Genomic DNA, 57329 nt, shown 5'->3' with positions numbered 1-57329 from the left:
GACTCCGCCGCCGTCTCCGTCGGCGCGGACGAGGTCGCCGCCGCCGTCGAACGCGAAGCGCTGGCGAGCGGCCTCGACGTCCGCGTCGTGCGCAACGGTTCGCGGGGAATGCTCTGGCTGGAGCCACTCGTCGAGGTGGCCACCCCCCAGGGCCGGATCGGGTACGGCCCAGTCACCCCCGAGCAGGTGCCGGACCTGCTCGGGGGTGACCTGCTCGGCGGCGGCGAACACCCGCTGCGGCTCGGTCCCGTCGAGGACCTGCCCTGGATGCGTGACCAGCAGCGCCTCTGCTTCGCCAGGGTCGGCGTCACCGACCCGACGTCGGCCGAGGACTACCTCGCCAACGGCGGCATGGCCGGCTTGCGCAAGGCGCTGGAGCTGAAGCCCGCCGAGGTGGTGGCCCAGGTGACCGAGTCGGGCCTGCGTGGCCGCGGCGGCGCCGGGTTCCCCGCCGGGATCAAGTGGAAGACGGTGCTGGAGACCGAGGGCGAGCTGAAGTTCGTTTGCTGCAACGCCGACGAGGGCGACAGCGGCACGTTCGCCGACCGCATGCTGATCGAGGGTGACCCGTTCTGCCTCATCGAGGGCATGACCATCGCCGCCTACGCCACCGGGGCCACCGAGGGCTACGTCTATCTGCGCTCGGAGTACCCGGACGCGGTGCGGACACTGCGCCAGGCCGTCGAGATCGCCTACGCGCACGGCTGGCTCGGCGAAAACATCCTGGGCTCGGGCACGAAGTTCGACCTGTTCGTGCGGGTCGGCGCGGGTGCCTACATCTGCGGCGAGGAGACCTCCATGCTGGACAGCCTGGAGGGCAAACGCGGGATGGTGCGGTCGAAACCGCCGATCCCGGCCATCACCGGCCTGTTCGGTAAGCCGACGGTGGTCAACAACGTGCTCACGCTGGCGTCGGTGCCGACGATCCTGGCCGACGGTGCCGCGGCCTACGCCGCGCTGGGTACCGGCCGTTCGCTGGGCACCCAGGTGTTCCAGCTGGCAGGCAACATCGCCCGCGGCGGGGTGTTCGAGACGGCGTTCGGCATGTCACTGGCCGAACTGATCAACGACTACGGCGGCGGCACGCGATCGGGCCGTCCGGTGCGCGCGGTACAGGTCGGTGGCCCGCTCGGGGCCTACCTGCCGGCGTCCGGGCTGGACCTTCCCCTGGACTACGAGGCGTTCGCCGAAGCCGGTGCGATGCTCGGCCACGGCGGCATCGTGGTGTTCGACGACACCGTGGACATGGCCGCGATGGCCAGGTTCGCCATGGAGTTCTGCGCCGAGGAGTCCTGCGGCAAGTGCACGCCCTGCCGGGTCGGCTCGGTACGTGGCGTGGAGACCATCGACCGGATCGTCGCCGGTCAGGACACCGACGACAACCTCGCCCTGCTCGGCGACCTGTGCGACCTGATGACCGACGGATCACTGTGCGCGATGGGTGGGCTCACCCCGAACCCGGTGCTCAGCGCGCTCAAGCACTTCCCGGACGACTTCACCGCCCGGCACGAGGAGACGAAGTCATGACGCTGTACAAGGAACACGACCTCGGTACGCCGGCCCGGCCCGGCGAGGCGACCGTCGAGGTCGAGGTCGACGGTCATCCGGTGATGGTGCCCGAGGGCACCTCGGTGATGCGTGCCGCGGCCATGACCGGTATCGACATCCCGAAGCTGTGTGCGACCGACAGTCTGGAGGCGTTCGGCTCGTGCCGGCTGTGCCTGGTGGAGATCGACGGCAGGCGGGGCACGCCCGCGTCGTGCACCACGCCGGTCAGCCCGGGCATGAAGGTACGCACGCAGACGCCGAAGCTGGAGAAGCTGCGCCAGGGCGTCATGGAGCTCTACATCTCCGATCATCCGCTGGACTGCCTGACCTGTTCGGCCAACGGGGACTGCGAGCTGCAGGACATGTCCGGCGTGGTCGGGCTGCGTCAGGTGCGTTACGGCTACGAGGGCGAGAACCACCTCGACCTGGCCAAGGACACCAGCAACCCGTACTTCGACTTCGACGCGTCCAAGTGCATCGCCTGCTCGCGGTGCGTGCGGGCGTGTGGCGAGGTGCAGGGCACGTTCGCGCTGACGATCGAGGGCCGCGGCTTCGAGTCGAAGGTCTCCGCCGGTGCGGGCGAGCTGTTCATGGACTCGGAGTGCGTGTCCTGCGGTGCCTGCGTGCAGGCGTGCCCGACGGCGACGCTGCAGGAGAAGTCGGTCGTCGAACTGGGCATGCCGACCCGCAGCGTGCTGACCACGTGTGCGTACTGCGGTGTGGGTTGCTCGTTCAAGGCCGAGCTGCGGGGCGACGAGCTGGTGCGGATGGTGCCCGCCAAGGAGGGCGGCGCGAACGAGGGCCACTCGTGCGTCAAGGGGCGGTTCGCGTTCGGCTACGCCACGCACCCCGACCGGGTGATGAGCCCGATGATCAGGGAGAGCATCGACGACGAGTGGCGCGAGGTCGACTGGGACACCGCCATCGGCTACGTCGCCGACAGGATGCGGGAGATCCAGGCCGAGCACGGCGTCGGCTCGATCGGCGGAATCACGTCGTCGCGGACCACCAACGAGGAGGTCTACGCCGTCCAGAAGCTGGTGCGAGGGGCGTTCGGCAACAACAACGTCGACACCTGCGCACGGGTGTGCCACTCGCCCACCGGCTACGGGCTGAAGCAGACGTTCGGCACGTCGGCGGGCACGCAGGACTTCCGCTCGGTCGCCAAGTCCGACGTCATCGTGGTGATCGGCGCCAACCCGACCGACGGGCACCCGGTGTTCGCCTCGCGGATGAAGCGCAGGCTGCGTGAGGGTGCCAAGCTGGTCGTGATCGACCCGCGGCGGATCGACCTGGTGCGTTCGCCGCACATCGAGGCCCAGCACCACCTCCAGCTGCAGCCGGGCACGAACGTGGCGATCGTGAACGCGCTCGCCCACGTGATCGTCACCGAGGGCCTGGTCGATCAATCCTTTGTGGACGAGCGGTGCGAGGACTTCGAGAAGTGGGCCGAGTTCATCGCCCGCCCGGAGAACAGCCCGGAGATCACCGAGGCAATCACCGGCGTCCCCGCCGACCAGGTGCGGGCGGCGGCGCGGTTGTACGCCACCGGTGGCAACGCGGCCATCTACTACGGCCTCGGCGTCACCGAGCACAGCCAGGGCTCGACGATGGTCATGGGCATGGCCAACCTGGCCATGGCCACCGGCAACATCGGCCGCGACGGCGTCGGCGTGAACCCGCTGCGCGGGCAGAACAACGTGCAGGGATCGTGTGACATGGGCTCGTTCCCGCACGAGCTGTCCGGCTACCGGCACGTGTCCGACGACGCGGTACGGGAGATCTTCGAGACGCTGTGGGACCGGCCCATCCAGCCGGAGCCGGGCCTGCGGATCCCGAACATGTTCGACGCCGCCGTCGACGGCACGTTCCGCGCGTTGTTCGTGCAGGGCGAGGACATCGCGCAGTCCGACCCGAACACCAAGCACGTCATGGCGGCGCTCAAGTCACTGGACCTGCTGGTCGTGCAGGACCTGTTCATCAACGAGACCGCCAAGCTCGCGCACGTGTTCCTGCCGGGAACGTCGTTCCTGGAGAAGGACGGCACGTTCACCAACGCCGAGCGCCGCATCAACCGGGTGCGCCCGGTGATGCCGCCGAAGACCGGCAAGCACGAGTGGCAGGTCGCCTGCGAGATCGCCCAGGCCATGGGCTTCCCGATGCACTACGACCACTCCCGCGAGATCATGGACGAGATCGCCGCGGTGACGCCGACGTTCGCCGGGGTGTCGTTCGAGAAACTGGACAAGCTGGGCAGCGTCCAGTGGCCGTGCAACGACGCCGCACCCGAGGGCACGCCGATCATGCACGTCGACGGGTTCGTGCGCGGCAAGGGAAAGTTCGTCCCGACGACGTTCGTGCCGACCGAGGAACGCAGCACCCGCAAGTTCCCGCTCATCCTCACCACGGGCCGGATCCTGTCCCAGTACAACGTCGGTGCGCAGACCCGGCGTACGGCCAACGTGGCCTGGCACCCGGAGGACCTGCTGGAGATCCACCCGCACGACGCCGAGGTGCGCGGGATCTCCGACGGCGACGAGGTGTCGCTGGCCAGCCGGGTCGGCGAGACGACGCTGCGGGCGGTGCTGTCCGACCGCATGCCGGTCGGCGTTGTCTACACGACGTTCCATCACCCCGTCACCGGGGCCAACGTCGTGACCACGGAGAACTCCGACTGGGCGACGAACTGCCCTGAGTACAAGGTGACCGCCGTCCAGGTCGGCCTGCGCACCCCGGTGATGGCCAAGTGAGCGCGGGTTCGCCGCAGGTGCGGCTGGCCAACGAGATCGCGGCGCAGTTCCGGAACGAGCCGGAGGACGAGGCCGCGAAGGCCATCGCCACCCACATCCGCGCGTTCTGGGACCCGCGGATGAAGGCCGACCTGTTCCGTCACGTCGAGACCGGCCAGGACAAGCTCGACCCGCTCGTCCTGGCCGCGGCGCGCCTGATCCCCCGCTGAAGCCGCCGCGCAAAGCACGTGAAGGCCACCTTCACCACGTGAGACGTAATGAAGGTGGCCTTCACGTGCTTGGGTCGTCACCGGCGCCGTCGTCGTCGGGCGGCTCGTCCTTGCGCGGGCGGCCGGGGCGGCGCATCTTGCCGGCGTTGCCGGGCAGCCGGCCTGCCTCCGACAGGGCCCTGCGCAACAGGAACTCGATCTGCGCATTGGTGCTGCGCAGCTCGTCGCCCGCCCAACGGGTCAGCGCGTCGTGCACGGCCGGGTCGAGCCGCAGCAGCACCTTCTTGCGTTCGACCACCGGTCAGGTGTACAGCGATCCGGTGTTGACCACGGGCGCGGCGTCACGGTGGCCACACAGGACGACGAGCAGGTTGCTGACCATCGCCGCGCGGCGCTCCTCGTCCAGCTCGACGACCTCCTGCTCGGCCAGCCGGTCCAGCGCCATCTGCACCATGCCGACCGCTCCCTCGACGATCCGCTGCCGCGCGGCCACGACGGCACCCGCCTGCTGCCGCTGCAGCATCGCCTGGGCGATCTCCTGCGCGTAGGCGAGGTGGGTGATCCGTGACTCGATGATCCGCACGCCCGCCGGCCGCACCCGTTCGGCGACCTCGGCCGACAGCTTCTCGGTGATCTCGTCGGCGTTGTCGCGCAGCGAGAGCTGGCCGTCGGCGTGCGCGTCGTACGGGTAGCCGTTCGCGATGTGCCGGACGGCGGTCTCGGTCTGGATGGCGACGAACTGCACGAAGTTGTCCACTTCGAACAGTGCCTGCGCGGTGTCCTCCACCTGCCACACCACCACGGCGGCGATCTCGATCGGATTGCCGTCGGCCTCGTTGACCTTCATGACCGCGGTCTCGTGGTTGCGGATCCGGGTGGAGATCGGCTTGCGGTCGGTGATCGGGTTGACCCAGCGCAGACCGGTGGTGCGGATCGTGCCGGTGTAGCGGCCGAGCAACTGCACGACCCGCGCCTCACCGGGCGCGACCTGCGTCAGACCCGCCATCAGGATCAGCCCGCAGAGCAGCGCCAGCGCGCACCCGACCAGCAGCACCACCCGGCCGAACCCGCCGTGCTGCGCCAGCCACACGATGCTGAGCACCACCATCGGAATTCCGCCGAGCACCAGCACGAGGCTGACGGCCAGCAGCGGGATTCCGGTCACCCCGGAGATCAGGCGTTCCCGCACCTTCGGCGACGGCATGTCCACGGACTTCATCTTGCCTCCTTGCGTCCCGAGCCATCATAACCATAGCATAGTGATATCACTTTTTCGGATTCCTGGAGGGGACATGCCCTTGATGACGGTCTCGCCGGTCACCGGCGTCAAACCCGCACTGGCGACCAGGCCGGTGCTGCTGCTGGCGGCAGCGGTCGGGGGCCTGCTCCTGGCGGTCAGCGGCCGGTACGGCTACTTCGGCGACGAGCTGTACTTCGTCGCCGCCGGCAGGCACCTGGACTGGGGCTACGCGGACCAGCCACCGCTACTCCCGCTGCTCGCGCTGCTGATGGACACCCTGTGGCCGGGCTCGGTCGTCGCGCTGCGGCTGCCCGCGACGATCCTGACCGCGGTCGGCGTCGTCGTCGCCGCCCAGCTGGCCCGTGAACTGGGCGGGCGCCGCCGGGCCCAGCTGCTCACCGCGGGCGCGTACGCCCTGTGGGCGCCGCTGTACGGCCACCTGCTCGCGACGTCCACAGTGGACCCGTTCCTGTGGATGCTCATCCTCTGGCTGGTCGTGCGCTGGCAACGCACCCGGGCCGACCGGCTGCTGCTGCTCGCCGGGGTCGTCACGGCGGTCGCGCTGCAGGCGAAGCACCTGGTGATCGCGTTGCTGGCAGCGCTGGTGATCAGCGCGTTCCTCGCCGGCCGCAGGGACCTGCTGACCCGGCCCGCGCTCTGGGCCGGTGCCGGGATCGCCGCGGTGACCTCGGTGCCGAACCTGCTGTGGCAGATCGACAACGACTGGCCGCTGCTGCAGATGAGCGCGACCGTGAGCACGGAAATGGAGATCACCGGAGGGCGCCTGACGTTCCTGCCGCTGGCGCTGACCGGCCTCGGCGGTCTCGCCGGGCTGGCCCTCGCCCTCTACGGACTGTGGAACCTGTTGCGGGCCAAGGAGTTGCGGCCGTACCGCTACCTCGGCTGGGCGTTCCTCATCGTCGTCACGGTGTTCCTGGTGAGCAACGGCAGGCCGTACTACATCGCCGGATTCGCCCCCGTCCTGTGGGCCTTCGGCGCGGTCCGGATGCAGGACGGCGAGCCGTCCCGCTGGTGGCGCTGGATCCCGACCTGGCCGGTGTACGCCGTCACGTCGCTGACCCTGGTGGTCGGGCTGCCGATCCTGCCGATGTCGGTCCACGCCGGGCTGCCCCGCCAGGTCATCGCGTTCCAGCGGGACGAGATCGGCTGGCCGCAGCTGGCCGACGACGTCGCCGCCGTCTACCACGCCCTGCCGCCGGAGACCAGGGAGCACACCGCGTTGATGTCGCAGGGCTACTGGGCGGCGTCCGCCCTCGACTTCTACGGGCCCGAGCGTGGACTGCCGAGGGCGTACAGCCCGCACCGCGGGTACTGGTACTTCGGCAGGCCGGGTGACGGCGTCGACTCGGTGGTCTACGTCGGCGAAGACGTCGAGCGCCTGCGGGAGCACTTCACCTCGGTCCGGCGCGTCGGAACCGTCGACAATGGACTGAACATCAACAACGCCCTGCAGGGCAAGCCGATCCTGTTCGCCGAGGGACTGCGGGAGCCGTGGTCGCAGACCTGGCCGGAGCTGCGCCGCATGGCCAACTGATCCGGGGGAACGTGCGGTCCCTGCCCAGGTCAGGGGGTGGGCAGGGGCCGCACACTAGGCGGCCTGACGGAACGTACGCCGGTAGCCGGACGGTGACGTGCGCATGGCCTGGGTGAAGTGGTGCCGGTAGGTGACGGCGGTGTCGAAGCCGACCCGGGTGGCGATCTCCTCGATCGGCAGATCGGTGGTCTCCAGCAACGACAGGCTCGCGTGGACCCGCCGGGCGATCAGCCACTTGATCGGGCTGGTGCCGACGGTGCGCGCGAAGTGCCGGAGGTAGGTCCGGCTCGACATCGCGGCCCGCTCGGCCAGCGTGGCCACCGAGATGTCCTCGGTCAGGTGCCGCAGGGCCCATTCGATACTGCGGGCGATGCGGTCGTCGTCGGGATCCGCGGCCACCGGCGTCTCGATGTACTGCGCCTGCCCGCCGTCGCGGTGCGGTGGCACGACCATGCGGCGGGCGACCGCGTTGGCGATCGTGGCACCGAAGTCGGAGCGGACGATGTGCAGGCACAGGTCGATTCCCGCCGCACAGCCCGCGCTGGTGAGGATCCGGCCGTTGTCGACGTACAGCGGGTGCGGGTCGACCTCGACCGCCGGGAAGCGGCGGCGCAGCAGGTCGGCGTAGGTCCAGTGGGTGGTGGCCCGCAGCCCGTCGAGCAGGCCGGTCGCCGCCAGCGCGAACGCACCCGAGCAGATCGACACCAGCCGCGCACCCCGGCTGTGGGCCAGCCGCAGCGCGGCGATGACCTCCGGCGACGTCTCGGCGGCAGGGTCGGCGACGCTGGGCACCACCACGGTGTCCGCGGCCGCCAGCACGTCCAGACCGTGCGGGGTGTGCAGCTCGACGCCGCCCTTCATCCGCACCGCGCCCGGCCGTTCGGCGCAGATCGTCACGTCGTACCAGTCGTCACCGATGTCGAGGTCCCAGCGCAGGCTGAAAACGTCGACGACGATGCCGCTCTCGAACGGCGTCATGTCCTCGTAGGCGAGTACCGCGACGGACCGGTTGGGCATGGCGATATCTTAGCGAAAGGTGTCGCGGTCGCCACTGTTCTGGGCGAACCGGACATCCCACCATGGTCTTCATGCGAAAGTTCATCCGATCCCTCGCCCGACTGATCTCCGATCTGGCCTACGGCGTGCACGCGGGGAACGCGATTCGCCTCGGCCTGCCGGCACCCTGCCGGCGTGCCTCCCGGGGGTGAGGCACCTCCCTCCGGAGCGGGAACCCGCGGGTGCGCGAGCGCGGCAGGCTGACCGGCATGTCGACGAACCTGGCTCCACGGTGGGCCGTCCGGGTCGCGCACCTCATCCCGCTGCTGACATTGCCGGTCGCGCTGTGGCGGCTGGCCTGGGTGTTCGAGCTGCCGATCGGCTGGGAAGCCGCGTTCTACACCGCCGCCACCGACGACTGGCACGACAAGCTCTACCTGCTCGGCCTGTCCGTACTGACCGAGGCGCTGGCCCTGCTGTCGCTCGGTCTGGTCCGGCGGTGGGGCGAGGTCGTCCCGCGGTGGGTGCCGCTGCTCGGCGGACGGCCGATCCCGCCGCTGGCGGCCACGGTCCCCGCCGGGCTCGGCGCCGCCGGGCTGATCGTGCTGTGGACGCCGCTGCCGTGGATGTTCCTCGGCCCGGCGCAGGGCGGCGCCCCCGACGGCAACGGCTGGGAGTTGCTGATGGCCGTCTGCTACCTGCCGCAGATGCTGTGGGGGCCGTTGCTCGCGTTGCTCACCGTCGCCTATCACCGCAGGCGAAAAGGGTTGAGCCTGACGTCACGTGAGGCCGTAGCGTCGGTTCCATGACCAGTACGACCGTGTTCGACGCACGGATCTTCGACGGGAACCACGTCGTCCCGGCGACCGCACTGCGCTTCACCGGGGACCGCATCACGGCGCTCGGCGGCCGCTCGATCGCCGAGCCGGGCGACGACCTGGTGGACGCGGGCGGCGCGACCCTGCTGCCCGGGCTCATCGACGCCCACGTCCACCTGCTGCCCGGCGCCGCGCACCAGGCGCTGACGTTCGGCGTCACCACCGAGCTCGACATGTTCAGCCTGCCGGAGACGGTCACGCGGCTGAAGGATCAGGCGGCGGCCGAACCGGGGCTGGCCGACGTGCGTTCGGCCGGCGTCGGCGCGACCGCGCCGGGCGGGCACCCGTCGCTGATGTATCCGGGGATTCCCTACGCCACCGGTCCGGACCAGGCCGAGCAGTTCGTCCGGGACCGGGTCGCCGAGGGCACGGACTACCTGAAGATCATCTACGACCGCGGTGCCAAGCTGCCGTTTCCCATGCCGCGGCTGGACCGCGACACGATGGCCGCGCTGGTCGGCGCAGGCCGCGCCCACGGACTGCGGGTCGACGTGCACGTGAGCGCGGTGTCCGGCCTGGCCGACGCCGTCGCTGCCGGCGCACACGGCATCCAGCACCTGCCGTCGGACGAGGAACTGCCGCCCGAGCTGGCAGCCCGCATGGCCGGCCTGGGCGTCACCGTGACCCCGACGCTGGGTGTGTTCGAGAACCTGATGGGCCGCCGCGGTGGCGCGACCCTGGCCGGCGACCCGCACCTGCGGCCGTACCTGAGCGAACACTGGCGGCAGACCCTCGCGTTCGATCCGTCGGTCTGGGGCGACCCGGACGGCCCGGGGTACGACGCGGTGCTCGGCAACCTGCGCAGGCTGGTCGACGCGGGCGTCGAGTTGCTGGCCGGAACCGACGTGCCCAACCCCGGCACCGCACACGGCGTGAGCCTGCACCGCGAGCTGGAGCTGCTGGTCGAGGGTGGCCTGACTCCGGAACGAGCGCTGACCGCCGCCACCGCCGGGCCGTCCGTCCACTACGGACTCGACGACCGCGGTGTGCTCGCCGAGGGCAGGCGGGCCGACCTGCTGCTGGTCGACGGCGATCCCACCGCCGACGTCACGCACACCCGCCGCATCCGCACCGTCTGGCGTGGCGGGGTCGCACACGACCGGGCGGCGTTCGGCGGCAGCGCCGAGGAGCGGGAGCTGATCGACGGGCTGGCCGCGCAGCTGGCGAAGGTGACGGCGGCGTTCAGCGAGAATCCGCCGGGGTGGCAGCAGCCAGCCGAGCGGTGAGTTCCCGGACGTGTGCCACCACCTCCGGCGGGCCCGTCACGGTGAACCGGTGGCCGAGCAGGGCGACGTAAAGCACCAGTTCGTCGAGCGAGTTGGCGCCGGTGTCCAGGGCGCAGCGATGGTCGTCGAGTGGTTCGACGACACCGACGGTGGCGGAAATGCGGTCGGCCACGACCGGCGCGGGTGCCTCGATGACGAAGCGGGCGCGGTGACGGTAGGCCGACACGGACACCGACCGCGCGGTGTACCGGCCCGCTTCGGCCGGCGGTTCCCTGGGGGTGAACCGCGGGCCGGTCGGGACGCGCGGGCTCAGCCGGTCGACGCGGAACGTCCGCCAGTCCTCGCGGTCGACGTCCCAAGCCACCAGGTACCAGCGTCGTCCAGTGTGGACAAGACGGTGTGGCTCGGTGTGCCGGACGGTCTCGGTGCCGTCGTGGCCGCGGTAGTCGAACCGCAGCCGCTGGTGGTCCCGGCAGGCGGCGGCGACGGCGGTCAGCGTGTCCGGGTCCACCTCCGGCCCGCCCGCCGGCAGCACCGCCACCTGCTGGAACAGGCCGACCCGGTGCCGCAGCCGGGACGGCAGCAGCCGTTCCAGCTTGGCCAGCGCGCTCACCGACGACTCGGCGACGCCGGCGACCGTGCCCGCGGCGGCGGCCCGGAGCCCGACGGCCACCGCGACCGCCTCATCGTCGTCGAGCAGCAGTGGAGGGAGGTCGGCGCCGCGGCCGAGGCGGTACCCCGGCACACCCGAGGTGGCCTCGACCGGGTAGCCGAGGTTACGCAGCTTGTCGATGTCCCTGCGGACCGTGCGCGGGCCGACCTCCAGCCGTTCGGCCAGCTCGGCGCCGGTCCACACCCGGGGAATCTGCAACAGCGACAGCAGCCGGAGCAGCCGTGCGGAGGTTTCCAGCATTCGTTTTCACCTAGGACCGAAGTTGACCGCTTTAATTTCTAAGGTAGTACTCATGACGCGCAACGAGGAAATCCGGCCCTTCCGGATCGACATCGACCAGGCCCAGCTGGACGACCTGGCCGACCGGCTGGGCAAGGCCCGGCTCCCCCACGAGCTGCCCGGCGACGGCTGGGACACCGGCGTGCCCGCCGGCTGGCTGCGCGGGCTGGTCGACTACTGGCGGGACAGCTACGACTGGCGGGCCGCCGAGCGTGAGCTGAACTCCTTCCCGCAGTTCACGACCGAGATCGAGGGGCAGAACATCCACTTCCTGCACGTGCGCTCGGCCGAGCCGGGCGCGCTGCCGCTGCTGCTGACCCACGGCTGGCCCGGTTCGGTCGTTGAGTTCCTCGACATCATCGGCCCGCTCACCGACCCGGTCGCCCACGGCGGCCAGGCGGCCGACGCGTTCCACGTGGTGATCCCCTCGCTGCCCGGGTTCGGGTTCTCCGGTCCGGTGTCCGAGGGCGGCTGGGACACCGCGCGGATCGGCCGGGTGTGGGCGGAACTGATGCGCAGGCTGGGTTACCAGCGTTACGGCGTGCAGGGCGGTGACATCGGCGGCGCAGTGTCGCCCGCGGTCGGCCGGGCCGACCGGGAACGGGTCGTCGGCGTGCACACCAACGGTGGCCCCGGCCCGATGCCCCCGTTCCCGCTGTCCGAAGAGGAACGGACCTCACTGTCCGCTGTGGACCAGGACCGGGTGGCGCGGATCGAGGCGTTCATGCGGGAGGAGTTCGGCTACATCTCCATCCAGTCGACCCGCCCGCAGACGATCGCCTACGGCCTCGTCGACTCCCCCGTCGGCCAGCTGGCGTGGATCATGGACAAGTTCCGCGAGTGGACCCACCCGCGGACCACGCTGCCCGAGGAGATCATCGGCATCGACCGGTTGCTGACCAACGTGATGATCTACTGGCTGACCGGTACCGCGGGATCGGCGGCCTACGTCGGTTACGCGCAGGGTGGCGCGTGGGGTGCGACGCTGGACAACTCCGGCGTGCCCACGGCGGCGCTGGTCTTCGCGCACGACGTGGCGATCCGGCGCTACGCCGAGCAGGAGAACACGATCACCCGCTGGACCGACGTCGACCGCGGCGGCCACTTCGCGGCGCTGGAGGAACCCGAGCTGCTGGTCTCCGACGTGCGCGAGTTCTTCCGCTCGCTCCGCTGACAGGCGCGCCCGAACGCGGAGCAAGGGAGCTTTACTACCCTAAGACGCTAGTAAAGCTCCCTTGCTCCGTTACGGGAGTGACGCCTGTGACTGGTGAGACTGCCGGGGCGGTTGCGACAACGTCCACAGCACGTGAAGGCCACCTTCATTACGTGAGACGTCAGGGTCCCGGCAAAGTCGGGTGGTCCGGAGCGCGTCATTCGCGTTCCGGAAGCCGAGACTCGCGTTCCTGAACACGAGACTCGCGGCGAGCGGCCCGTTGGCACGGGTGCGCCGTTCACGGGCTGGGATGCGGGGTCCGGATGGTGAGTGTCGTGTCCGGGAACGCGAATGACGTGTTCAGGAACGCGAAACTCGTGCTCCGGCCCGGCGCGGCCGCGCGAACGGTCCGTTCGGCCAGCCGATGACGGAGCGGTCTCGCTATCTGGGACCGGTGCGCCGGGCAGCGGGACCAGGCGAGTGGAACGTGCAACTCGCGGGTCCGGAACAGTCGACTCGCGGGTCGGGAACGGACAACTCGCGCGAACGGCCCGTTCACGCGGCCGACCGGCACCACGTGAGAACCGGCGTCCACATCGTGAGTTCTGCGCTCACGCACGCGAGTTCTGCATTCCGGCACGCGAGTTCTACGTTCAGGAACGCGAGTTCCACGCTCGAGACCAGCCACCTCGCCTGGCCGCCACCGGACTTTGCCGGGGCCGTGACGTGAGACGTGGCCAAGGTGGCCTTCACGTGCTCCGGCGCCCCAGGCAACCTCAGCTACGCAGCGCGGCGAAGACGGCCTGCTCGAAGTGCCGCACGTGCTCGATCGCCAGCTCGGCCGCCCGCTCCGCCTCGCCGTCGACGATGGCGTGCAGCAGCGGGATGTGCTCGGCCAGGTGCTCGGCCATCGCCGGCAGCCGCGGCAGGAACAGGTACCAGATCCGCAGCGTCAGGTTGTAGTAGTGGTTCAACGTCGACTCCAGGTACCGGTTGCCCGCGCTGCGGTAGATGGCCCGGTGGATCGTCGTGTCCAGCCGCATCATCGACTCGTCGGCGCTCAGCATCCCGATCTGCTCGACCAGCCCGGTCAGCTCGGCGCGCTGCTCGGCGGTCGCCCGGCCGGCGGCCGACCGCGCGGCCTGCCCCTCCAGGTTCCTGCGCACCTCGGCGATCAGGCCGTGGTCGGTGATGTTGATCTCCGCGGCGAACGTCCCGCGCCGCGGGTAGATCACCACCAGGTCCTCGGACTCCAGGCGCTTGATCGCCTCGCGCATCGGCGTGCGGCCCACCCCGATCTCCTTGCTCAGCCGTTCCTCGTGAATGGGTGAGCCGGGCGCGATGGCGAGCGTGACGATGCGATCGCGCAGCGACGTGTAGGCCAGTTCGGCCAGCGTCCCGATTTCCTTGACGGCTGGTTCCACGCCACCTACCGTAGCCCACAGACTGATATATCAGCTGTCGACCACCCCGATTCCAGCGAGGGAGACAGGCATGTCCGACCTTCCCGAGCACCCGGACCGCCTCTGGCGCACGCCGGAGCCGAAGCGGTCGTACGACGTGGTGATCGTCGGCGCCGGCGGGCACGGCCTGGCCACGGCCTACTACCTGGCCCGCAACCACGGCATCACCGACGTCGCCGTCCTCGAACGCGGCTGGCTCGCCGGCGGCAACATGGCCCGCAACACCACGATCATCCGGTCGAACTACCTGCTCGACGCCAGTGCCGGCATCTACGAGCACGCGCTGAAGCTGTGGGAGGGACTGGAGGACGACCTCGGTTACCCGATCCTGTTCAGCCAGCGCGGCGTACTGAACCTGGCGCACACCCTGCAGGACGTCCGCGAGGGCATGCGCAGGGTCAACGCCAACCGGCTCAACGGAATCGACGCGGAGTTCCTGCAGCCGCACGAGATTCACGAGGTCTGCCCGATTGTCAACACCGACCCGGGCTTGCGTTATCCCGTTCTCGGTGCTACCTACCAGCCGCGCGCGGGCATCGCCAAGCACGACTACGTGGCGTGGGGTTTCGCCCGTGCCGCCGACGACCTCGGTGTCGACCTGATCGAGCACTGCGAGGTCACCGGTTTCGAGCGCGACGGCGACCGGGTCACCGGGGTGCGCACCAGCCGCGGCACCATCGGCGCGGGCACCGTCGCGCTGGCCGCCGCCGGGCACACGTCGGTGCTGGCCGACCAGCTCGGCCTCCCGCTGCCGCTGCAGAGCCACCCGCTGCAGGCACTCGTGTCCGAGCTGCTCGAACCGGTGCACCCGACGGTGGTCATGTCCAACGCGGTGCACGTCTACGTCAGCCAGGCCCACAAGGGCGAGCTGGTGCTCGGCGCGGGCATCGACGCCTACAACGGCTACGGGCAGCGCGGCGCGTTCCACGTCATCGAGCAGCAGCTCGCCGCGGCCGTGGAGCTGTTCCCGATCTTCGCCCGCGCCCACGTGCTGCGGACCTGGGCCGGGATCGTCGACGTCTCCCCGGACGCCTCACCGATCATCGGGCCGACCCCGATCGACGGTCTCTACCTCAACTGCGGCTGGGGCACCGGCGGATTCAAGGCCACGCCGGGCATCGGATGGTGTTACGCCGACACGATCGCGCACGGCAGACCGCATCCGCTGGTCGCGCCGTTCGGGCTGGACCGCTTCGTCACCGGCGCGCTCGTCGACGAGCACGGCGCCGCCGCCGTCGCGCACTAGCACTAGGAGGCTCCCATGATGCTGATCCCGTGCCCGTGGTGTGGCCCGCGGGACGAGAACGAGTTCCACTACGGCGGGCAGGCAGGCGTCGCCTACCCCGCCGACCCGGTGCTGCTGACCGACGAGGAGTGGGCGGCCTACCTGTTCTACCGGGACAACCCGAAGGGGCCGTTCGCGGAGCGCTGGTGCCACACCGCCGGCTGCCGCCGCTGGTTCGACGTCGTGCGCGACACCGTCACCAACACGATCGAGGTGCCGTCATGAGGCTTCCCGACCGCGGCCGCATCGACCGTTCCCGGCCGTTGCGCTTCACCTTCGACGGCACGGAGTACACCGGTTTCGACGGCGACACGCTCGCCTCCGCGCTGCTCGCCAACGGCGTGCACGAGGTGGGCGCGAGCGTCCGCTTCGGCCGTCCACGCGGCATCACCTCGGCGGGCGCCGAGGAGGCGGGCGCGTTCGTCCAGGTCGAACGCCCCTACGCCGAACCGATGCTGCCCGCCACCGGCGTGTGGCTGCGGGACGGGCTGGTCGCCCGCGGCCTGCGGGGCAAGGGCGTCCTGCCGGACGAGCCGGACACCGCGCGCTACGACCGCCGCTACGCCCACTGCGAGGTTCTGGTCGTCGGCGCCGGACCGGCCGGGCTGACGGCCGCGCTCGCCGCCTCGCGGTCGGGTGAGCGGGTCATCCTGGTCGACGAACAGCCCGAGCCGGGCGGTTCGCTGCTCGGCTCCCGGGACATCCTCGACGAGCTGCCCGCGACCGAGTGGGCCCGGCAGGCCGCGGAGCGACTGCGGTCGATGCCGCACGTCACCGTCCTCACCAGCACCACGGCCGTCGGCCACTTCGACGACAACTACGTGCTGGCCGTCCAGGCCGAGCCCGACGCGCGGACCCGGCAGCGGGCCTGGCACATCCGCGCCGGCCGGGTCGTGCTGGCCACCGGTGCACACGAGTTGCCGCTGGTTTTCACCGGCAACGACCGGCCCGGCATCATGCTCGCCGGCGCGGCCCGGCAGTACCTCAACCGCTACGGCGTGCTGGCCGGGCAACGGGTCGTGGTGTTCACCAGCCACGACAGTGCCTACGCGGCCGCCGTGGAGCTGGCCGAGGCGGGCGCACGGGTCACCGTGCTGGACGCCAGGGCCGAGGCGCCGCCGTACTGGGCGGCCCGCTGCGCGGCCTGGCACGTCGACATCCTGCCCGGGCACGCCGTGCACGGCACCGCTGGCGACCCGCACGTGTCCACAGTGGACATCGGCCCCAGCCCCGAGGACACCTGGCGCGTGGACTGCGACCTGCTGCTCACCTGTGGCGGCTGGAACCCGGCTACCGCGCTGTTCACGCAGGCCCGCGGCACGCTGCGGTTCGACCGCTACCTCGGCGCGTTCGTCCCGGGCGCCTCCCCGCGCGGGGTGACCGTCGTCGGTGCCGCGGCGGGCGAGTTCACCCTCTCCGGGTGCCTGGCCGACGGGGCCCGCGGTGAGCCGGTCCCGCTGCCGGCGACGGCCGACGGTTTCGTCCCGGCGCCGAGCGGTGAACGGGTGTGGGCGGTCCCCGCGCCGGAACAGGCGCGGGCGCGGCAGTTCGTGGACCTGACCCGCGACGCCACGGTCGCCGACATCGAACGGGCGACCGGTGCCGGGCTGCGCTCGGTCGAGCACGTCAAGCGGTACACCACGATCGGCACCGGCCCGGACCAGGGCCGCACCAGCGCGACGACCACCTCCGGCATCGTCGCCGGCCTGCTCGGCGTCGACATCGCCGAGCTGGGCACGCCGTCGCTGCGGCCGCCGTACCGGCCGGTGCTGTTCGCCGCGCTGGCCGGCCGCGACCGCGGTGACCTGCTGGACCCGGCGCGGATCACGGCGCTGCACGACTGGCACGTCGAGGCGGGCGCGGTGTTCGAGGACGTCGGCCAGTGGAAGCGGCCCCGGTACTACCCACGCGACGGCGAGTCGATGGAACAGGCCGTGCTGCGCGAGTGCGCGGCCGCGCGTACCGGGGTGGCGATGCTGGACGCGTCGACGCTGGGCAAGATCGACGTGCACGGGCCGGACGCCGGGGAGTTCCTGGATCGCCTGTACACCAACATGATCAGCACACTGAAGGTCGGCCGCGTCCGCTACGGCGTGATGTGCAAGGCCGACGGGATGGTGTTCGACGACGGCACGGTCATCCGGGTCGGCGAGCAGCGGTTCCTGGTCACCACGACCACCGGCAACGCTGCCGCCGTACTGGAGTGGATGGAGGAATGGCTGCAGACCGAGTGGCCGGACCTGCGGGTGCACTGCACGTCAGTCACCGAGCAGTGGGCCACGATCGCGCTGGTCGGTCCCGGTTCGCGGGCACTGCTCGGCGAGCTGGCGCCGTCGCTGGACGTCTCGAACGAGGCGTTCGGCTTCATGACCTGGCACGACGCCTACGTAGCCGGTGTCGCCGCGCGGGTCTGCCGGATCAGCTTCTCCGGCGAGCTGGCCTACGAGATCAACGTGAGTCCCTGGTCGGCGCGAACGGTGTGGGACGCCCTTGCCGGCCGCGGGGTGACGCCGTACGGCACCGAGACCATGCACGTCCTGCGTGCCGAGAAGGGCTACCCGATCATCGGCCAGGACACCGACGGCACGGTCAACCCGCACGATCTGGGGCTGAGCTGGGCGGTGTCGAAGAAGAAGCTGGACTTCGTCGGCAAGCGTTCACTGTCGCGTGTGGACTCCGAGCGCCCGGACCGGCTGCAGTTCGTCGGGCTGCTGCCGGAGGACCCCGCGTTCCTGCTGGACGAGGGCGCGCAGCTGGTGGCAGGCGAGCCGCCCTCGCCCATGCTCGGGCACGTCACGTCCAGCTACCGCAGTGCCGCGCTGGGCCGCACCTTCGCCCTGGCGCTCCTGGCCGGCGGGCGGGAGCGGGCGGGCCAGACCCTGTACGCCGTCAGCACCGGCGGCGTGGTGCCGGTGACGGTCACCTCGTCGGTGCTGTTCGACCCGGAAGGAGCACGCCGGGATGGCTGACATCATCGAGGACCGGTACCGCTGCCAGCTCTCGCTGCGGATGCCGCCGGACTCCCCTGCCCGCGCGGCCGTCGAAACGGTGCTGGGCACGCCGCTGCCTGCCGAGCCGAACACCGTGGCGGGACGGATCCTGTGGCTTGGCCCGGACGAATGGCTGATCGTCGGCGCCGAACCGGGCCTTGCCGAGGAACTGGAGTCGGCCATCGGCGAGGAGTTCGCCACGGTCACCGACGTCTCGGCCCAGCGGACCACGCTACGGATTCCGCCGGAACTGCTGTCCTTCGGCTGCGCGCTGGACCTGGCGCTGCTCACCGAGGGCCGCTGCGCGCAGACGATGCTCGCCAAGGCCCCGGTCGTGCTCTACCGCGAGGACGACCGGATGACGGTGCTGGTGCGCTCGTCGTTCGCCCGGTACCTGGAGACCTGGCTGCGGGACGCGGCGGTGGCAGCATGAGCCGCCACGTTCTGACGCTGAGCTGCCCGGAGACGCCGGGCACGGTGCACGCGATCACGTCGGTGCTCGTGGAGAACGGCGGGGACATCGTCGAACACCAGCAGTTCGACGACCGGCTCTCCGGAAAGCTGTTCCTGCGCACCGAGTTCACCCTGCCCGGCGACGCCGATCCCGAGGTGCTGCGCTCGGCGTTCCTCGGCATGCAGTCCCGCTGGCAGCTGAGCTGGCAGCTGCGGGACGCGTCGGCGCGGCCGAGGGTGGCGATCATGGTGTCGCGGTTCGGTCACTGCCTCAACGATCTGCTGTTCCGCTGGCGCAGCGGGACGTTGCCGGTGGACATCGCGCTGGTGGTGTCCAACCACACGACGCTGGAACCGATGGCGACGGCCGCGAACGTCCCGTTCGAGCACGTCCCGGTGACCCCCGAGACGAAACCGGCGGCCGAGGCCCGGCTGCTGGAGCTGATCGCCGAGCAGCGGATCGACCTGGTGGTGCTGGCCAGGTACATGCAGGTGCTGTCCGACGACCTGTGCAAGCGGCTGGACGGGCGGGCGATCAACATCCACCACTCGTTCCTGCCCAGTTTCAAGGGCGCCAAGCCGTACCACCAGGCCCACGCGCGCGGGGTCAAGCACGTCGGGGCGACCGCCCACTACGTCACGCCCGACCTCGACGAGGGGCCCATCATCGAGCAGGAACTCAGCCGGGTGGACCACACGCACACGCCGGAGGACCTGGTCACCATCGGCCGCGACGCCGAGTGCCTCGCGCTGGCGAGGGCCGTGCGGTGGCACGCCGAGAGCCGCGTGCTGCTGCACCACAACCGCACGGTCGTCTTCCGCCGCTGACCCCGCAACCCGTTCGTGGCCTGGTTGTGACATTTGTCCGCTTAGCCTTCGTCATCCGGCGCACAGGAGGCCCGCATGACGAACACGCAGACCTGGCCAGCGTGTCCCCATCCAGATGGTGGCACCATCCAGACCCTGGCCGACGCGTTCGGCCGCACCGCCGCGCTGCGGCCCGGCGGCGTCGCGCTGCGGGTGGCGGGCGGCCAGGAGATCACCTGGCGGGCGTACACCGAGCGGGTCCGTGAGCTGGCGGCCGGGCTGGCCGCGCTCGGCATCCACCGCGGCGACACCGTGGGCCTGATGCTCACCAACCGGCCGGAAGCACACCTGGTCGACACGGCCGCGCTGCTGCTGGGCGCGATCCCGTTCTCGATCTACAACACCAGCTCACCCGAGCAGATCAGCTACCTGTTCGGCAACGCCGAGAATCGCGTGGTCGTCACCGAGCAACGCTTCCTCGACCGGATCGTCGCGGCCGACACGCGGCCAGCGCATATCGTCTGCGTGGACGGCGAGTTCACCCTCGACGACCTGGCGGCCGCGGGCGATCCGGACTTCGACCTCGACGCCGCCGTCGAGCGGGTCGAGCCCGGCGACGTCGCCACCCTCATCTACACCTCGGGCACCACCGGGCCGCCCAAGGGCGTCCAGCTCACCCACGCCAACATCGTCGCCGAGGCCAGGGCACTGATGACCCACCTCTCGCCCGGCCCGGACGACCGCATCACGTCCTACCTGCCGTCGGCACACGTCGCCGACCGCGTGTCGGCGCAGTACCTGAACCTGATCTTCGGCGTGCAGGTGACCTGTGTGGACGATCCGCGCGCCATCGCCGCCGCACTGCCCGACGCCCGCCCGACGATCTGGGTCGCCGTTCCCCGGGTGTGGCAGAAGATCAAGGCCGGTATCGAGTCCAAACTGGACGAGGCGAAGCCTGCCAAGCGGGCCATCGCCCGGTGGGCGCTGGACGTCGGCCGCAGGGCGGCGCTGACCGACCGGCCGTCGCCGCTGCTCGGCGTCCAGCACCGGATCGCCGACGCGCTCGTGCTCGGCAAGCTGCGGCACACGCTCGGCCTCGACCAGTTGCGCTGGGCGGTGTCCGGCGCGGCGGCCATCCCGCCGGAGACGCTGGAGTACTTCCTCGGCATCGGGCTGCCGGTGTACGAGGTGTGGGGCATGTCGGAGACCTGCGCCGCCGCGACCACGAACGCCCCCGGTGAGCTGCGGATCGGCTCGGTCGGCAAGGCGCTCGACGGCGTCGAGCTGAAGCTGGCCGACGACGGCGAACTGCTCTGCCGCGGCCCGCTGGTCACCCCCGGCTACCACCGTGATCCGGAGCGGACCGCCGAGGCCATCGACGCCGACGGCTGGCTGCACACCGGCGACATCGCCACGATCGACGCGGACGGCTTCGTCACGATCGTCGACCGCAAGAAGGAACTGATCATCAACGAGGCCGGCAAGAACATGTCGCCGACCAACATCGAGAACGCCATGAAGGCGGCGTCCCCGCTGATCGCCCAGGCCATGGCCATCGGCGACGGCAAGGCCTACGTCGCCGCGCTGGTGGTGCTCGACCCCGAGGTCCTCGAAGCACGGTTCGGGCTGGGCGCCGACGCGCTCGGCATCGCGGTCGCCGACGACACCGTCCTCGCGGCCGTCCGCGACGCGATCCGGACCGGCAACCAGAAGCTCAACCAGGCAGAGCAGGTCAAACGCTTCCGTATCCTGCCCACCACCTGGGACCCTGGTGGCGACGAGCTGACCCCGAAGATGTCGCTGCGGCGCAGGCCGATCGCGGAGAAGTACCGCGGCGACATCGACCAGCTACACGAGCCGACACCGGGCCCGCAGGTGCAGGAGGTACGCTAAGTTAACGGCGATTCGCCTCTGCACCTGAATTCCGGGCGCCCTTTTCCCTGGTAGAGGCCCTTGTGGTGAGCAGGTATCCCCCTTGAGGACGCTGGACTCGCGGCGTCGAGGCACTACAGTGACGTCGGAGAACCGCAGCGGTGCGACCAGGGAGGCACAGTTGTCCGATCCGAAGTCCCTCGCAGAGCAGGTCGACGGCCAGACGCTCCCGAAGCTGGTGCGCCGCAACGCGGAGACCTACGGTGACCAGCCCGCGCTCAGCTCGCTCGACGATCCGGACCAGCCCACGCTCAACTGGGCGGAGTACCGGCGGGAGATCGCCGCGCTGGCCCGCGGGCTCGCCGACCTCGGCCTCGCCAGGGGCGACCGGATGCTGATCATGGCGCCGAACCGGCCGGAGCACATGATCGTCGACATGGGCGCGACGCACCTGGCCGCGCTGCCGTGCACGGCCTACGCGACGCTCAGTCCCGACCAGGTCCGCTACGTCGCCAGGCACAGCGCAGCGCCGGTCGTCGTGCTCGGTGGCGAGGCGGAGCTGGCCAGGTGGCGGCCGGTGCTGGACGACCTGCCCGCGCTGCGGCGGATCGTCATGCTCGACGCCGACGCGCTGCCCGAGGGCGACGAGCGGTTCGTCTCCTACGCCGACGTGCGCGCGCGGGGCGCCGAGCTGCACGCGGCCGACCGGTCGGTCTTCGAGGACATGGTGTCCGCGATCGAGCCGGACGACCCGCTGTCGATGATCTACACCTCGGGCACCACCGGCGAGCCGAAGGCCGTCGTGCTGTCCCACCGCAACGCGATCTGGCAGGGGCTGGCGGTCCACGGCCTGCACGAGACCGACCTGCACGGCAAGACCATCGCCTACCTCCCGCTGGCGCACATCGCCGAGCGTGAGCTGTCGCTGTACATCCCGACCATCTACGCCGGGCACGTGCACACGCTCGCCGACCCGACGCAGATCGTCGGCGCGCTCGGGCGGGTGCGGCCTGACGGCCTGTTCGGGGTGCCCCGGGTGTGGGAGAAGATGGTCGCCGGCCTGAAGAACATGCTGGCGTCGGCGCCGGAGGAGAACCGCAACGCGCTGCTGGCCGCGCAGGACGTCACGTTGCAGGGGTACAAGCTGCGGAACGCGGGCAAGCCCGTCCCCGCCGACCTCGCCGAGCGCATCGAGCAGGCGGACGCGAAGGTGCTCGCCCCGGTACGCGCGATGCTGGGGCTGGACAACCTGAAAGTGCCCTCCAGTGGTGCGGCAGCACTGCCGGTCGAGGTGCTGTACTTCATCGCCGGGCTGGGCATCGAGATCCAGGAGGTGTGGGGCCTTTCGGAGACGACCGGCGCGGCGACCTCCAACTGTGCCAAGGCCTTCCGGGCCGGAAGCGTCGGCAAGGCACTGCCCGGTGTCGAGATCCGCACCGGCGAGGACGGCGAACTGTTCGTCCGCGGGCCGATCGTGTTCCTCGGATACCTGCAGGCCGACGGCACCATCGAACCCGCCGTTGACGCCGACGGCTGGTTCGCCACCGGCGACATCGGCGCAGTCGACGACGACGGGTACGTCACGATCACCGACCGCAAGAAGGAACTGATCATCACCTCCGGCGGCAAGAACATCGCGCCGACCCGGATCGAGAGCCTGCTCAAGGAGCACCCGCTGATCGGGCAGGCGGTCGCCATCGGCGACAACCGGCCCTACGTGACCGCGCTGATCGTGCTGGACGACGAGATCGCGCCCGGCTGGGCGGCCGCGCAGGGCATCGAGATCGGCGAGGTGGCCGAGCTGGCCGAGCACCCCGCGGTGCGGGCCGAGATCGACCGGGCGGTCGAGTCGGCGAACGAGCGGCTGGCCAGGGTGGAACAGATCAAGAAGTACCACCTGCTGCCGAAGACCTGGACGCCGGAGACCGGCGAGCTGACGCCGACGCTGAAGCTGAAGCGCCGGGTGATCACCGACCGCTACGCCCCGCACATCGAGGGCCTCTACGAGGCGACCGCCCCCGCGTAGCCCCGAAGCTCGTGAAGGCCACCTTCATTACGTGAGACGTGGTGAGCCCCGGCAAAGTCTGGGTGCTGCGCGCCCCCAATGCGGCATTGGGGAACTTGAACTCCCCCAATGCCACATTGGGGGAGGTTGCTGGGTCTCTTTCGTGGTGGCGGCTGGGTCTGTTGGGCCGGGTGTGACTGGTGAGGCCGCAACCGCGGGGCGGGATGTTCGTGAAGGCCACCTTCATCACATGAGACGACAGAAACTCGGCCTTCACACCGGACGGCGGGCTATCCGCCCACGTGTCCGTGGCAAGCATGCCGTGAAGGGGGCACTCACGGCATGAGACGCCGTGAGGGCCCCCTTCACGGCATCGAGGTCACCACACCAGCCCCACCAGTCACACCCGTACGCAGCGAGGGAGCTTTACTACCCTTCTTCGCCAGCAAAGCTCCCTCGCTCGCGCCTGACAACCGACTTTGCCGGGGCCATGACGTGAGACGTGGTGAAGGTGGCCTTGACGTGCTTGGGGCGGGCTCACGCACGCGAGTGGCCCGTTCGACGACAGGGCTGGTCCCGCGATCTGGAACCCGGCGTGCCCGACAGTGGGACCAGGTAGGCGGGAACGTGCAACTCGCGGGTCCGGAACGGACGACTCGCGCGTCAGAACCTACGACTCGCGCGCGAGAACGGACGACTCGCGCGAACGGACCGTTCACGCAGCTGACCCGCACCACGTGCGCACGCAGTCCACATGGTGAGTTCTGCGCTCACGCACGCGAGTTCTGCGTTCCGGGACGCGAGTTCTGCGTTCGAGACCAGCCACCTCGCCTGCCCGAGACCCGAACCGTGCCGTGAAGGCCACCTTCAGTACGTGAGACGTGGTGAAGGTGGCCTTCACGTGCCGTCAAGCGCTCCGGGGCGGCGCCTCCGTCCACTTGCGCAGGCGGGGCGGGACCCGCTTCTCCAGGCCGTAGGGCTCCAGGTGCGCGCTGAACACCTCGTCGAACGCGCGCTGCACGCTCTCGGTGTCCCACACCTGCCGCTCCAGGATCGGCGCCTTCAGGAACGGCTGCCCGACCAGGTGCAGCTGCGGGCCGTTGCACCGGATCAGCTGCCCGGTGATCCCCGCCGAACCCTCACCCAGCAGGAACAGCACCAGCGGCGCGATCCGCGACGGCGTGCGGTCGGGCGGGCAGTTGCGCAGCGAACGCTCCGACTTCCACACCATCCGCGTGTGCGCCAGCGGGCAGACGGCGTTGACCCGGATGCCCGCGTCCTCGAGGTCCAGCGCCCACGAGTAGGTCAGCGAGGCGACCGCTCCCTTCGTCGCCGCGTACGTGCCGAGCTTGCGCTGGCCCAGCGACGCGCCGGAGGAAATGTTCACGATCGACCCGCCACCGCCCGCCCGCATCGCGGCCGCAGCGGCCATGCCGGTGTAGATGACGCCGAGCACGTTGACCTCGACGATCTCCCGCACCTGCGCCGGGTCCTCCTCCCACGGCAGCGCCTCGTAGTTCAGGCCCGCGTTGTTGACCAGGCCGTCGACCGCGCCGAACTCGGCCAGGCACAGGTCGACGATCGCCTGGGCCTGTTCCGCGTCGGCCACGCTGTGCCCGCTGGCAACGGCCCGCCCGCCGTGTGCCCGGATGTTGGCCACCACCTGGTCGGCGAGCGCCACGTCGACGTCGTTGACCACCACGCTCGCCCCGGCCTGCGCGAGGTGGACGGCGAACGCCTCACCCAGGCCCCTCCCGGCGCCGGTCACCACGACCGACTTCCCCTCGAGCAGCTTGTTCATCGCTCCGGTCCTCCCTGAACCCCGAGCCAGCCCCGACGCAGCCGAGCTGCCACTGGCTTTCTGGATTCAGTGTTGGTCCTGAGGCCCTACTCCAAACGGACGTAGCGACGAACGGTGGAAACAGTGCGCCGAGTGAGTGACACCTGACCAGTCCGGTGAAAGTGCTCCGGCGAAACACCGGCAGAACGGCCGCCAGGGCTTCCCGTCTACTGTCCGTATCAGGGGTCGCGGTTGCATACTGAACACGGGGCGCTCCCATTCGCGCACGACCAGTCACGCCGGGGGGTATCGACGGTGACCACGACAGAGCCGCGACGCATGCGGACGGCTCTCGGCAACGTCGAGTTCAGGGCACTGTGGGCCGCGGAAACGCAGTCGCTGGTCGGCGACCAGCTGACGACGGTCGCGCTGACACTCACCGTGTACGCCCGCACCGGCTCGCCGCTGTGGTCGGCACTGACGTTCGCCCTGACGTTCCTGCCCGCGCTGGCAGGCGGGCTCGGGCTGTCCCAGCTCGCCGACCGGTTCCCGCGCCGGACGGTCCTGGCGACGTCGCTGGGGATCCAGGCCGTCCTGGTCGGGCTCATGGCGATTCCGGGGACCCCGCTGGTGGTGCTGTGCACGCTGCTCGCGCTCGCCCGCCTCGCCGGGTCGCCGACCAATGCCGCGCAGAACGCCCTGACCAGGGACATCTTCGACGACGACGAGCTGTACCTGCGCAGTCAGGACCTGCGTGGCGTCACCATGAACGTCGCCATGCTGGCGGGCCTGGCCGGCGGCGGCGTGCTGGTCACGCAGCTCGGGGCGTCGCTCGCGCTGGCGCTGGACGCGGTGACGTTCCTGATCAGCACGCTGGTGATCCTGCGCTGGGTCCGGCACCGGCCCGCCGTCGGCAAGCCCGGTGAACCGTGGTTCGGCGCGACCAGGTGGGTGTTCAGCCAGCCCAGGCTGCGGGTGCTGCTGGCGATGTCCTGGCTGGTCGGGCTCGCCGTCGTGCCCGAGGGTCTGGTGGCGCCGCTGGCCATGGAGATCGGCGCGCCGCAGGAGGCCGTCGGCTGGCTGCTCGCCGCCGACCCGCTCGGCTTCGTGATCGGCGTGTTCCTGCTGTCGCGCTGGGTCTCGGCGGAAAGCAGGCGGCGGGTCATGGGCTGGCTGGCGGTCGTACCGGCCGCGTTGCTGATCGCGTTCCTGGCCCAGCCGTCGCTGCCGCTGTCGCTGCTGCTGCTCGGGTTCGCCGGGATGGCGGGTGCCTACATCGTGACGGTGGGCGCCACGTTCATCACCTGGACGCCGAACGAGTTCCGCGGGGGCGGTGGCGGGCTGTACCGGACCGGGCTGCGGGTGGCGCAGGGCATCGGCGTCGCGGCGGGCGGGGTGGTGGCCGAGCTGGTCGGCTCAGCGACCAACGCCATCGCCATCGCCGGGATCGCGGGCGTCCTCCTCGGCGCCCCGGTCGCCCTGCGCTGGGCCCGCGAGCTACGCACCGCCTAGTCCTCCGGCGGCGGCTCGAACTCCGCCCGCACCCCGAGCAGCCGCACCGGACGGCCGGACTCGAACTTCTCCAGCACCGTCAGCGCCGCCCGCTCGATGTCGCCGGCCGACGTGGTCGGCTCCGGCAGTGTCATGCTCCGGGTCTGGGTGATGAACGGCGCGAACCGGACCTTCACCGCCACCCGGACGGCCGGCCTGCCCTCGTCCAGCACGTCCTGGGTGACCCGCCGCGCCAGCGCCGCGACCTGCTCGCTGATCTGCCCCGGCTCGGTGAGGTTGCGCTGGAACGTCGTCTCCCTGCTGCGGGACCGCGCGATCCACGGCGTCGCGGTGACCTCCGGATCACCGGCTCCCAGCGCGAGCGTGCGGTACCACGGGCCCATCCGCGGGCCGAACCGCGCGGCCAGCGTCTCCGGTGAACTGCGGGCCAGCTGCGCGACGGTGCCGACGCCCATCTCGGCCAGTTTGCGGGACGTCTTGCCGCCGATGCCCCACAACGCGTCGGTGGGCCGGTCGGCCATCACCTCGACCCAGTTGTCCCTGGTCAGCCGGTAGATCCCGGCAGGCTTGGCGAAGCCGGTGGCGATCTTGGCCCGCAGCTTGTTGTCGCCGATCCCGACCGAACAGGACAGGCCGGTCGCCTCCCGTACGGTGTCCCGCACCAGGGCGGCGAACGCCTCCGGGTCGCCGGTGCGCACGCCGAGGAACGCCTCGTCCCAGCCGATGACCTCCACCACGACGTCCAGCCCGCGCAGGGCGGCCATCACCCGCTCCGACACCTCCTCGTACGCCGGAGCGTCCGACGGCAGGAAGATCGCCTCCGGGCAGCGTTTCGCGGCCGTGCGCAGCGGCATGCCGGACTGGATCCCGAACTCCCTGGCCTCGTAGGACGCCGTGGCGACCACGGCGCGCTCGGTCGGATCACCGTTGCCGCCGATCACCACCGGTTTCCCGCGCAGCTCGGGATGCCGGGCCTGCTCGACCGCGGCCAGGAACTGGTCCAGATCGACGTGCAACACCCAGCCGCCTGTCACGCACACCAGTATCCGTCAACTACTGTGCGGGCCAACCTCACCCGAAAATGGGGGGTTATCCCCGGGGCCCGAGTCGATCAGAACTGGCACATTGGAGCTCATGACCGACGCCGCCAAACCGCGCCGCGCACGGCGCACGCTGTCGACGTCGGCCTGGCTGCTGCTGGTGGCCGTCGTCGTGCTGGGGTTCGGCTTCGTGGCCTCCCGCTCACCGGCGCCGCCCGCGCAGGGGCCCCCACCGGCCGACGTCGCGGCGGCGGCAGCCGCGGCGCAGGCGATCATCGCGCCAGGGACCCAGCCCGACGCACTGCGTCGCCTGCCAGCCGACTTCACCCGGGTCACCGGCGTCACGCCCAGCTCCGAACCGTCGCGCGACGGGACCGTTCGCGCCGTGCACACCGGCGGCGGCTGCTCCGCACCATGGGGTGACGACAACACCCGATGGGACTACGGCGTGTCCTGCCGCTCCCACGACCTCGGCTACGACCTGCTGCGGTACGCGGCGGCCCGCGGGCACCCGCTGGGCCCGGAGGTACGCGAGGCACTGGACGACCGGCTGTCCGCCGACATGTACGCCGCGTGCGACCTGAACCCGATGAACTCCGCGACCGCCTGCCGCATGGTGGCCGGCCTGTACTCGGCCGGGCTGGTCGTGAACTCCTGGCACCAGCGCTGGGGACCGCCGGTCGGCGAGCCGATCGAGCCGATGCTGGCCGGGGTGGCCGTCATCGGCTGCCTGCTGGTCGTCCGGCTGCGTGGCTGGCTGCGGGTCCGGCGGGCCACTCCCCGGCCGGAGAAGGCCCCGCGGGAACCCACGGCCCCGACGCCGGGCGGCCGGTGGGCCGTCATCGGCGTGGCCGCGATCGCGGCACTGGTGCTGGGTGAGTCGGCACTGGCGCTGGCCCGCTGGGCCGGGGCCGACGAGGCCTGGCTGTGGCCGCTGACCTGGGTCGCGCAGCTCGCGTTCGTGTTCTTCTTCGCGGGCGGCCACGCCAACGTCGCGGGCTGGCTGGCCACCCGCGACGCCGGCGGCGGCTACCGGCAGTACCTGGCGCACCGGGCCAGCTGGCTGCTGCGGCCCGCGGTCGTGTTCGCCGTGGTCACGCTGCTGGTGCCGGTGGCCATGGAGCTGCTGCACATCCCGGCGGGCACGAGCGCGGTCGTCATGCGGATCGCGCTGCACCCGCTGTGGCTGCTCGGCCTCTACCTGCTGACGATGATCGCCACCCCGGCGATGCACGCCCTGCACCGCAAGCTTCCCGGACACGGCTTGCCGGTCGTCGCCGCACTGGCCGCGTTGCTCGTGGGCGCCGAGGTGGCGGCCAGCCTGCTGCCGTCGCCGCTGCCGGACCAGGCGGCCACCTTCGTCCTCGCGCTGCTGGCGCAGCAGCTCGCGCTGGTCCACGCCGAGCGGCCGCGGACGAGCAGGCGGCTGCTCGCCGGACTGGCGGCCGCCGGCCTCGGAACGCTGGCCGTCGCGGTGGCGGCCGGCCTGATCCCGACGACGCTGCTCGGCACCCCGGGCACCACGCCCGCGCTGGCCGGGCCGACGCTCGCGGTACTGCTGCTGGGCGTCGGCCAGCTCGGGCTGCTGGGCCTGGTGCACGTCCCGCTGCGCAGGCTGGCCGCGCGCACCGGGCTGGCCAGGGCCGCGGCCACCGCGCTGCGCGCGCCGATGAGCCTGTACCTGGCCTTCCTCGCCGCCATGCTGCTGCTGGTCGCGCTGGTGTACCTGCCGGTGGATCTGCCCGCCATCGGCGACTGGCTGACCCGGCCGAGGACGCTGACCGGCGTCGCCGTGCTCGCGGTGCCCGCCGTGCTGTTGTTCTGGTGGTTCGAACGGCGCAGGCAGCCCGCCGCCGCGCCGGTCGGCACCGCACCGGCAGGCAGGCTCGGCCGCCCGGCCGTGGTGCTCGGTGCCGGCTACGCCGCGCTCGGCGTCTTCGGTTTCGCGCTCACCGGCTTCAGCGCGAAGGCGACGGTGCTCGGCCTGGAGGTCGACCCGATCCAGAACCTGCTGCACCTGCTGCTGGGGGTGTTCCTGCTGCAGGCGGTCCGCACCGGAACCAGCGGCGCGGTGCACACCTGGGTGCTGACGTTGCTCGCCTGCGTGCCGCCGCTGATGTCGGCCACGTCGAGCGACGTGATCGACACACCCAATCTCGCGGTGCACTCGGTGACCGCGGCTTTCGCCGTCGCCGCGCTCCTGACCAGCACGTTCGGTGGACGGATGGTGACGCGGACCGCGTGATGACCGTGCCTTCGCACGCTTCACGCACCCTGTGTGCCACGCTACGACAACCCGCAGCGGGGGCCACGCGTCCCCGGACAGTCTCAGCAACGAGCGCGAAAGGAGCAGCCGGCGTGGACTACCCGCCTCGGAAGGACCGATCCTTGCCCGAGGGGCGGCGTCCCGCACGACGGCCCTGGGACGACGATCAGCCGCCTCGGCGGCGTCGCCCGCCCCAGGACCCCTACCGGCTGCCGCCGCCTCCCGGTCCCCGCGCCACCGTCCGTCCGGCGCCGCCCCGGCAGCGTCCGCCCGAGCCACCGGACGACGACTACTACTACGAGGACGAGCCGCGGCCCCGCAGGGGCGCCAAGATCGTGCTGGCACTGGTGTCGCTGCTGGTGATGACGCTGACCGGCTACGCGTGGGCGACGTGGAACAACCTGGTCGGCGGTATCACGCAGGCCGACGTGCTCAGCGACGACGCGGGCGGCGAGAAACCGGCCGACGGCGCCCGCGACATCCTGCTGGTCGGCATGGACAGCCGCACCGACGCCCAGGGCAACCCGCTGCCCAAGGAGGTCCTCGCCCAGCTGCGGGCCGGTGCCGCCGACGGCGAGCTGAACACCGACACGCTGATCTTCCTGCATGTGCCCAACGACGGCAGCAAGGCCGTCGCCATCTCCCTGCCGAGGGACTCCTACGTCGACATCCCCGGCGGCTACGGCAGGCACAAGATCAACTCCGCGTACGCGCGGGCGAAGACGGACGCGCGGCGCAACCTGGAGGCCCAGGGCGTCAAGGACCCGAAGGAACTCGACGTCCGCAGCAACCAGGAGGGCGCCAAGACCCTGGTCGCCACCGTCGAGCAGCTGACCGGCCAGAAGATCGACAACTACGCCTCGATCAACCTGCTCGGGTTCTTCGACGTCACGACCGCCATCGGCGGCGTCGACGTGTGCCTGAACGGCGACGTCGACGACAAGCTGTCCGGTGCCCACTTCACGGCCGGGCCGCACACGATCTCCGGTGCCGACGCGCTGGCGTTCGTCCGGCAGCGGCACGGCCTGCCCCGCGGCGACCTGGACCGGGTGGTGCGTCAGCAGGTGTTCATGGCCGGTCTGGCCCGCAAGGTGCTGTCGGCCGGGACGCTCGCCGACCCGGTCAAGCTGAACGACCTGATCGGCGCGCTGCAGAAGTCGGTCGTGCTCAACCAGGGCTGGGACGTGCTGAAGTTCGCCCAGGAGATGAAGGGGCTCACCGGTGGGCAGATCGAGTTCCGCACGGTCCCGGTCGAGAACATGGACTACCACACGCCGGAGGACGGCTCGGCGATCAAGGTCGACCCGAGGGCGATCCAGAAGTTCGTGAAGAGCCTGTCCGGCGGCCAGCAGCAGGCGCCGCCGCCCGCGGGTCCGGACAACGCCACCATCACCGCCGACGTGCGTAACGCGTCCGGCGTGACCGGGCTGGCCGCGCAGGTGCTGCGCAGCCTGACCGACAAGGGGTTCAAGGGCGGCGAGGCCGCCAACGCGGCGGCACGCAAGACGTCCGTGGTCCGCTACGCGCCGGGTGAGCAGGGTGCGGCGGGCAAGGTCGTCGAGGCACTCGGCGGCAAGCTGTCGGCCGAGGAGGACGCCGCGATCCCGCGTGGTCACGTCGCGGTGCTGCTCGGGTCGGACTACTCCGGCGAGGGCTCCCGGGCGGCCGCCCCGCCCGCCTCCGAACCGCAGCGTGCGGCTGAGCCCGCTGCCCCGCCGCCGGGTAACAACGCGGACAAGCCGATCACGGCTGACGGCGTCATCTGCGTCAACTGAGTTTGGGACCTCTGCCGTAGCCGATTAGTCCGAATGGGGTCAACTCGGTCTACGTTGAGAAACACCTCCGAGATTCGCGTAAGAGATGTCGGCTCGCCGACTTACATAACCGTGGAGACGGCTCGCATCCCGCCGACGGCGGCGGCAGAGGACAGCGGGACAACGCGTGGGCGAGGCGAGGGACGCGGAGTGCGGATCGACGGAGACATCTATCAGCGGGTGCTCGGCGAGGAACTCCGTAAGCTGCGCCGGCGCCGCGGTTGGACGCGCAAGGAACTGAACCAGCACCTGCAGAGCGACATCTCGCTGCAGACGCTGGCAACCTACGAACTGGGCACGCGGCACTGCTCGGTCGTGCGGCTGGTCGAACTGTGCCTGGCCATGGACGAACTGCCGCAGAACCTGCTCGCCAGGGTCCACCGGAGAGTGTTCACCGACGAGCCGGGCCGGCTGCGGATCGACCTGGACCGGGTGGTCGCCGACGACCAGCCCGAACTGCTGCCGCTGCGCCGCTGGGCGCAGGGCAGGCTCAGCCAGGCCGACGGCGCGCGCGAGGTGATGCTGGACAGCGGCGCGATCGAGCGCCTGGCCGAACTCTGCGCCCTGCCCGCCCCCGACCTGACCACCCGCCTCCGGGCCTTCTCCGCCTGACCCCCAAACTCGCATCGGGCTGACCTGCACCGCACCGGTCGGGCCGTCGGCGTCTGGACTGACGAGCCCCAAGCTCGCGCAGCGAGCGACGGCGAGGAGGGAAGACGCCGACTGAAGGGCCCGACCGCGCCCGCAGCGAAGCAAGGGCAATCAAACGCTGCCGGACAGCTCGAAGTCCGAGGGGTCGACGCGGCGGGTGCGCAGCCAGTAGCGCCAGGTGAATCCCGGCCAGATGGTCCGGTTGACGCCCTGCGCGTCGAGGTACCAGCTCTTGCAGCCGCCCTGCGTCCAGATGCCCTTCTCCAGCTTGTCCTGGATCTCCGCATTGAACCGCTCCTGGACCTCCGCCCTCGGCTCGATGGCCGCGGCGCCGGCGGACTCGGTCAGCCGGATGGCCTTGCTGACGTAGGCCGCCTGCGACTCGATCATGAACACCACCGAGTTGTGGCCGAGCCCGGTGTTCGGACCGAGCAGGAAGAACAGGTTGGGGAAGCCCGACACGGTGATGCCGAGGTGCGTCCGCATGCCCTCGTCCGCCCACTCCTTGCCGAGGTGACGCCCGCCGACGCCGACGATCTCCAACTGGTCGAACGCGTCCGTCACGTGGAACCCGGTCCCGTAGATGATCGCGTCGACCTCGTGCTCCACCCCGTCGGCGTCGACGACGGAGTTCTCCCGCACCTCGGCGATCCCCGCGGTGATCACCTCGACGTTGTCCCTGGTCAGCGCCGGGTAGTAGTCGTTGGACACGAGTACCCGCTTGCAGCCCATCGTGTAGTCCGGGGTGAGCTTGGCCCGCAGCTCGCGGTCCCGCACGCTGCGCGCGATGTGCCGTTTGGCGATCTGCTGCCCCAGGCGCATGACCCACGGATGACCGTTGAACCCGATGGCCCGCGACTCCAGCATCCAGTACAACGCCGCGCGGTACAGCTTCTGGGTCAGCGGCACCCGCCGGAACAGGGTCCTGACCCAGCCCGGCATCTCGCGGTCGGCCTTCGGCATGATCCACGGCGGCGTGCGCTGGAACAGGTGCAGCGACGCGACGTCCCGCACGATCTGCGGCACGAACTGGATCGCGCTCGCCCCGGTGCCGACGACGGCCACCCGCTTGCCACGCAGGTCGAAGTCGTGGTCCCACTGTGCCGAGTGGAACGCCCGCCCGCGGAACCGCTCGGCGCCGGGCAGCTCGGGAACGAGCGGGATGTGCAGCGCACCGACACCGGAGACCAGGTAGCGGCCGGTGAACACGTCGCCGGCAGCCGTCGTGACCTCCCAGCGCGAGCTGTCCTCGTCCCACCGCGCGCCGGTCATCTCCTGTCCGAAGTGGATGTGCCTGCGCAGGTCGTGCCCGTCGGCGACGCGTTTGAGGTAGTCCCAGATCTCCGGCTGCGGCGAGTAGGCCCGCGACCAGTCCGGGTTCTGCTCGTAGGAGTACGAGTACATGTGCGACTGGATGTCGCAGGCGCACCCCGGGTAGGTGTTGTCGCGCCAGGTGCCGCCGACCTCACTCGCCTTCTCCAGGATGACGAAGTCCTCCCTGCCGTCCTCCCGCAGCCGGATCGCCATGCCGAGCCCGGAGAACCCGGTTCCGACGACGATCACTCCGGTGTCCACACGTGTGCCCATTGCGCGCCCTTCGACCCGACTATGTGTTACCCATCGTCCACCTTACTCCGAGTAAGGTTACTTCCGGTAGAGTTGAGGCCGTGGTCACTCCGGACATCCCTCGCCGCAAACGCATGCCCCGCGCCGAGCGCGAGCGGCAGATGATCGACGTCGCCGAGCAGGTGTTCGCCGAGCGCGGCTACCTGGCCGCCTCGATGGACGAGATCGCCGAGCGGGTCGGCGTGTCGAAGCCGATGCTGTACGAGTACTTCAACTCCAAGGAGGGCCTGCTCCTGGCGTGCATCCGGCAGGCGAGGTCGGAGCTGCGCCTGGCCACCGAGGACGCCGTCGCGGACGTCGCCGACGCAGAGGAGGCGCTACGCCGCGGCCTGCATGCCTTCTTCGTGTTCATCGACAGGCGGCGCCAGTCGTGGCTGCTGCTGCGTCACGAGATGACCCTGATCGGCACCCCCGCCGCGGACGAGATCGAGGCGACCCGCCGGCAGCAGACCGACCTCATCGGCAAGCTGATGACCGGCTACTTCGGCGCCGACTCCCCCGAACAGGTGGAAGCGTCGGCCGAGTTCGTCGTCGGAGCGTGCGAGCGGCTGGCGATCTGGTGCGAGCGGCACGAGCACGTCACGCCGGAAACGGCCACCGACTACGCCATGGATCTGCTCTGGGGCGGACTGCGACGGCGAGTGTTGCACTAATCCACCTGCCTAGTTACGCAGCGCTCAATTCCTCACTTCAACTTGTGACGGAGCGTGGAATTGGGGTATCGATAACACGGGTGCGACGCGAGGGCGATGCGGGAGACATCGCCCAGTGGGGTGAGCCCGACGTCACGTGGCTGGCGGGAGCGACTCCCAGCCATGAGGGGCGTACCGATGGAGAGGGGTAACCGATGGCGGAGACGATCACTGCCGTCTACGTGCAGGACGACGAGGACTGGACCATCACGGTCACCGGCCTCGGCAAGGAGATGACCGCGCGAGCCCCCGGGATCATCGCGGCGAGAGACACGGCCGACCAGCTGGTCGAGAAGATCACCGGCGAGAAGCAGCCCGTCACGGTCGTGCACCTGCTTGGCGGAAGCGCGCTGGAGTTCACCACGGCCTACATGACCGCGCGGCTGGCCAGGCCCGAGCCCGAGGTGGAGACCCCGGACGCCGAGGAGAAGGCCGCCGAGGAGGAGCCGGAGGACGCGGAAGACAACGCGGACGCCGTGCCCGCTCAGCCGAGCGCGGAGGACAACGACGCCGACCAGGTGCCGGCCGCCGAGCCGGTGGCCAGCACCTGAGCCGACGTCAGCGGAAGAGCTTACGGACGAGCAGCAGCCCGACGAGCGCCCCGACGGCGATCAGCGGGTACTTGACCTTGGGGTTCTCCAGGGTGGCGAGCACGCTGGACTTCGCCGAGTCCGCCAGCTTCTTCGGGTTCGCCTTGGTACCGAGCTGGTCGAGGGTGTCGGCCAGCGCATCCCTGGCCTTCTCGATCTCACGCTCGATGGTGTCCGGGTCGCGGGCCACAAGTCCTCCTTGCCGGGCAGTTCGTCGCAGGTCACCACGTTAGTTCACCGGCGGGTCCACGGTCGCGCGGGCCACGCCGAGCCGGATTAGTTGGCATGCCGCTAAGATTTCCGGCGTCGGGCCCGTAGCCCAATTGGCAGAGGCACACGGTTTAGGTCCGTGCCAGTGTGGGTTCGAGTCCCACCGGGCCCACCATCGCGCAGGGGCCGCGCGTCCGGCGGTCATATCGCACCCATCGTGGAAATCGATGCGCGACGAAGTGCGCCGGAATCCTGGTCGGCCTCCGCGGGCGAGTGTGTGTACATTGTGTGTATGGCCAGGCTGAACGTGTACGTGCCCGATGAACTCGCCGAGCGAGCGAAGGCCGCGGACCTGAACATCTCCGCGCTCGCGCAGGCCGCGATCGCGGACGAGTTGCAACGCCAGGCCACGACCTCGTGGCTGGAGACGCTACCCGCTCCCCGAGCCACGGTCTCTCATCACGCCGCCCTGGAGGCGCTCGACGGCGCCCGCTCGGAGCTGGCCGACACGGATGACTGAGCCACCGGCCGAACTCGTCGTCCTCGACGCCTCGGTGCTGGTCGACCTCCTCGCGGGCACCGAGTACGCGGCCCCGGCGAAGAAACGGCTCGCCGGCACCGTCATGCACGCGCCGTCGCACATGGACGCCGAGGTCCTGTCGGCCCTCGGCCGGCTCCACCGCGCGGGAGAGCTGACCACGGCCGATGTCGACGCCGCCTTGGCCGCACTGACCGCGGTCCCGGTTACGCGTCACTCCGTCGCCGAGTTGGCGGTCGGCGCCTGGGCGCGCCGTGCCGATATCCGGTTGACTGACGCCCTCTACCTCGAACTCGCCGCTCGCCTTCGAGTACAGGTCCTCACCACCGATCGCCGCCTCGCGCGCGCGAGCTCGCTCGCCGAAAGCATCGACCTTCCCGGCTCCTGAATCTCACCCGTTGTGGGAACCGATGTGCGACGGGGTGCGTCGGTATCCTCGAACGTCGTCGCCGCCGCCGGCACTGGAGGGACCATTCATGACTCGCCGTTTCGATCCGGATCAGATCGCCGAGCTGGCCAAGAAGGTCGGCGGGCTCAAGGAGAGCTACGGCAAGGCAGGCACGGAGCTGGGTGACGGCAACCCCGGGGAGGCGTACGGCCACCTGAAGAACGCCGCCAGCGCCGGCCAGACGATGCAGGGCTTCTACAAGGGCGTGAACGCCGAGCTGAACGCCGCCGCGAAGCTCGTCGAAGCCGCCTCCCAGGCACTGGCCTACGCTGCCGAGCGCATGCGGACCGACGAGGACCAGGCCGTTCACACCCTCCGCACCACCGACTCCGAGCGCGCTTGACGGACACCCAGGGGGCTTGACAGATGACCACCACAGAACCGAACCAGGGTGCGCTCGACGACCCGGCGCGTGACCGTCCGAAGTCGATGGACGCCATCGACACCCACGCCAAGCAGGCGGAGAAGCTCAACGCGGGCGCGGTCAACGACCAGGCGGTGAAGGCGGGCGGCGCCGCCACCAGTGCCAACGACCTCGGCGACGAGCTCAAGCTCTTCCGCGACGACGTGCTGCGCAACTGGGACGGCAAGGACGCCGAGGCCGTCGCCGACCACCTCGACAAGCTCGGCAAGGCCAGTCACAACGTCAGCGACAAGGCCGAGGCCGCGCGGGACATCCTGCAGCGCGTCTCCGAGATCATGGAGAACGTCAAGCGCAAGGTCGCGCAGCTCGCCCAGGAAGCCAACGACAAGGACGCGGACAACCGCGCCCTGATCGGCGCGGCCCGGCAGCGGAAGAACAGCTCCGACGACGAGAGCGAGATCGAGGCCGCCGCGTCCGACATCGAGCGCCTCCGGCAGCTCAACGAGAAGGACGCCAACGGCAAGAAGGAGGAGATCGAGCAGGCGCTGGACGCCGCCGAGAAGGAGATCGACGAACTCCTCAAGCCGCTCGGCATGGAGATCGAGAACGGCTTCCTCGAGCTGGTGCCCGCCGGCAAGGGCGATGGCACCACGGCGAGCTCGGCCTCCAGCGGCATCGACTTCAGGGGCACCGAGGCTCCCTCCACCAGCGGCGGCGGTGGCGGCAGCAGCGGTGGCGGCGGGGACTACGGCGGCGCATCGGGCGTCCCGGGAGACGGCAGGCCGGCCAAGCCGATCGACGCCCAGGGCGACAACCCGGCCAAGATCGCCGAACGCTTCCTCGGCCGCAACGCGGGCGACCTCAAGGGCAGCGGCGAGCTGCCCGCGATGCAGTCGTGGGTGCCGAACAACGTCAACTGCGCGAACTTCGTCTCCGGCTGCCTTGAGGCCGCCGGCCTGATCGACAAGAGCCAGGCCAGCGCGTCGGTGTCGCAGCTGTCGGCCAACCTCAAGGCGGACGGCTGGACGTCGGTCCCGCTGTCCGAGGCCAAGCCCGGCGACGTGGTGGTCTCCAACGGCGGCGGGCACGTCGTGCTGTATGCGGGCGACGGTCAGTTCATCGGCTCGAACAACGTCAACCCCGACGGTTCGCAGCGGATCAGCATGGGCGGCGGCGGTGGCCTCGTCGAGATCCTCACCCCGCCGAAATGAGTCCTGACCTGGAGGTAAGTCGATGAACACCCCGTCCGCACACTCGCTGGGCACCGGCGATCCGGCCCGGCAGGCGGTACTGCGGGCCGCGACCGCACCACTCGACAAGGCGTTCGACGACCGGGTCCGGGTGGAGGTGGAACAGCTCAACCGCGTCGGCTCGTGGGTCTTCCTGCAGGCGACGATGCGCGATGCCGGTGGCGGCCGTCCGTACTACGCGGGGACCGGCTACGAGGCACGCCGGGCCGACGGCGTCATGTCCGACACCTACGTGGCCCTGCTCAGGAAGTCCGACGACGACACGCGGCCATGGCGGCTGTCCGACTACGTCATCGGCCCGACCGACGTCGCCTGGCTGACCTGGCCGGACAAGCACGAGGCACCGCGCGAGCTGTTCGGGTTCTGATCAGCGGCCGGCCCAGTCCGCGCGGAGCAGTTCGTACTCGACCTCGCCGTGCTCGGTGCCGGGCAGCGGGTCGTCGAAGTGCACGTGGAACGTCCGCACGTAACGCAGTCCGGCCTTCTCCATCACCCGCCGGGACGCCGTGTTGACGGCCATCGTCTGCGCCCAGATCCGCCGCACGCCGAGCGCGCCGAATCCGTACTCGACCAGCCCGCGGGCGCCCTCGGTGGCGTAGCCACGGCCCCACACCGACCGCTTGAGCCGGTAGCCAAGCTCGACGTCGGTGACGCTGCCGTCCGCAGGCGGATCGAGAGCGAGCCAGCCGACGAACTCGCCGGTGGACCGTTCGTGTGTCGCCCAGCGGCCCGCCGGCCCGCTGGCGTAGGCACGCAGGATCGAGGGCAGCGCCTCGTTCTCGATCGTGGCGCGGGGTGTCGGCTCGCCGGTCAGGAAGCGCATGACCTCCGGATCGCTGTCCAGCTCGACGAGGTTGTCCACGTCGGACTCGGTGAACCGGCGCAGCACCAGCCGGTCGGTCTCCATGACGGTCTGCACGCGTACCCTCCCGGCGGCTCGGTCAGGCGCCATTCTCACCGGACTCGGCCACCAGGCCAACCTGATTCGCCAGCACGGCCAGCTGCACCCGGTTGGCCCGGCCGGTCTTGGTCATCAGGTTCGCCACGTGGGTCTTCACCGTCGTGACGCCCAGGTGCAGCCGTGCGCCGATGTCCGCATTGGACAGCCCGGCGCCGACGAGTGCCAGCACCTCCCGCTCGCGCTCGGTGACGTCGAGTGCGGGCGCCGCCGGTGCGGACGCGGTCCCCACCGCGCGTGCCACCAGCCGCCGCAGCACGGGCGGGCTGAACGGGCTGTCGCCGGCGACGGCACGGCGGATCGCCGCGAGCAGGTCCGGCGGAGCGGTGTCCTTGGACAGGAATCCGCACGCGCCGGCGCTGAGCGCCGGGTACAGGTGATCGTCGTCGTCGAACGTGGTCAGCACGACGATCCTCGTGCCGGGCCGGGTACTCAGGATCCGCTCGGTGGCGCCGATACCGTCCAGTCCGGGCATGCGCAGGTCCATCAGCACGACGTCGGGCACGTGCCGGTCGACCTCGCGCACCGCCTCGTGGCCGTTCGCGGCCTCGGCGACGACGAGGATGTCGTCGGCCGACTCGCACAGCATCCGTAGGCCGGCCCGCACCAGGTCCTGGTCGTCCACCAGCAGCACGCGGATCACTTCTGGACCTCCGGCAGTACTGCCCGCAGCGACCAGCCGGTGCCGTCGGGCCCGGCGTGGAAGCTGCCACCGGCGAGCGCGACGCGCTCGGCCATCCCGATCAGGCCGTGGCCGGACCCGGACCTGGCCGCGGCCCTGCCGTCGTCGCGTACCTCGATCACCACGGCGCCATTGTCGTCCTGCCGCACCACCAGCCGCACCCCGGTGGCTCCGGTGGCGTGCCGCAGGGCGTTGGTCAGCCCCTCCTGCGCGACCCGTAACACGGCCAGCCTGCGCATCGCGTCCAGCTCACCGACCGACGGGTAGACGTCGGCCTCGACCGGCAGTCCTGCCTGCGTGATCCGGTCGGCCACGTCGGCGAGCGCGGCAGGCAGGTCGGCGGCGTCGAGCAGCGGCACGTTCGGATCCCCCTGCGCGGTCGCCGGATCGCGCAGCACGGCGACCAGCTCACGCAGGTCGTCGAGGACGGCCGAACCGGTGGCGTGGACGTCGTCGAGAACGGCGACGATCTTGGGGTCGGTTCCGGCGACCACGTGCCTGGCCACCCCGACACGGAGCACGATCGAGGCGACGTGGTGGGCCACCAGGTCGTGCAGCTCGCGGGCGATCGTGGTCCGCTCGCCGGCCCTGGCGGCCATGGTGTCGGACTCGCGTAGCCGCTCGGCGCGGTGGAACTGCTCGTAGTAGCGGGACATCCAGTCCCGCAGCGACCACGTGTGCACCCCGAGCCCACCGGCCACAGCGACGATCACGACCGTCCACACCAGACCGCGGACGGCTGAGCCGGTGATCGACCACAGGTTGACGAACGTCGCGGCGCCGACCACCACCGCGCCTGCCGCACGCCACGGGCTGTCCCGTCGCATGATCAGCTCCAGCAGTGCGAACGCGGCGAGGACCTGCACGGCGTAGCGACCGGTGCCGGCGACCGGCGCGGACACCGCCAGCAGGACCGCCTGGAGCACGGTGACCGGCCACGGCCACTGTCCGCCGCCGATGGTGAGGACCGCGGCGGCCAGCGCCACCGTCCAGTCGGCCGGGCGGACCGGCACCGAGTCCGGGAAGCCGAACCCCAGCACCGCGGCCACGGCGAGCAGGGGAAACAACCGCGCCGGGACGACCGGCCTGCCGAACAATCGCATGAGGGCGAGCGTAAGCAGCGTTCTTCCGCCCCGCCTCCTGCCGCGGGAGGATGTCCCGGTGAGGAACGACGATGCCTGGGCTCTGGTCCACACCGAGCGCGCCGCACTCGCCGCCGACCTCGCCGGCCTGACCACGAGCGGCGGGCCCACCTGACCTCGGCGGCCAACCTGGCCCCGCTGCGCTGGCTGGCCGGTGTCATCCGCTGCCGGTTCGACTTCGACCGGCAGGTCGCGATGCGGCTCGCCGAACAACTCGGCGGCGAGGGCACCGCCGTGCTGCGGGAGCGGTGCTAAGCCCGCCCCAGCGAACGGGCCAGCACCCCGCGGACCCGCTCGACGTCGGGCCGTTCGCCGCCCATCAGGATCGCGGCACACAGCCCGTCGGACGCCGCCACCAGCGCTTCGACGGCCAGCGGATCGCCGGTCTGGCCCCTGCCGATCTCGGCGACCATGTCCCGCCAGCGGCGTGCGACCGGCCGCAGTGCGGGACGGCGCGCGGCCAGCGTCGACAGTTCCCGTTCCGCGAGCGCCCGTCCCCTGCCCTCGCCCGCGGACTCGGCGAGCAGCTCGGCGAGCCCGGTCAGCGGATCGCCGCCGGCGTCGAGGATGGCGCGTAGCTTGCGCTCGTACTCGTCGGCGACCGTGGTGAGCGCGGCCACGAGCAGGTCGTCCAGGGTGGCGAAGTAGTAGACCGACAGGCTGGTCGGCACGTCGGCCTCGCGCGCCACCGTGCGGTGGGTGACGCCGGCGGCGCCGTCGCGTTCGACGACCCGCAGCGTCGCCGCGATGATCTCGGCCCTGCGCCGCTGGCCCCGCGCACGCCGCCCGTCGACGGGCGGGGAAGCCTGGTCCACCACCGGGTTCTCCTACTCACGATGAGACTCCCCACCGTACCCGGAGCTGCCGAGCGGGCCGATCCGCCGCAGCGCGACGGCCGTGGCGACGGCGAGTCCCAGCGTCGCGGCGCCCGCCACCAGTGACGAGACGCTCAGCCCCTGGGCGAACGCCACCTTCGCCGCGGGCAGCGCGGCGGCCGCCGCCTCGGGCAGGCTGTCCCCGCCCGGCGGGCCGGCCTCGGCGCGGTACACCGCCGTGGCGAGGCTGCCGAGCGTGGCGACGCCGAACGCGAGCCCGAGTTCCTGGACGGTCTCCGACAGCGCCGACGCCGACCCCGCGCGTTCCGGCGGCGCGGCCCCGACGACCAGGTCGGTGCCGAGTGCCGCGAGGACCCCGAGGCCGAGGTACACCAGCGCGAACCCGGCGACGACCGGAACCGTCTCCCCCGGACCGTCCACAGTGGCCAGAATCAGGTAGCCGACGGTGGACAACGCCAGCGTCGTGGCCACGACGTAGCCGGGCCGCACGCGCCGCGCGACCCGCGGTGCCACCACTCCGGCGATCAGCATCATCAGGGCGGGCGGTCCCATCCACGCCCCGGCGGCCAGCGGCGACAGGCCCTCGACCGACTGCAGGTACTGGGCGACCAGCATCAGCGTGCCGCCGACGCCGACCAACCCGAGCAGCAGCATGCCGAGCGCGAAGCCGAACCTGCGGTCGGCGAACAGCCGGACGTCCACCAGCGGGTCGGGCACCCGGCGCTGCCTGCGGACGAACAGCACGCCGAACACCAGTGCCGCGACCAGGGCCAGGACGGTCGTGGCGTCGAAGCCGTCCTTGGCGAGGTGCTTCACGACGTAGACGGCAGGCAGCAGCGTGGCCAGCGACAACGCGACGCCGGGCAGATCCAGGCGGCCGCCGCGCGGGTCGCGGTACTCCGGCAGCAGGACCGGCCCGGCGACCAGCAGCACCACGCTGACCGGCACGGCGACCAGGAAGGCCGAGCCCCACCAGAAGTGCTCCAGCAGTACCCCGCCGACGAGCGGACCGGCCGCCATCCCGCCGGCGAACATCGTCGCCCAGACGCCGATGGCCACCGCGCGCTGGCGGGCGTCCGGGAACATGTTGCTGATCAGCGCCAGCGTCGACGGCATCAGTGTCGCGCCCGCGATCCCGAGGGCCGCCCGCGCGGCGATCAGCATCTCGGCGCTCGTGGCGTAGGCCGCCACCACCGACACGACCCCGAACGCGACCGCGCCGATGAGGAGCAGCCTGCGGCGCCCGATGCGGTCGCCCAGCGTCCCCATGGTGACCAGGAAGCCCGCGACCAGGAACCCGTACGCGTCCATGATCCACAACATCTCGGTCGCGCTCGGCCGCAGCTCCTCCGCCAGGTGCGGCACGACCAGGTAGAGCACGGTCAGGTCGAGCCCCAGCAACGCGGTCGGCAGCGCCAGCACCGCGAGCCCCAGCCATTCCCGGACGCCAGCGGCACGCGCAGTTAGTTGAACCATGGTTCTAGTTGTACCATGGTTCAACTAAATCGCGCTCCCGTGCCGTGAGGTCCCCGGCAAAGTCCAGGCGGTCGGGCTCCCGGCGGCGCTACCAAGGGCACCTTGGTTGCGCATTGCGCTACCAAGGTGCCCTTCGTAGCGGTGACGTTGACCGGTGTGGTCCGCCCGGAGTCCGGGTGTGTATGAAGGCCACCTTCATCCCGTCTCGCGGCAGGGCCCCGGCAAAGTCGAGGTCCGGCGCGATTGCCGTGAGGGTCCCCTTCACGGCATCAGACGCCACCACATCCGCCCTCACCCCGGCACACCCGCCCCACCAGCCACCACGAACGTGACAATCCAGCAAGCGCCAAGCACGTGAAGGCCACCATCACCACGTCACACGTAATGAAGGTGGCCTTCATGCGCTGTCGCGAGCCCGTCGAGGTCTCGGCGCTGATCAGCCCCGGGATGCTGGTCGAGATCGAGGCTTACGCGATCGAGCCGGACTGACCGGCCTCCAGAACGCGGCGAGCAGCCGCTGCCGGTCGTGCCACAGCAGTAGTCCACACAGGACGGTGCAGGTGGTGACGAGCGCGGTGGCCGGAACCGGGAAACCGAAGGCGAAATCCATCAGCGTGACGTTCAGCGAGACGGCGAACAGCGCAAGCGCACCGAGGGTGGCCGTGCGGCGGAACAGCAGCAGCACCGCGGGGACGAACTCGAAGAACCCGGTGGCGACGCCGTAGAACGGCGAGTAGCCGTAGAACGCCCACACCAGGCCGGGCCCCGGCACGGTCTTCTTGTCGATCACCCAGTCGCCGTAGAAGTACTGGCCACCCGCGATCTTCAACCCACCGTAGGCGAGGAACACCGCCGCCACCAGGAACCGCACCACCGTCATCACCCGGGACACCATCACGTCCGCGACGGTAGGACCGCCTCCCGCCGTCCGCCTCGGCCGAGTGGGCGCGACGAGCGGCCGGTGGCAGGAGTCACGATCGTCCGGAAGAAGGACGCCCCGACCTGCCAACAGTGTCGGATTGGCCGTTTTCGGGGACCATGGGGCCATGAGCGCCATGACTTTGAGCCGACCACGCCACAACCGCCGCATCGCGGGCGTGTGCGCCGGGCTGGCCGAACGATGGAACATGCGGCCCGGCACCGTCCGGTTGCTGTTCGTGCTGTCCTGCCTGCTGCCCGGCCCGCAGTTCGTGATCTACCTCGTCCTCTGGGTGCTGATGCCGTCGCGCTGACGCATGGGTCTGCCCGATCGGGCTGACCTCGGGGCGCGCCAACGACGGCCGATCGCCCTCGCGTTGGGGAGCGCGCCGCGGCCGGGGTGGGGACCACTATCGGTCCCAGGGCTCGGCAAGGGGGAATTGCGATGCGCTCGATTTGCACTGCTGCACGACTGACCCTGCTCGGAGGGTTCGAACTCACCTGCGACGGCACCCCGACGGAGGTGCCGCGTACTTCTCAGCGGCTGCTGGCGTTCCTCGGCTTGCAGCGGACCGCGACCAGAGGGCACGCCATGGCGACACTGTGGCCCGACGCCGGCGAGCAGAAGGCGGCGGGAAGCCTGCGCACCGCGCTGTGGCGCACCCAGCAGACCGCCGCGCCGATCGTCCAGGCCGGCGGCGAGATCCTTCGCCTGCACGACTGGGTCGAGGTGGACACCGACGAACTGGTCCGCACAGCACACGGCATCCGCGAGCCGGCCGTGCCGTTCCGCAGCCACGAGCTGCTGCCCGGCTGGTACGACGAGTGGGTGCTCGTCGAACGGGAACGGCTGCGCCAGTTGTATCTACGCAGCCTGGAACGCGTGGCACGCGCGGAACTGGCCGCTCGCAGGCACGGCAGCGCCGTCGAGGCGACGCTGGTCGCCGTCCGGGCCGAGCCGCTGCGGGAGAGCCCGTACCGGCTGCTGATGGAGATCCACCTGGCGGAGGGCAACTACTCGGAGACGCTGGCGACCTACCGCCGGTACCGGCAGCTGCTGGCCAGCGAACTGGGCGTGCGGCCGTCGCCGGAGATGCACAAGATCCTGCGGCTGCTACCCAGCGCCTGAGCTTCAGAACGACAGCCGCGACCCCAATCCCAGGACGCCGGAGGCCGTGCCCTCACGGAGGTCCAGTGACAGCCCCGCCGAGTAGGCTCCCTTCAGGTACTCGACCACGGTGAATCCGGCACTCACCAGCAGGTGCGGATCACCGTTGAGCGCGGGACCACCGGTGATGCCCACCGAGGCACCGCCGATCCCGCGCACGGCGGACCGTTCGAACGCGTAGCCGTCCGACGTCCACGCCGAACGTGATGGGAACGTGGGACTCGTCGTGCCGATGCCGAGGTCCTGTCCTTTGTGGACGGCAACGGGCGTTCGAACGGGAGCAGGCGCGGTTCCAGGTGGAGCCGCTGCCCACCCAGCAGGTTGCACCCGCTCCCGCAGCGGGTGCAACCTGCCGGGACCGGCGGCTCCATGCTCGTCACGGCTGCCCAGCCGGGGCGTACTGCGGTGGCCGGTTGGACCCCAGCAACACGACGGTCAGCCAGCGCGGCATGCTCGGCTCCAGCTTGCGCAGCAACGCGTACACAGCCGCCAGCACGACGGGCACGATCACCTGGCTGCCCAGGCCGTTGAGCATGTCGGTCACCGCGTCCGGGATCCCGAGCGAGACCAGCCACGCGACCAGCGCGGACCACAGTCCCGGCACCACCGTGCGCAGCCAGGACGTCACCTGATCAGACATCGTCATCCTCCTTCGCAGTGGTCCGCCTGCGGGACCTGGTGGCAGCAGGCTTCGCGGCGGCGTCCGGCTGGTCCACGTTGCCGCCGGCTTCCTCGATCGGGGCGAACAGCCTGCGCAGGTCCTCCGGCGTGGCGGTGCCGCCTGGCACGAACCACAGCGGCGCGTAGTGGTAGTGCACGCCGTGTGGTTCGAGGTCCGCGGGCTCACCGCCGGACCGGGGCCACTCGACGTCGCCGGTGGCGATCCGGGCGGCGACCTGCCAGTGGTCGCCGCGACGGTAGGTGCCCTGCTTCCCGATCTCCGGCGAGCTGAACTTCACCTGGACGCCGTCCTCCAGGTCGATCCAGACGTCCTCCACGATGGGCACCGCGCCGTCGGACGCCAGCCGGGTGCGGATGCCGCGGATCGGCGTCGGGCCGTGGTCCCAGCGGCGCAGCAGCGGGTGCAGCCGCTGCCTGGTGCCACAGCCGTCGTCGGCCTGCTCGGAGTCGAGGGTGATCCTGCGGTCGGCGGCGTCGATGGCGACGACGCGGCGCAACGCGGGCGCCCGCACCGGGTCGTCGTCGAGTGCGACGTCGTCGGCCACCCGGGCGGCGGACGCGTCGTCGACGATCTCGACCCAGTCACCGACCTCCAGACCGAGCTTGCCGTCCCGGCCGAGGTCGGCCAGCCGCACCTCCGCACCGGACAGCGAGAGGATCGGGAACACCACGGAACCGTTCTCCCGCGACCACTTGAACGTCGCGCCGAACAGGCACGAGTCGTCGTCACGGTCGTCGTCGCCCGACTTCGTCCCGCGCTTCCACGACTGGCCGCCGCTGTGCACCTCGATGCGGTAGAGCTGGTTCTCCGGACCCCGGAAGCGGGACTCCGGCGAGAGGTCGCACGGGGTGTCGTCGCTGTCCTCCGGCCGGTCGGTCCGCACCGCGAGCCTGCCCCGGCGCGGGTTCAGCCCGTCCAGCCAGGTCCGCAACTCCTCTTTGACCTTGTCCTTCCCGGTCGTACCGGTGGGCAGCGCGTGGGTGGCCACCTGCCAGACCACCCTCGCCCTGGCCGCGGTGTCCGGGCCGGGGTCGCCGAGGGCGACCTCGCGGATCGACGGGTCGACCAGCGAGTGCACCAGCTGCTCCCACACCCGCAGGTAGACCGCGTACGGAACGCCCTGCGGCAGCTCGTCATCGTCGCGGTCGAGGTGGCCGTCCGGCTGCCCGAAGTACGTCGTGTCGGCGTCGTTCTCGACCAGCAGCCCGTCGACGTAGGTGCGGCCGGCCTTGATCGTCAGGTCGACGATCTTGCCGGGCTCCTTGGGGTCGGGCACGGTCTCGATGGCGAACCCGGGCTTCCCGGCCGGTGTGGCCGCGTCGCCGACGAGGTCGATCATCGCCGTGCGGATCTGGTGCAGCAGGATGGCCGCCTGCTCGTTGACGTCGGCGTCGAGCTGGACCCTGCCCTGCTGGGACAGCACGGCCGAGAAGTGCTTGCGCGGGTCGTGGGTGACGCGCGAGAAATCGCCCTGCATGATCGTTCCCCTTGTCAGGTCTGGAAAAGGATGCTGACGTGTGCGCCTGCCGGCGTGTACTCCTCGAGCCGGGTACGCAGGTTGTCCTCCCGCTGCGGGGCGAACAGGTCGTGGAAGGCGCCAGGTTCCGACGCGTCGTCGGCGCCCCGCCGTACCTCCTCGGCACAGCCGGTGCCCAGCTGCGCGTAGCCCGGCGTGCCGTACCGGACGCTAGTGAACCTCGGCACGACCCGCAGCGCGTCCCCGGAGTGCTCCGGTTCGCAGTGGAACCGCGGTGGTGTGCGGGATTCCGGCGGCAGCCAGCAGAACCGGAAACAGCCGGCCTGCCTGCGGGCGATCCGCACCACGCCGACGAGCAGGCAGTTCTCCACCGTCCCGGTGCCGTGTGCCAGCAGCGAACCGAACAACGTGCTGCGGCGGGCGGACACCACCGCGTGCGCGTGCCGGTCGTCCGGCCCGGCGATCGCGGCAAGGCCGGGGCCCGCGGCGTCCACAATGGAGTCGGTGAGCCAGATCGGGTTCGGCTCGGTACGTTCCTCGTCGGCGGTCACCAGGATCGTGCCGACGATGCTGCGGTCCACCTCCAGGCACGCCGGGGTGTCGGCCAGCTCGACGCTGGGTTCCTCGACGTGCTCGGGGGTGCAGTGCTCGTCGAGCGACCAGCCGGGCACCAGCGTGCTGTGCCGGATGACGACCTGGCCGACCGGTCCCTGCACCCGCATGCTGCGCCCGGTGATCAGCAGCCCGTCCAGTTCCAGCCTGGGCAGGGGCAGCTCGGGGTCGCCCTCGCCGGTTCCGTTGACCCGCAGGGCGTCCGGCCGGTTGCTGTGCCAGTCCAGCAGGCGCAGTACCGGCCGTTTCCCCTGCGCGGCACGGACCGTGAGCCGGTCCCCGCGGTCCAGCCGCAGCTCGATCTGCTCCTGGTAGGCACCCGAGTCGGTGATCTCGATGATCGCCTCCCGCCTGCCGGGGTCGGCTTCCTTGTCCTCGGCCCATTTGGCGAGCGCCGCCATCAGCCCGTCGAACCCACCGGGCCCGACCAGGTAGGGCGCGGGATCGGGGTGCTCGTCCAGCGTGCGCCGGTACTCGCCGCCGCCCATCTCGGCGGAGAAGCCGTGGTGGTAGCTCACCCAGACACCGGTGTCGGGTGCGTGCCGCGCAGGGAACGCGATGCGGCCGAGCACCGGGTCGACGGCGACCTGCCCCGGCCGCGGCCGGTACCGCCAGCCGCTCAGGTCGGCGGGCACGATCTGGTTCAGCGGCACGGGTTCGCCGCCTTCGAGGTAGACGCACAGGCTCTTGCCTGGCCCGTAGTAGTGCGCCGTGCGCTCGGCGAACGCCCGCCTGCGGATGAACGCGGGCACGTTCGTCTCGTCGGCGACGTGGGTCGGTGACGGCTCGACGACCGGCTTGGTCATCAGCGGGGTGTCGTTGCCCAGCACGCTGAACGTGTAGTGCGTGCGGGCGCGGTCCTCGCAGTAGGCGGGCGCCATGGTGACCGGGTGCGGGCGCAGCCGCCAGACGTGCAGTCCCACCTCGGGGATGTTGTGCAGGCGGCCGACCGTGTGCGCTGCCCGGTCGAACGGTCCGTTCACGCGGTCGAGGACGTCGATATCGCGTACGTCGACCAGCCTGCCGCGGCGCAGCCGCCGGGCGTCCGCCCGCCGGTCGCCGCCGTGCAGCCGGACCGACTGGGTGACGCCGAGCAGCCTGCGGAACTCGACCGCGCGGGCGGGCCAGCCCGCCACGTCGGCGGCCAGCTGTTCCAGCAACGCCAGCGTTCCCTTGCGACGCCGGTTGCCCACGGTGTGCGCGACGTCGCGGCGGGACGCGATCGCGGCGAGCAGCCGCCGTGCGGCCTCGGTCCCCGCGGACAGCGTCTCCTGCGAACCCGGCAGCATCCGGTAGCCGACCAGGTCGCCGAGGTAGGGCACCACCCAGTCCTGGCAGGTCTCGACGAACCAGTCCGCGTAGAGCTGGTCGATGTCGGCGTCGACGATGTCGGCCTGCTCGGTGACGACACCGAGCAGTGCCTTCATCGGCCCGCCGCGTTCCTCGTCGTACTTGTGGTAGATCCGCGGCAGCAGGTCGTAGAGCCGCCGGTCGGCCTCGCTCGTCACGGGATCCTCCTCAGCATCAGGGCCTCGGGAAGGCCGGGCGGGAGCACGGCCAGCTGCGCGGGCACCACGCCGCTGGCGACGGTCAGCCGGGTGCCGACGTCGAACCTGGTCAGCGACGGGTTGAGCCGCAGCAGTTCGAGCACGGTCAGCCCGGTCCGGCGGGCCACCTGGGTGAGCGTTTCCGGGAAGCTGTCGCTGCGACGGCGTACCCTCGTGTGCCGCTCCCGGAACCGGGCGGGCGGGGCAGGCACGCAGTCGGCGGCGCCCTCCAGGCGGCCCAGCAGCGTGGCCAGGTCGACCGGGCTCGCGTCGCCCGGCACACCGGCGAGGGTGTCGACGTCCACGTAGTCCACGCCGGGAACCCGCTGCACGGTGGCGAACACCTCGCTCAGGAACGCCGACTGGCCGAGCTCGCGCCGGTCGAAGCCGAACTCCGCCAGCAGGGCGGCCCGGACCGCGGGCTCCACGAGGTCCCACGAGTACTCCGGCAGGAGCTTGACCCCGGCCCGGATCACCAGCGTGACCAGTTGCCGGACGTCCACGCGCACCGGAACCCCGAGGTCGCCGTAACGCAGCAGCGCCGTCTCCAGCCCCGCCATCAGCGCCGACGCCGGGTCGATCGGGACGTCGCCGGTTCCGGCGATCGTCACGTGCACGACCTGACGGCCGCCGTCGAGCAGCTTGCGGGCGGCGGCCTTGCCGATTCCGGCGCGGGCACGGGTGAAGTCCTCGTAGTCGCGTACCGAGACCAGCCGGTCGAGTGCCCGCATCCGCAGCGGCGTGGTGACCCGCGCGTCCCCCGGGCGGTCGCCGTCCGCGCCGCCGGTCGCCGGGACCGGGTTGGTCACCGCCTGGACGTGCAGTGGCTGGCTGGACAGCTGGTTGACGCTGCCCGCGGGCGCGTTCCCGGACCTGCCCGCGCCGGTGCGGTAGCGCGCGGTGACGTTCTCGGTGCCGCTGGGCAGCCGGGCGCCGTGCACGCCGTCGCCGAACCTGACGACGTCACCGCGGCCGAGCGAGTAGACGTGCTCGGTCGGGCCGGCCAGCAGCGGCGCCTCGGTACGACGCCACTCCACGCCGCCCACCCGCACGGTGAGCGTCTCCTCGGCACCGGAGGGATTCGGGGCGGGCAGCCAGGTCAGCGGGTTGTCCGCCGACGTCTGCCGCAGGGCGAACGCCTGCCCGCCGACAGCGGCGTCGCCGCTGCCCAGCACGTCGTCGCGGGTCTCCCCCTGCGTCGCCTCCACCACGTTGGCGTTGATCACCACGCTGTCGCGTGCGTAGGTGTAGGACAGCGGGGTGGTCAGCAGCAGGCTGGTGCGCACGGTGTCGCCGGGCTTGGTGGCGTCCACCCACTGCCGGATCCCGCCGAGCATCACCAGTTCCGCCGCGGTGATGCCGCTGGTGTGCGGGATGTCGGTCCGCTCGCCGGACACCACGAGCCAGCGGCCCGGCCGCAGGCCGTCGTACAGCCGGGCCAGCTCGATCTCCCTGCCGCCGACCGGGGTTCGGATGGGCTCGCCGAGCACCGTCTGCGACTCGCCCTGCGCGAAGACCAGATCACCGACCGCGGGCTGCTCCACGGCGCGATCGACCTCGACGACGGTCACCGGTGCGGTGCCGACCTCCTCCTCCCCGACCGTCACCGGTAGCAGGGCCTGCCGCACGCCGACGACCCGCAGCACGTGGGTCTTGTCCGTCTCCAGCACCACCCACGTGCCGGGCACGATCGCCGGATAGACAGTGTCCAGCCGCAGTTCGGTCGTCGGCGCGGCCGCGACACCGACCCCGCCACCGGAATCCGGCACCGAGCCGATCTTCGCCTTGACCCGCATCGCCTGCAGGTCGGCCAGCGCGGGCGGCCGGGTGATGCGCTGGTTGCGCCACGCCGTGTGCAGGTTCGCCTCGATCCGCGGCTGCGCGGTCGCCAGCAGCTTCGGGTGCACGTCGGAGTCGGGCCGGTACAGCTCCGCCAGGTCCGGCTCGACGTCGCGGGCCTTGCGCGGTGGTCGGGCGGGCGGGCGGCGCAGCCGTTCCAGCATCGGCGTGAGCGCGACGAGCGCGGTGGCGCGGTCGCAGTTCTCCGGATCGGGCTCGCAGCCGCAGCCACAGTCGTCGTCGAGGTCCACGCTCGCGGCGAGCTTGCTGCCCCCGCCCTGTTCCGGCGGGCACAGCGTGTCCTCGGCCAGCTCGATCAGCTGATCCATCTCGAGGTCGTTGCGGCGGGTCAGGACGGCGGCCCGCGCGACGACCTCGCCGACCGTGCCGATCACGTTCGCCACCTGGTCGTTCATCCACTTGCGGACCGTGCACGACAGGTGGATCTCCGCCAGCGCCGAGATCTCCGCCAGCCGGTCCAGCCGCGCCGGGATCGTGTTGGTGAACACCGCCTCGGGAAGCAGTTGCGGGGTGAGCAGTGCGCCGAGCGGGGTCAGCTCGTTCTGGACCACGTGCGCCACCTCCGCCCCATTCGGCGCGTCCTTGACGGCCTTGTCGACGGCCGTCCGTGCCGTCAGGACGGCGGCGGCGAACTGGTCCAGTTCGCTGACCAGCGCGACCGCCGTGGTGTCGGCGTCGAAGTCGGGCTTGGCCGAGAACACCGTCCGCACGACCGCGCGGCGGTCGGTGTCGGACACCGGGTCGCCGAACAGCATCAGCAGCCGGTCGCCCGCGGTGAGGTTGGCCGTGGTCCCCTTCAACGTCAGCGACGGCACGCGGTGGGCGTTGCCCGGCACGTCCTCGTCGGGGCGGGCGTAGACCAGCCCGGGCGGATCGGTACGCCGGACCGCCAGCGAGTTCCACTCGCCCCGTGCGGCCAGTTCCTCGGACGTCTCGTAGGTCTGCGGCAGCGCGTTCTGGCCGGGGGTGTTCCGGACCGCCGATCCGGCCGGGACGACCGTCCGCTCCTTGTCCGCGACCGTGTAGGCGAGGTAGGTGCTCGCGGCCAGCGGGGGCCGTGGCGTGTAGCCGACCAGCGCGCCCAGGTGGTCCAGCGACCGCTGCTCGGTGGCCGTGCGCAGGTAGCCCTCGTTGGCGATCCGCTCCTGGTAGAACGTCAGCACGTCGGCGACGACCGCCCAGCTGTCCAGCAGTGCGATGGCAGGGTCGTCGGGCTCCCTAGTGGTCAGCGGCAGGAGCGCCTCGCGGCTGGACAGCCTCGCCCGCATCGACCGCGCGAACGCCGGATGGGTGCCCACGCGGTACCGCAGCGCGGACAGCCCCGGCCGGTTGTGCGTGCTGCGCGGTGTCTCCGTGTCGACACCGTCACACCCGCAGCCGCATCCCTTGGCGTTGACCGTCATCTTCCGCCCCTCACGTCCAGCTCGATGCGGCCGTTCTCCGGCCGGCTGGGGTCGTTGTCCAGTTGCGCCACCTCGAGCGCGCGAATCGGCAGCACGCCGTCGGCGAGCACCTTGTCGTCGGCGGGGCCGAACAACCGCCGCAGCCGGGTGACCGCGACCCTGCGCACTCCGGCGACAGCCGCCGCGGTCGCCACGATCCGGCTCACCCGCACCGGGGTGCCGAACGTCAGGTCGTCCGGCTCGAAGTCGGCCTCCAGCGCCCGGCGCGCGGCCTCGCGGACGTGCCCGGCCAGGTAGCCGGGCTGGACCTCGACCCGCAGCGCGAGGTCCAGCGGCACCAGCGTCGCCGTGACGACGGCCAGGTCGTGGCCGATCCGGCGGTAACGGTGCAGGCCGTCCCGCACCTCGTCGAGCAGCTCGTCCGGCGCGACGTCGGCGCCGAGCGGGTCGACGGCCACGCGGGCCTCGTACCAGCTGCCCGTCCAGCGCAGGTCCGCCGCGGCCCGCTGGACCCCCGGCGTCCGGCCGGCCAGTTCCGCGTAGTCCTCCGCGGCCACCGCCCGCAGCAGCCGGTGCCTGGCCTCCTGCGCGGCCACCTGCCGGACGTCGGCGACCGGCTCGGGATCGACCCCGCCGGCTGCGGGCAGCGGGTTACGCACCCGCGACACCGCCACCCCCGCGACGTCACGCAGCACCAGCCTGGCGACGGCGTCCCTGCCGACGTTGCCCGCGACGCCGTTGCCGACGCGGTAGCGCGCGGTCAGCGTCAAGCCCGGGTACGGTGCCAGCCCGTTGCGGCCGTCGCCGAACCGCAGCGACATGCGCCCTTCGTCGTCGGTCTCACCGACGAAGTGCCGGTCGGCCGGGCCGCTGTCGAGCAGGTCCCGGCGTGGCAGCCAGACCTGGCCGTGCTCGTCCTCGACCCGCAGGGCCGGCAGCGCCGCCCTGGGCTGGGCCGGGATCGCCAGCGCCGCGGGCCCGCGGAACACCGGGAGGGCGGGATCGAGGGCGTTGCCCTCGTCCTTGCCCCAGGTCTGGCCGATCTCCCAGCCCTCGTCGCCGGCGTCGAGCAGATAGCCGGACCTGGCCCGGCGGACCAGCTCGGCCAGCCGCTCCAGCTTGCGTTCCAGCAGGCTGTCGAACCGGGCCAGCAGCGTGCGCAGTGCCCGCCGCGGGTGCTCGGTCAGCTCGACGCGGCGCAGGACGTCCGCGCCGAACACGATCGTCAGGTACTCGATGTCCTTTTCGGACAGTTCCTCGCGGCCTGCCTTGCGCCACAACCGGTGTACCTCGTTCCGGGTGCGGCCGGGCAGCCCGGCCAGCCGGCGGGCCTGGGCGGCCGCGACGTCGGCGGTCTCCGGGAACGGCGCGCTCTGCGTCACCGGCCGCTCGCCGAGCACCGGCCGGTAACGCACCGGCAGCGGCGGGTAGGCGGGTCGGGTGGCCGGAACGGTCACGTCCGGGCAGCCGAAGTCCGGCGGGTCCGGGCAACCGGGCTCACCGGCCTCCGGCCCCGGCACCTCGCCGAGGCATTCGGCGGGCATCGTCCGGCCGTGCTCGGCGAGCACGATGTTGCCGCGGGCCACCGCGACCTCCAGGTCCTCGCACTCTGGACCGCCCCGGGCCCGCACGCACAGCGGGAACCGGAGCGCGTCGCGCTCGGCCCAGGTCACCTCCAGCACCGGCCGGCAGTACAGCTCGTCGGTCGCCTCGGTGACCGAGACCAGCCGGACCGCCTGCTTGTGCGTGTGGTCGGCGTCGGCCTCGGCGCCGGTCCGCGCGCCCCGGACCTCCTCGAACAGCAGCACGTCGCCCGGCTTCAGCCGCAGCACGCGGCAGTCCTCGGTGCCGTCGGCCAGCGTCGCCGACGTCGTTCCCTCCGGCAGGACGCAGTCCGTGTCGCCCCATGTCCACAGTGGAATCCGGTTGTGTTCCGGCCGCAGCTCGATCCGCTCGTCGGTCACCGGCTCGAAGATCTCGTGTGGCGGTGTGTCCCGCCGGTCCAGGTCGCGTTCCTGGACCACGCCCTTGCTCTCCGGCAGGAACGACGCCGGGAGCGTGGCGAACCGGTACTTTCCCGCGTCCAGCGCCACGGCCGCGTCGACCTCGACGGAGATCCACGCCCGCGCGGCGCAGCCGTCGTGCATCGGGTAGTCGACCAGCCGGACGTGCCTGCGCACCGAGGTCCGCAGCCGCGCGGTGTCGACGTAGGCCTCGGTGGCGACGGCGTCCTGCCGGTAGCTCAGCCGCTCGCCCTCGTAGGCCAGCAGCTCGACCAGTGCCACGCCGACGTCGGGCACGTGCCGCTCGGTCCAGTTCGGCATGGTGAGCGTCAGCCGGTCGAACATCAGCTGCCGGAAGGAGGCGTAGTCCTTGGCGAGGTAGTCGATTTCCGGACCCGGTTCGTCCGGCGGTTCCGCCGCGGGCGCCGGGGCGCAGTCGACCTCGTGGCAGGGTGCGGTGAACACGAACTCGGCCGCGGCGTAACGCGGGTCGAAACCGGGGTAGGGCTCGGTGCCCGGCCTGCCCCGCGAGTCGGCCTCGACGACCGAGAGCAGGTAGGTGGAGAAGTCGCCCGGCCGGTCGACGGTGAGCCGCGCCCGGTCCTCCAGTTCGGGGTCCTCGTGGCCGCAGTGCACGACGTCGACCACCTCGATGCCGGTGACCCGCTTCCCGCCGGTGATGTGGAAGTTCGCCGCGGTCAGGTCGTCGGGGACCGAGCCGAAGAAGATCACCGTGACGGTGCGGCCGTCCTCGCTGACGTTGACGGCGTCGATGCCGTTGTAGCCTTCGGCGCGGGCCCTGGCCCTGCGCTGGTCCGTGCGGCACGCCATCACGCGCCTCCTTCGATCAGCTCGTCGCGTTGCTCGCCGGTCTCGATCACGACGTACCGGACCCGCACGGTGACGGTGGACTCCTCGGCGGTGACCACCAGTTCCCGCACGGTGATCAGGTCGCCGAGCCAGCGCTGCAGCGCGCCCTCCGCGCTGACCTGTAACGTCGCGGCCATCTCCGGGCTGTTGGGTTCGAACACCAGGTCCAGCAGGCCGCACCCGAAGTCGGGCCGCATCACCCGCTCGCCGGGGCTGGTGAACAGCAGCTGCTCGATGAGGTCGCGGATGTGGTCGTCGCGGCCGGTCTCGGCGACGCGGCCGCGCGCGTCGATGTGGAACGGGAAGTCAATCTGCATTGTCACGCCTCATATCGCCAGCACACGGATTTGGAGAGCCGCCGTCAGTGCGGGCACCTTGACCGGCGGCGCGGGCGGAACGCACAGGCCGTTGGCGTTGCTCGGCGGCGGGGTCAGCTGCAACGCGATCGGCTGACCGTTCACCAGCACGCGGGTGGAGAAGTTCTCCCACACGATCACCTTGCAGACCTTCGCCGGGCACTCGGGGACGGTCATCACGTCGGCGGCCGGGACGACCGGAAACCCGCCGACGGTCACCCTCGGCGGCGTCGACGGCACGGCCACCATCGGACCGGCGTGCACGCAGGTGACGGCTGGTCCACTGTGGACAAGGAAGCCGGGCATCAGCTCAGCACCGTGAGAGCGCCGCCGTTGACGTTGATCAACGGGCCGGGGCCGAGGATGATCGTGGCGCCCTGGCCGTTGGAGATCTGGATGCCGGTGTCGTTGATGGCGATGAACGCCGTCCCGTGCCGCAGCATGATCCCGCCCGGTGCCGGACCCGGTTTGTCGTTGATCGAGATGACGTTCAGCGGCGAGGTCGCCAGCACCACCGACGGAACGCCGGGCGACAGGTGCGCCTCGGCCGGGGTGTCCAGCTGGCTGCCCGCCCAGAACCCGGTCCACACCGGACTGCCCAGATCGCCCTTCTCGAACTCGACCCAGACGCCGGCGTTCGGCTGCGGGGTGACGAACATGCCGCTCTGCAGCCCGGCCAGCGGTGTCGCGGCCTCGGCCCAGAACGCGGGCAGCTCGCCGAGGCCCTCGCTCACCTTCACCAGCAGCCTGCCCCGCCGCAGCGGGTCGGTGTTCGACACCACCGAGCCGCGGTACTTGCCGGTGAACTTGGTGGTGCCCGATTTCGTGGTCATGCCGCACTCTCCATGCTCGTCCTGCGCCTATGTGATCCCAGGAGCGCCACCGATGCGTCACCGCCCGCCGCGCGAGGTACGTTCCCGGCCGCCCGGCAAGGTCCCCCAATGGGGATTTTTCATCCTGATTGTGCTGGTCAGTGCGGTGACATTCGCGGTAACCGTTGCGCGGGAACGGGGTGGAGGGGTGTCAGCGGTGCTCGCTGGAACGAGGTGGAGCCCTCAGATGTTGATCAAGATGTGACCCAAGATCAGCACTCTGAGGGCTCCGGCCCCACTGTCTACCAGAGCGCCCTGCCGGTATCGAAGTCCACCATCGAGTTTGTCACCGGTCTGATCAGGC

At 71.1% G+C, this 57329-nt stretch carries 52 protein-coding genes and 1 tRNA gene (1 of these 53 running past the window's edge); 29 read left to right on the top strand and 24 right to left on the bottom strand.

All coding sequences use genetic code 11. The annotated features are described in order from the left end of the window. The 3 genes in view from EWH70_RS30750 to EWH70_RS30740 are tightly spaced (each overlapping or abutting the next) and all read left to right on the top strand, a layout consistent with a single transcriptional unit that may run on beyond the window. On the top strand, positions 1-1527 hold the 3' portion of the coding sequence (locus EWH70_RS30750; protein WP_130479069.1) for a formate dehydrogenase beta subunit. The gene continues 27 nt to the left of window position 1, outside the view; 1527 of the gene's 1554 nt are visible here — the last part of the coding sequence; its start codon lies off the left edge, out of view; it ends in the stop codon at positions 1525-1527. After that, entirely contained in the window at positions 1524-4298 is a 2775-nt protein-coding gene (gene fdhF / locus EWH70_RS30745) for a formate dehydrogenase subunit alpha (protein WP_130479068.1), read from the top strand. Before EWH70_RS30750 ends, fdhF begins: the two co-directional genes overlap by 4 nt. After that, entirely contained in the window at positions 4295-4507 is a 213-nt protein-coding gene (locus tag EWH70_RS30740) for a formate dehydrogenase subunit delta (protein WP_130479067.1), read from the top strand. Before fdhF ends, EWH70_RS30740 begins: the two co-directional genes overlap by 4 nt. A gap of 61 nt (positions 4508-4568) precedes the next feature. Here the strand turns inward: EWH70_RS30740 and EWH70_RS30735 are convergent, their stop codons facing one another. Further along, entirely contained in the window at positions 4569-4805 is a 237-nt protein-coding gene (locus EWH70_RS30735; RefSeq protein ID WP_130479066.1) for a type II toxin-antitoxin system antitoxin, read from the bottom strand. Positions 4806-4808: 3 nt separating this feature from the next. Continuing rightward, on the bottom strand, positions 4809-5726 hold the full coding sequence (locus tag EWH70_RS30730; protein ID WP_130479065.1) for an SPFH domain-containing protein: 918 nt from the start codon (positions 5724-5726) through the stop codon (positions 4809-4811). 82 nt (positions 5727-5808) lie between these two features. Here EWH70_RS30730 and EWH70_RS30725 point away from each other — a divergent pair, with 82 nt between their 5' ends. Further along, a complete protein-coding gene (locus tag EWH70_RS30725) occupies positions 5809-7302 on the top strand; it encodes an ArnT family glycosyltransferase (protein WP_130479154.1) in 1494 nt (497 codons plus the stop codon). Between the two features lie 54 nt (positions 7303-7356). Here EWH70_RS30725 and EWH70_RS30720 read toward each other — a convergent pair whose 3' ends face one another. Then, on the bottom strand, positions 7357-8319 hold the full coding sequence (locus EWH70_RS30720; protein WP_130479064.1) for a helix-turn-helix domain-containing protein: 963 nt from the start codon (positions 8317-8319) through the stop codon (positions 7357-7359). Positions 8320-8567: 248 nt separating this feature from the next. Here EWH70_RS30720 and EWH70_RS30715 point away from each other — a divergent pair, with 248 nt between their 5' ends. Then, positions 8568-9107 (top strand): hypothetical protein, encoded by a 540-nt coding sequence (locus EWH70_RS30715; protein WP_205669329.1) that lies wholly within the window; start codon positions 8568-8570, stop codon positions 9105-9107. Then, entirely contained in the window at positions 9104-10402 is a 1299-nt protein-coding gene (locus EWH70_RS30710) for an amidohydrolase family protein (RefSeq protein WP_130479063.1), read from the top strand. Before EWH70_RS30715 ends, EWH70_RS30710 begins: the two co-directional genes overlap by 4 nt. On the opposite strand, the gene EWH70_RS30705 is transcribed toward EWH70_RS30710, so the two are convergent. After that, entirely contained in the window at positions 10359-11315 is a 957-nt protein-coding gene (locus EWH70_RS30705) for a helix-turn-helix transcriptional regulator (RefSeq protein ID WP_130479062.1), read from the bottom strand. The two genes, EWH70_RS30710 and EWH70_RS30705, sit on opposite strands and share 44 nt — an antisense overlap. A 52-nt stretch (positions 11316-11367) precedes the next feature. Here EWH70_RS30705 and EWH70_RS30700 point away from each other — a divergent pair, with 52 nt between their 5' ends. Further along, positions 11368-12528, top strand: a complete 1161-nt coding sequence (locus tag EWH70_RS30700) for an epoxide hydrolase family protein (RefSeq protein WP_130479061.1) — start codon at positions 11368-11370, stop codon at positions 12526-12528. 755 nt (positions 12529-13283) lie between these two features. Here the strand turns inward: EWH70_RS30700 and EWH70_RS30695 are convergent. Further along, positions 13284-13931 (bottom strand): GntR family transcriptional regulator, encoded by a 648-nt coding sequence (locus EWH70_RS30695; protein WP_205669328.1) that lies wholly within the window; start codon positions 13929-13931, stop codon positions 13284-13286. Between the two features lie 70 nt (positions 13932-14001). Here EWH70_RS30695 and EWH70_RS30690 point away from each other — a divergent pair, with 70 nt between their 5' ends. The 7 genes from EWH70_RS30690 to EWH70_RS30660 all read left to right on the top strand — a co-directional run bounded on the left by EWH70_RS30690 (position 14002) and on the right by EWH70_RS30660 (position 23403). Next, complete coding sequence (locus tag EWH70_RS30690; protein WP_130479059.1) at positions 14002-15216, top strand: sarcosine oxidase subunit beta family protein; 1215 nt, start codon at positions 14002-14004, stop codon at positions 15214-15216. A gap of 15 nt (positions 15217-15231) precedes the next feature. Further along, entirely contained in the window at positions 15232-15480 is a 249-nt protein-coding gene (locus tag EWH70_RS30685) for a sarcosine oxidase subunit delta (RefSeq protein WP_130479058.1), read from the top strand. After that, positions 15477-18224 carry a 2Fe-2S iron-sulfur cluster-binding protein gene (locus tag EWH70_RS30680; protein ID WP_130479057.1) on the top strand — a complete coding sequence of 916 codons (2748 nt, stop codon included), beginning with the start codon at positions 15477-15479 and terminating at the stop codon, positions 18222-18224. The genes EWH70_RS30685 and EWH70_RS30680 overlap by 4 nt, the downstream gene beginning before the upstream one ends. Next, complete coding sequence (locus EWH70_RS30675) at positions 18217-18678, top strand: sarcosine oxidase subunit gamma (RefSeq protein ID WP_130479056.1); 462 nt, start codon at positions 18217-18219, stop codon at positions 18676-18678. Before EWH70_RS30680 ends, EWH70_RS30675 begins: the two co-directional genes overlap by 8 nt. Further along, on the top strand, positions 18675-19526 hold the full coding sequence (gene purU, locus EWH70_RS30670) for a formyltetrahydrofolate deformylase (protein ID WP_130479055.1): 852 nt from the start codon (positions 18675-18677) through the stop codon (positions 19524-19526). The genes EWH70_RS30675 and purU overlap by 4 nt, the downstream gene beginning before the upstream one ends. 75 nt (positions 19527-19601) lie before the next feature. Next, a complete protein-coding gene (locus EWH70_RS30665) occupies positions 19602-21398 on the top strand; it encodes an AMP-binding protein (RefSeq protein ID WP_130479054.1) in 1797 nt (598 codons plus the stop codon). Positions 21399-21558: 160 nt separating this feature from the next. Next, positions 21559-23403 carry an AMP-dependent synthetase/ligase gene (locus EWH70_RS30660; RefSeq protein WP_130479053.1) on the top strand — a complete coding sequence of 615 codons (1845 nt, stop codon included), beginning with the start codon at positions 21559-21561 and terminating at the stop codon, positions 23401-23403. A gap of 886 nt (positions 23404-24289) precedes the next feature. On the opposite strand, the gene EWH70_RS30655 is transcribed toward EWH70_RS30660, so the two are convergent. Then, positions 24290-25183, bottom strand: coding sequence for an SDR family NAD(P)-dependent oxidoreductase (locus tag EWH70_RS30655; protein ID WP_130479052.1), 894 nt, complete (start codon positions 25181-25183; stop codon positions 24290-24292). A 318-nt stretch (positions 25184-25501) separates the two neighbouring features. Here EWH70_RS30655 and EWH70_RS30650 point away from each other — a divergent pair, with 318 nt between their 5' ends. Further along, entirely contained in the window at positions 25502-26674 is a 1173-nt protein-coding gene (locus tag EWH70_RS30650; protein WP_130479152.1) for an MFS transporter, read from the top strand. Here the strand turns inward: EWH70_RS30650 and EWH70_RS30645 are convergent. Continuing rightward, entirely contained in the window at positions 26671-27708 is a 1038-nt protein-coding gene (locus EWH70_RS30645) for a DNA polymerase IV (RefSeq protein ID WP_130479051.1), read from the bottom strand. The two genes, EWH70_RS30650 and EWH70_RS30645, sit on opposite strands and share 4 nt — an antisense overlap. Before the next feature lie 100 nt (positions 27709-27808). Between EWH70_RS30645 and EWH70_RS30640 the strand changes: the two genes are divergently transcribed. The 3 genes from EWH70_RS30640 (at position 27809) to EWH70_RS30630 (ending at position 32406) form a co-directional block, all read left to right on the top strand. Then, positions 27809-29959 carry a phospholipase A2 gene (locus EWH70_RS30640; protein WP_130479050.1) on the top strand — a complete coding sequence of 717 codons (2151 nt, stop codon included), beginning with the start codon at positions 27809-27811 and terminating at the stop codon, positions 29957-29959. Between the two features lie 113 nt (positions 29960-30072). Then, positions 30073-31755: an LCP family protein gene (locus EWH70_RS30635; RefSeq protein WP_165436483.1), complete on the top strand. Its 1683-nt coding sequence runs from the start codon at positions 30073-30075 to the stop codon at positions 31753-31755. A gap of 189 nt (positions 31756-31944) precedes the next feature. Beyond that, positions 31945-32406, top strand: coding sequence for a helix-turn-helix domain-containing protein (locus tag EWH70_RS30630; RefSeq protein WP_130479048.1), 462 nt, complete (start codon positions 31945-31947; stop codon positions 32404-32406). A 150-nt stretch (positions 32407-32556) separates the two neighbouring features. Here the strand turns inward: EWH70_RS30630 and EWH70_RS30625 are convergent, their stop codons facing one another. Then, positions 32557-34032, bottom strand: coding sequence for a flavin-containing monooxygenase (locus tag EWH70_RS30625; RefSeq protein ID WP_130479047.1), 1476 nt, complete (start codon positions 34030-34032; stop codon positions 32557-32559). 113 nt (positions 34033-34145) lie between these two features. On the opposite strand from EWH70_RS30625, the gene EWH70_RS30620 reads away from it, so the two are divergent. After that, positions 34146-34724: a TetR/AcrR family transcriptional regulator gene (locus EWH70_RS30620; protein WP_130479151.1), complete on the top strand. Its 579-nt coding sequence runs from the start codon at positions 34146-34148 to the stop codon at positions 34722-34724. A 194-nt stretch (positions 34725-34918) separates the two neighbouring features. Continuing rightward, complete coding sequence (locus EWH70_RS36365; protein ID WP_240687319.1) at positions 34919-35314, top strand: hypothetical protein; 396 nt, start codon at positions 34919-34921, stop codon at positions 35312-35314. Positions 35315-35321: 7 nt separating this feature from the next. Here the strand turns inward: EWH70_RS36365 and EWH70_RS30610 are convergent, their stop codons facing one another. Continuing rightward, the gene (locus EWH70_RS30610) at positions 35322-35543 is read right to left on the bottom strand and encodes a DUF3618 domain-containing protein (protein ID WP_130479046.1); all 222 of its coding nucleotides are present in this window, start codon (positions 35541-35543) and stop codon (positions 35322-35324) included. Between the two features lie 118 nt (positions 35544-35661). On the opposite strand from EWH70_RS30610, the gene EWH70_RS30605 reads away from it, so the two are divergent. The 6 genes from EWH70_RS30605 to EWH70_RS30580 all read left to right on the top strand — a co-directional run bounded on the left by EWH70_RS30605 (position 35662) and on the right by EWH70_RS30580 (position 38530). Continuing rightward, positions 35662-35738: transfer RNA gene (locus EWH70_RS30605), tRNA-Leu, on the top strand. Positions 35739-35855: 117 nt separating this feature from the next. After that, entirely contained in the window at positions 35856-36083 is a 228-nt protein-coding gene (locus tag EWH70_RS30600) for a type II toxin-antitoxin system CcdA family antitoxin (protein WP_130479045.1), read from the top strand. Continuing rightward, positions 36076-36489, top strand: coding sequence for a type II toxin-antitoxin system VapC family toxin (locus tag EWH70_RS30595; protein WP_130479044.1), 414 nt, complete (start codon positions 36076-36078; stop codon positions 36487-36489). The genes EWH70_RS30600 and EWH70_RS30595 overlap by 8 nt, the downstream gene beginning before the upstream one ends. A gap of 88 nt (positions 36490-36577) precedes the next feature. After that, positions 36578-36892, top strand: coding sequence for a hypothetical protein (locus EWH70_RS30590; protein WP_130479043.1), 315 nt, complete (start codon positions 36578-36580; stop codon positions 36890-36892). A gap of 23 nt (positions 36893-36915) precedes the next feature. Then, positions 36916-38124: an NlpC/P60 family protein gene (locus EWH70_RS30585; protein WP_130479042.1), complete on the top strand. Its 1209-nt coding sequence runs from the start codon at positions 36916-36918 to the stop codon at positions 38122-38124. Between the two features lie 22 nt (positions 38125-38146). Next, positions 38147-38530 (top strand): hypothetical protein, encoded by a 384-nt coding sequence (locus EWH70_RS30580; protein ID WP_130479041.1) that lies wholly within the window; start codon positions 38147-38149, stop codon positions 38528-38530. On the opposite strand, the gene EWH70_RS30575 is transcribed toward EWH70_RS30580, so the two are convergent. The 6 genes from EWH70_RS30575 to EWH70_RS30545 all read right to left on the bottom strand — a co-directional run bounded on the left by EWH70_RS30575 (position 38531) and on the right by EWH70_RS30545 (position 44155). Beyond that, entirely contained in the window at positions 38531-39082 is a 552-nt protein-coding gene (locus EWH70_RS30575; RefSeq protein ID WP_240687318.1) for a GNAT family N-acetyltransferase, read from the bottom strand. Positions 39083-39104: 22 nt separating this feature from the next. Beyond that, positions 39105-39764 (bottom strand): response regulator, encoded by a 660-nt coding sequence (locus EWH70_RS30570; protein WP_130479039.1) that lies wholly within the window; start codon positions 39762-39764, stop codon positions 39105-39107. Continuing rightward, complete coding sequence (locus EWH70_RS30565) at positions 39761-40906, bottom strand: sensor histidine kinase (protein WP_130479038.1); 1146 nt, start codon at positions 40904-40906, stop codon at positions 39761-39763. Before EWH70_RS30565 ends, EWH70_RS30570 begins: the two co-directional genes overlap by 4 nt. A gap of 290 nt (positions 40907-41196) precedes the next feature. Next, a complete protein-coding gene (locus tag EWH70_RS30555; RefSeq protein ID WP_130479150.1) occupies positions 41197-41760 on the bottom strand; it encodes a TetR/AcrR family transcriptional regulator in 564 nt (187 codons plus the stop codon). A gap of 12 nt (positions 41761-41772) precedes the next feature. Further along, positions 41773-43257 carry an MFS transporter gene (locus EWH70_RS30550; protein ID WP_130479037.1) on the bottom strand — a complete coding sequence of 495 codons (1485 nt, stop codon included), beginning with the start codon at positions 43255-43257 and terminating at the stop codon, positions 41773-41775. A gap of 436 nt (positions 43258-43693) precedes the next feature. Then, positions 43694-44155: a hypothetical protein gene (locus EWH70_RS30545; RefSeq protein WP_130479036.1), complete on the bottom strand. Its 462-nt coding sequence runs from the start codon at positions 44153-44155 to the stop codon at positions 43694-43696. Between the two features lie 148 nt (positions 44156-44303). Between EWH70_RS30545 and EWH70_RS30540 the strand changes: the two genes are divergently transcribed. Continuing rightward, entirely contained in the window at positions 44304-44489 is a 186-nt protein-coding gene (locus EWH70_RS30540; protein ID WP_130479035.1) for a PspC domain-containing protein, read from the top strand. A 209-nt stretch (positions 44490-44698) separates the two neighbouring features. After that, a complete protein-coding gene (locus EWH70_RS30535; protein WP_205669327.1) occupies positions 44699-45304 on the top strand; it encodes an AfsR/SARP family transcriptional regulator in 606 nt (201 codons plus the stop codon). A gap of 3 nt (positions 45305-45307) precedes the next feature. Here EWH70_RS30535 and EWH70_RS35660 read toward each other — a convergent pair whose 3' ends face one another. The 9 genes from EWH70_RS35660 to EWH70_RS30495 form a co-directional block, all read right to left on the bottom strand. Continuing rightward, positions 45308-45502 (bottom strand): hypothetical protein, encoded by a 195-nt coding sequence (locus EWH70_RS35660; protein ID WP_205669326.1) that lies wholly within the window; start codon positions 45500-45502, stop codon positions 45308-45310. A gap of 217 nt (positions 45503-45719) precedes the next feature. Beyond that, complete coding sequence (locus EWH70_RS30530; RefSeq protein WP_130479033.1) at positions 45720-45983, bottom strand: hypothetical protein; 264 nt, start codon at positions 45981-45983, stop codon at positions 45720-45722. Beyond that, positions 45976-47502 (bottom strand): DUF6519 domain-containing protein, encoded by a 1527-nt coding sequence (locus EWH70_RS30525; RefSeq protein WP_205669325.1) that lies wholly within the window; start codon positions 47500-47502, stop codon positions 45976-45978. The genes EWH70_RS30530 and EWH70_RS30525 overlap by 8 nt, the downstream gene beginning before the upstream one ends. 14 nt (positions 47503-47516) lie before the next feature. Next, the gene (locus tag EWH70_RS30520; RefSeq protein ID WP_130479032.1) at positions 47517-49622 is read right to left on the bottom strand and encodes a hypothetical protein; all 2106 of its coding nucleotides are present in this window, start codon (positions 49620-49622) and stop codon (positions 47517-47519) included. Continuing rightward, positions 49619-52924 carry a putative baseplate assembly protein gene (locus EWH70_RS30515; RefSeq protein WP_130479031.1) on the bottom strand — a complete coding sequence of 1102 codons (3306 nt, stop codon included), beginning with the start codon at positions 52922-52924 and terminating at the stop codon, positions 49619-49621. Before EWH70_RS30515 ends, EWH70_RS30520 begins: the two co-directional genes overlap by 4 nt. Then, a complete protein-coding gene (locus EWH70_RS30510) occupies positions 52921-55758 on the bottom strand; it encodes a putative baseplate assembly protein (RefSeq protein ID WP_130479030.1) in 2838 nt (945 codons plus the stop codon). The genes EWH70_RS30515 and EWH70_RS30510 overlap by 4 nt, the downstream gene beginning before the upstream one ends. Next, complete coding sequence (locus tag EWH70_RS30505; RefSeq protein WP_130479029.1) at positions 55758-56114, bottom strand: GPW/gp25 family protein; 357 nt, start codon at positions 56112-56114, stop codon at positions 55758-55760. The genes EWH70_RS30510 and EWH70_RS30505 overlap by 1 nt, the downstream gene beginning before the upstream one ends. Before the next feature lie 9 nt (positions 56115-56123). Next, positions 56124-56459, bottom strand: a complete 336-nt coding sequence (locus EWH70_RS30500) for a hypothetical protein (protein WP_130479028.1) — start codon at positions 56457-56459, stop codon at positions 56124-56126. Then, on the bottom strand, positions 56459-56986 hold the full coding sequence (locus EWH70_RS30495; protein WP_130479027.1) for a phage baseplate assembly protein V: 528 nt from the start codon (positions 56984-56986) through the stop codon (positions 56459-56461). The genes EWH70_RS30500 and EWH70_RS30495 overlap by 1 nt, the downstream gene beginning before the upstream one ends. Before the next feature lie 108 nt (positions 56987-57094). Here EWH70_RS30495 and EWH70_RS36000 point away from each other — a divergent pair. Then, a partial coding sequence (locus EWH70_RS36000) for a hypothetical protein (protein ID WP_205669324.1) occupies positions 57095-57329 on the top strand: 235 nt, incomplete at its 3' end.

It is taken from the genome of Amycolatopsis suaedae (assembly GCF_004214935.1).
GTDB classification, from domain to species: Bacteria; Actinomycetota; Actinomycetes; order Mycobacteriales; family Pseudonocardiaceae; genus Amycolatopsis; species Amycolatopsis suaedae.
This window is presented reverse-complemented; position numbering and strand designations above follow the sequence as displayed.

Bases quoted from the DNA above. Each gene is read 5' to 3' on its own strand.
- fdhF (WP_130479068.1), top strand. From the start codon at position 1,524: ATGACGCTGTACAAGGAACACGACCTCGGTACGCCGGCCCGGCCCGGC.
- EWH70_RS30525 (WP_205669325.1), bottom strand. From the start codon at position 47,502: ATGCAGGGCGATTTCTCGCGCGTCACCCACGACCCGCGCAAGCACTTC.
- EWH70_RS30675 (WP_130479056.1), top strand. From the start codon at position 18,217: ATGGCTGACATCATCGAGGACCGGTACCGCTGCCAGCTCTCGCTGCGG.
- EWH70_RS30550 (WP_130479037.1), bottom strand. From the start codon at position 43,257: ATGGTTCAACTAACTGCGCGTGCCGCTGGCGTCCGGGAATGGCTGGGG.
- EWH70_RS30730 (WP_130479065.1), bottom strand. From the start codon at position 5,726: ATGAAGTCCGTGGACATGCCGTCGCCGAAGGTGCGGGAACGCCTGATC.
- EWH70_RS30565 (WP_130479038.1), bottom strand. From the start codon at position 40,906: ATGCGATTGTTCGGCAGGCCGGTCGTCCCGGCGCGGTTGTTTCCCCTG.
- EWH70_RS30725 (WP_130479154.1), top strand. From the start codon at position 5,809: ATGACGGTCTCGCCGGTCACCGGCGTCAAACCCGCACTGGCGACCAGG.
- EWH70_RS30600 (WP_130479045.1), top strand. From the start codon at position 35,856: ATGGCCAGGCTGAACGTGTACGTGCCCGATGAACTCGCCGAGCGAGCG.
- EWH70_RS30495 (WP_130479027.1), bottom strand. From the start codon at position 56,986: ATGACCACGAAATCGGGCACCACCAAGTTCACCGGCAAGTACCGCGGC.
- EWH70_RS30700 (WP_130479061.1), top strand. From the start codon at position 11,368: ATGACGCGCAACGAGGAAATCCGGCCCTTCCGGATCGACATCGACCAG.
- EWH70_RS30505 (WP_130479029.1), bottom strand. From the start codon at position 56,114: ATGCAGATTGACTTCCCGTTCCACATCGACGCGCGCGGCCGCGTCGCC.
- EWH70_RS30690 (WP_130479059.1), top strand. From the start codon at position 14,002: ATGTCCGACCTTCCCGAGCACCCGGACCGCCTCTGGCGCACGCCGGAG.
- EWH70_RS30510 (WP_130479030.1), bottom strand. From the start codon at position 55,758: ATGGCGTGCCGCACGGACCAGCGCAGGGCCAGGGCCCGCGCCGAAGGC.
- EWH70_RS30710 (WP_130479063.1), top strand. From the start codon at position 9,104: ATGACCAGTACGACCGTGTTCGACGCACGGATCTTCGACGGGAACCAC.
- EWH70_RS30720 (WP_130479064.1), bottom strand. From the start codon at position 8,319: ATGCCCAACCGGTCCGTCGCGGTACTCGCCTACGAGGACATGACGCCG.
- EWH70_RS30640 (WP_130479050.1), top strand. From the start codon at position 27,809: ATGACCGACGCCGCCAAACCGCGCCGCGCACGGCGCACGCTGTCGACG.
- EWH70_RS30655 (WP_130479052.1), bottom strand. From the start codon at position 25,183: ATGAACAAGCTGCTCGAGGGGAAGTCGGTCGTGGTGACCGGCGCCGGG.
- EWH70_RS30595 (WP_130479044.1), top strand. From the start codon at position 36,076: ATGACTGAGCCACCGGCCGAACTCGTCGTCCTCGACGCCTCGGTGCTG.
- EWH70_RS30680 (WP_130479057.1), top strand. From the start codon at position 15,477: ATGAGGCTTCCCGACCGCGGCCGCATCGACCGTTCCCGGCCGTTGCGC.
- EWH70_RS30665 (WP_130479054.1), top strand. From the start codon at position 19,602: ATGACGAACACGCAGACCTGGCCAGCGTGTCCCCATCCAGATGGTGGC.
- purU (WP_130479055.1), top strand. From the start codon at position 18,675: ATGAGCCGCCACGTTCTGACGCTGAGCTGCCCGGAGACGCCGGGCACG.
- EWH70_RS30530 (WP_130479033.1), bottom strand. From the start codon at position 45,983: ATGTCTGATCAGGTGACGTCCTGGCTGCGCACGGTGGTGCCGGGACTG.
- EWH70_RS30515 (WP_130479031.1), bottom strand. From the start codon at position 52,924: ATGACGGTCAACGCCAAGGGATGCGGCTGCGGGTGTGACGGTGTCGAC.
- EWH70_RS30590 (WP_130479043.1), top strand. From the start codon at position 36,578: ATGACTCGCCGTTTCGATCCGGATCAGATCGCCGAGCTGGCCAAGAAG.
- EWH70_RS30705 (WP_130479062.1), bottom strand. From the start codon at position 11,315: ATGCTGGAAACCTCCGCACGGCTGCTCCGGCTGCTGTCGCTGTTGCAG.
- EWH70_RS30580 (WP_130479041.1), top strand. From the start codon at position 38,147: ATGAACACCCCGTCCGCACACTCGCTGGGCACCGGCGATCCGGCCCGG.
- EWH70_RS30585 (WP_130479042.1), top strand. From the start codon at position 36,916: ATGACCACCACAGAACCGAACCAGGGTGCGCTCGACGACCCGGCGCGT.
- EWH70_RS30540 (WP_130479035.1), top strand. From the start codon at position 44,304: ATGAGCGCCATGACTTTGAGCCGACCACGCCACAACCGCCGCATCGCG.
- EWH70_RS30685 (WP_130479058.1), top strand. From the start codon at position 15,232: ATGATGCTGATCCCGTGCCCGTGGTGTGGCCCGCGGGACGAGAACGAG.
- EWH70_RS36365 (WP_240687319.1), top strand. From the start codon at position 34,919: ATGGCGGAGACGATCACTGCCGTCTACGTGCAGGACGACGAGGACTGG.
- EWH70_RS30650 (WP_130479152.1), top strand. From the start codon at position 25,502: ATGCGGACGGCTCTCGGCAACGTCGAGTTCAGGGCACTGTGGGCCGCG.
- EWH70_RS30620 (WP_130479151.1), top strand. From the start codon at position 34,146: ATGCCCCGCGCCGAGCGCGAGCGGCAGATGATCGACGTCGCCGAGCAG.
- EWH70_RS30625 (WP_130479047.1), bottom strand. From the start codon at position 34,032: ATGGGCACACGTGTGGACACCGGAGTGATCGTCGTCGGAACCGGGTTC.
- EWH70_RS30500 (WP_130479028.1), bottom strand. From the start codon at position 56,459: ATGCCCGGCTTCCTTGTCCACAGTGGACCAGCCGTCACCTGCGTGCAC.
- EWH70_RS30715 (WP_205669329.1), top strand. From the start codon at position 8,568: ATGTCGACGAACCTGGCTCCACGGTGGGCCGTCCGGGTCGCGCACCTC.